Origin of the sequence: Neisseria montereyensis (assembly GCF_024834045.1) — a bacterium.
GTDB classification, from domain to species: Bacteria; Pseudomonadota; Gammaproteobacteria; order Burkholderiales; family Neisseriaceae; genus Neisseria; species Neisseria montereyensis.
The window spans coordinates 57,672-115,342 of the sequence record NZ_JANUXW010000005.1 but is presented as its reverse complement, the minus strand read 5'-3'; the positions used below and the strand labels follow the sequence as shown (position 1 = coordinate 115,342).

The 57,671-nt window shown below is 46.5% G+C and carries 39 protein-coding genes and 1 CRISPR repeat array (2 of these 40 cut by a window edge); of the genes, 37 read left to right on the top strand and 2 right to left on the bottom strand.

Annotated features, from left to right (window positions below; genetic code table 11):
• From yidC to NXS09_RS07025, 19 genes are all read left to right on the top strand, one after another.
• Positions 1-533, top strand: the 3' portion of a protein-coding gene (yidC, locus tag NXS09_RS07115) for a membrane protein insertase YidC (RefSeq protein WP_259291859.1). The gene continues 1,117 nt to the left of window position 1, outside the view; only the last 533 of its 1,650 coding nucleotides appear in the window; its start codon lies off the left edge, out of view; the stop codon is at positions 531-533.
• 265 nt (positions 534-798) lie between these two features.
• Positions 799-3,192: a DNA topoisomerase (ATP-hydrolyzing) subunit B gene (gene gyrB, locus NXS09_RS07110; protein ID WP_259291858.1), complete on the top strand. Its 2,394-nt coding sequence runs from the start codon at positions 799-801 to the stop codon at positions 3,190-3,192.
• A 215-nt stretch (positions 3,193-3,407) separates the two neighbouring features.
• Entirely contained in the window at positions 3,408-3,872 is a 465-nt protein-coding gene (nrdR, locus tag NXS09_RS07105; protein ID WP_259291857.1) for a transcriptional regulator NrdR, read from the top strand.
• 95 nt (positions 3,873-3,967) lie between these two features.
• The gene (locus NXS09_RS07100) at positions 3,968-4,543 is read left to right on the top strand and encodes a cytochrome C (protein WP_259291856.1); all 576 of its coding nucleotides are present in this window, start codon (positions 3,968-3,970) and stop codon (positions 4,541-4,543) included.
• Between the two features lie 45 nt (positions 4,544-4,588).
• The gene (ribD, locus tag NXS09_RS07095; protein WP_259291855.1) at positions 4,589-5,683 is read left to right on the top strand and encodes a bifunctional diaminohydroxyphosphoribosylaminopyrimidine deaminase/5-amino-6-(5-phosphoribosylamino)uracil reductase RibD; all 1,095 of its coding nucleotides are present in this window, start codon (positions 4,589-4,591) and stop codon (positions 5,681-5,683) included.
• 432 nt (positions 5,684-6,115) lie between these two features.
• On the top strand, positions 6,116-7,420 hold the full coding sequence (locus NXS09_RS07090) for a nucleotide sugar dehydrogenase (RefSeq protein WP_259291854.1): 1,305 nt from the start codon (positions 6,116-6,118) through the stop codon (positions 7,418-7,420).
• 483 nt (positions 7,421-7,903) lie between these two features.
• Complete coding sequence (locus NXS09_RS07085; protein ID WP_259291853.1) at positions 7,904-9,343, top strand: lipopolysaccharide biosynthesis protein; 1,440 nt, start codon at positions 7,904-7,906, stop codon at positions 9,341-9,343.
• A 50-nt stretch (positions 9,344-9,393) separates the two neighbouring features.
• The gene (locus tag NXS09_RS07080; RefSeq protein WP_259291852.1) at positions 9,394-10,581 is read left to right on the top strand and encodes a glycosyltransferase; all 1,188 of its coding nucleotides are present in this window, start codon (positions 9,394-9,396) and stop codon (positions 10,579-10,581) included.
• Positions 10,578-11,873, top strand: coding sequence for an O-antigen ligase family protein (locus tag NXS09_RS07075; RefSeq protein WP_259291851.1), 1,296 nt, complete (start codon positions 10,578-10,580; stop codon positions 11,871-11,873). Before NXS09_RS07080 ends, NXS09_RS07075 begins: the two co-directional genes overlap by 4 nt.
• Before the next feature lie 4 nt (positions 11,874-11,877).
• Positions 11,878-12,948, top strand: coding sequence for a glycosyltransferase family 4 protein (locus NXS09_RS07070; RefSeq protein WP_259291850.1), 1,071 nt, complete (start codon positions 11,878-11,880; stop codon positions 12,946-12,948).
• Between the two features lie 18 nt (positions 12,949-12,966).
• Positions 12,967-14,136, top strand: coding sequence for a glycosyltransferase (locus tag NXS09_RS07065; protein WP_259291849.1), 1,170 nt, complete (start codon positions 12,967-12,969; stop codon positions 14,134-14,136).
• On the top strand, positions 14,133-14,774 hold the full coding sequence (locus tag NXS09_RS07060) for a sugar transferase (RefSeq protein ID WP_259291848.1): 642 nt from the start codon (positions 14,133-14,135) through the stop codon (positions 14,772-14,774). The genes NXS09_RS07065 and NXS09_RS07060 overlap by 4 nt, the downstream gene beginning before the upstream one ends.
• A gap of 501 nt (positions 14,775-15,275) precedes the next feature.
• Positions 15,276-16,058, top strand: coding sequence for a formyltransferase family protein (locus NXS09_RS07055; RefSeq protein ID WP_259291847.1), 783 nt, complete (start codon positions 15,276-15,278; stop codon positions 16,056-16,058).
• Positions 16,051-17,226: a DegT/DnrJ/EryC1/StrS family aminotransferase gene (locus NXS09_RS07050; protein ID WP_259291846.1), complete on the top strand. Its 1,176-nt coding sequence runs from the start codon at positions 16,051-16,053 to the stop codon at positions 17,224-17,226. The genes NXS09_RS07055 and NXS09_RS07050 overlap by 8 nt, the downstream gene beginning before the upstream one ends.
• Positions 17,227-17,340: 114 nt before the next feature.
• On the top strand, positions 17,341-19,245 hold the full coding sequence (locus NXS09_RS07045; RefSeq protein ID WP_259291845.1) for a nucleoside-diphosphate sugar epimerase/dehydratase: 1,905 nt from the start codon (positions 17,341-17,343) through the stop codon (positions 19,243-19,245).
• 88 nt (positions 19,246-19,333) lie between these two features.
• Entirely contained in the window at positions 19,334-20,458 is a 1,125-nt protein-coding gene (locus tag NXS09_RS07040) for a polysaccharide export protein (protein ID WP_259291879.1), read from the top strand.
• 31 nt (positions 20,459-20,489) lie between these two features.
• The gene (locus tag NXS09_RS07035) at positions 20,490-20,930 is read left to right on the top strand and encodes a low molecular weight protein-tyrosine-phosphatase (RefSeq protein WP_259291844.1); all 441 of its coding nucleotides are present in this window, start codon (positions 20,490-20,492) and stop codon (positions 20,928-20,930) included.
• 50 nt (positions 20,931-20,980) lie between these two features.
• Positions 20,981-23,158, top strand: a complete 2,178-nt coding sequence (locus NXS09_RS07030) for a polysaccharide biosynthesis tyrosine autokinase (RefSeq protein WP_259291843.1) — start codon at positions 20,981-20,983, stop codon at positions 23,156-23,158.
• 412 nt (positions 23,159-23,570) lie between these two features.
• Positions 23,571-24,863 (top strand): ammonium transporter, encoded by a 1,293-nt coding sequence (locus NXS09_RS07025; RefSeq protein WP_259291878.1) that lies wholly within the window; start codon positions 23,571-23,573, stop codon positions 24,861-24,863.
• A gap of 126 nt (positions 24,864-24,989) precedes the next feature.
• On the opposite strand, the gene NXS09_RS07020 is transcribed toward NXS09_RS07025, so the two are convergent.
• Positions 24,990-26,252: a BaiN/RdsA family NAD(P)/FAD-dependent oxidoreductase gene (locus NXS09_RS07020; protein ID WP_259291842.1), complete on the bottom strand. Its 1,263-nt coding sequence runs from the start codon at positions 26,250-26,252 to the stop codon at positions 24,990-24,992.
• 237 nt (positions 26,253-26,489) lie between these two features.
• Between NXS09_RS07020 and NXS09_RS07015 the strand changes: the two genes are divergently transcribed.
• Positions 26,490-26,927 (top strand): c-type cytochrome, encoded by a 438-nt coding sequence (locus tag NXS09_RS07015; protein ID WP_259291841.1) that lies wholly within the window; start codon positions 26,490-26,492, stop codon positions 26,925-26,927.
• A gap of 148 nt (positions 26,928-27,075) precedes the next feature.
• A complete protein-coding gene (locus NXS09_RS07010) occupies positions 27,076-27,468 on the top strand; it encodes an MAPEG family protein (protein WP_259291840.1) in 393 nt (130 codons plus the stop codon).
• 71 nt (positions 27,469-27,539) lie between these two features.
• On the opposite strand, the gene metE is transcribed toward NXS09_RS07010, so the two are convergent.
• Positions 27,540-29,816 (bottom strand): 5-methyltetrahydropteroyltriglutamate--homocysteine S-methyltransferase, encoded by a 2,277-nt coding sequence (gene metE, locus NXS09_RS07005; protein WP_259291839.1) that lies wholly within the window; start codon positions 29,814-29,816, stop codon positions 27,540-27,542.
• A gap of 381 nt (positions 29,817-30,197) precedes the next feature.
• Here metE and NXS09_RS07000 point away from each other — a divergent pair, with 381 nt between their 5' ends.
• The 16 genes from NXS09_RS07000 to cas2 all read left to right on the top strand — a co-directional run bounded on the left by NXS09_RS07000 (position 30,198) and on the right by cas2 (position 53,437).
• Entirely contained in the window at positions 30,198-31,109 is a 912-nt protein-coding gene (locus tag NXS09_RS07000) for an AAA family ATPase (RefSeq protein WP_259291838.1), read from the top strand.
• Positions 31,093-32,040: a DUF58 domain-containing protein gene (locus NXS09_RS06995; RefSeq protein WP_259291837.1), complete on the top strand. Its 948-nt coding sequence runs from the start codon at positions 31,093-31,095 to the stop codon at positions 32,038-32,040. The genes NXS09_RS07000 and NXS09_RS06995 overlap by 17 nt, the downstream gene beginning before the upstream one ends.
• 108 nt (positions 32,041-32,148) lie before the next feature.
• Positions 32,149-34,125, top strand: coding sequence for a transglutaminase TgpA family protein (locus NXS09_RS06990; protein WP_259291836.1), 1,977 nt, complete (start codon positions 32,149-32,151; stop codon positions 34,123-34,125).
• Positions 34,126-34,267: 142 nt separating this feature from the next.
• A complete protein-coding gene (cas3, locus tag NXS09_RS06985; RefSeq protein ID WP_259291835.1) occupies positions 34,268-36,568 on the top strand; it encodes a CRISPR-associated helicase Cas3' in 2,301 nt (766 codons plus the stop codon).
• A 97-nt stretch (positions 36,569-36,665) separates the two neighbouring features.
• Positions 36,666-39,554 carry an SNF2-related protein gene (locus NXS09_RS06980; protein WP_259291834.1) on the top strand — a complete coding sequence of 963 codons (2,889 nt, stop codon included), beginning with the start codon at positions 36,666-36,668 and terminating at the stop codon, positions 39,552-39,554.
• 64 nt (positions 39,555-39,618) lie between these two features.
• A complete protein-coding gene (locus tag NXS09_RS06975) occupies positions 39,619-40,215 on the top strand; it encodes a hypothetical protein (RefSeq protein WP_259291833.1) in 597 nt (198 codons plus the stop codon).
• An 86-nt stretch (positions 40,216-40,301) separates the two neighbouring features.
• Entirely contained in the window at positions 40,302-43,370 is a 3,069-nt protein-coding gene (locus tag NXS09_RS06970) for a site-specific DNA-methyltransferase (protein ID WP_259291832.1), read from the top strand.
• Positions 43,370-46,690 (top strand): DEAD/DEAH box helicase family protein, encoded by a 3,321-nt coding sequence (locus NXS09_RS06965; protein WP_259291831.1) that lies wholly within the window; start codon positions 43,370-43,372, stop codon positions 46,688-46,690. Before NXS09_RS06970 ends, NXS09_RS06965 begins: the two co-directional genes overlap by 1 nt.
• Before the next feature lie 145 nt (positions 46,691-46,835).
• Complete coding sequence (gene cas5c, locus NXS09_RS06960) at positions 46,836-47,513, top strand: type I-C CRISPR-associated protein Cas5c (RefSeq protein WP_259291830.1); 678 nt, start codon at positions 46,836-46,838, stop codon at positions 47,511-47,513.
• A complete protein-coding gene (gene cas8c, locus NXS09_RS06955; protein WP_259291829.1) occupies positions 47,510-49,285 on the top strand; it encodes a type I-C CRISPR-associated protein Cas8c/Csd1 in 1,776 nt (591 codons plus the stop codon). The genes cas5c and cas8c overlap by 4 nt, the downstream gene beginning before the upstream one ends.
• Entirely contained in the window at positions 49,285-50,151 is an 867-nt protein-coding gene (cas7c, locus tag NXS09_RS06950) for a type I-C CRISPR-associated protein Cas7/Csd2 (RefSeq protein WP_259291828.1), read from the top strand. Before cas8c ends, cas7c begins: the two co-directional genes overlap by 1 nt.
• A gap of 2 nt (positions 50,152-50,153) precedes the next feature.
• Positions 50,154-50,756, top strand: a complete 603-nt coding sequence (cas4, locus tag NXS09_RS06945; protein WP_259291827.1) for a CRISPR-associated protein Cas4 — start codon at positions 50,154-50,156, stop codon at positions 50,754-50,756.
• A 48-nt stretch (positions 50,757-50,804) separates the two neighbouring features.
• On the top strand, positions 50,805-51,194 hold the full coding sequence (locus NXS09_RS06940) for a hypothetical protein (protein WP_259291826.1): 390 nt from the start codon (positions 50,805-50,807) through the stop codon (positions 51,192-51,194).
• A 5-nt stretch (positions 51,195-51,199) separates the two neighbouring features.
• On the top strand, positions 51,200-51,730 hold the full coding sequence (locus NXS09_RS06935) for a hypothetical protein (RefSeq protein WP_259291825.1): 531 nt from the start codon (positions 51,200-51,202) through the stop codon (positions 51,728-51,730).
• 241 nt (positions 51,731-51,971) lie between these two features.
• Positions 51,972-52,985: a type I-C CRISPR-associated endonuclease Cas1c gene (gene cas1c, locus NXS09_RS06930; RefSeq protein ID WP_259291824.1), complete on the top strand. Its 1,014-nt coding sequence runs from the start codon at positions 51,972-51,974 to the stop codon at positions 52,983-52,985.
• A gap of 158 nt (positions 52,986-53,143) precedes the next feature.
• The gene (gene cas2, locus NXS09_RS06925; RefSeq protein WP_259291823.1) at positions 53,144-53,437 is read left to right on the top strand and encodes a CRISPR-associated endonuclease Cas2; all 294 of its coding nucleotides are present in this window, start codon (positions 53,144-53,146) and stop codon (positions 53,435-53,437) included.
• A 188-nt stretch (positions 53,438-53,625) separates the two neighbouring features.
• Positions 53,626-57,671: a CRISPR direct-repeat array (repeat unit 32 nt; unit sequence TCAGCCGCCTTCGGGCGGCTGTGTGTTGAAAC); it runs 1,245 nt beyond the window's last position.

Genomic DNA, 57,671 nt, shown 5'->3' with positions numbered 1-57,671 from the left:
TCTATCCGCTTACTAATGCCTCTTACCGTTCAATGGCGAAAATGCGTGCCGTTTCTCCACGCTTACAAGCCTTGAAAGAGAAATATGGCGACGACCGCATGGCCATGCAACAAGCCATGATGCAAATGTATAAAGAAGAAAAAATCAACCCTCTGGGCGGCTGTTTGCCCATGCTGTTGCAAATCCCCGTATTTATCGGTTTGTATTGGGCGATTTTCTCTTCCGTAGAATTGCGTCAAGCACCTTGGTTCGGCTGGATTACCGATTTAAGCCGTCCGGATCCGCTATTTATCCTGCCGATTATTATGGCCATCACCATGTTTATCCAAACCCATCTGAATCCGCCTCCTGCCGACCCTATGCAGGCGAAGATGATGAAGATCATGCCGATTATCTTTTCTATCATGTTCTTCTTCTTCCCTGCCGGTTTGGTGATTTACTGGGTAGTCAACAATACGCTAACCATTCTGCAGCAATGGCACATTAACCGCAGCATTGCGAAACAGCGTGCCGCAGGTGAAGTAATATCATAAAATCGGATTAAACCAATCCAAGCCGTCTGAACCCTAGAACCTGATATTCAGGCCTCAGCGGAACAGGCGGCTTTTTTATTTGACAGGCCGTCTGAAAGGATTTCAGACGGCCTCAACCCTATGTAACCATGCTACAAAAACGCTGAAAACAGCGAGAAAATAAGGTATAATATGATGATTATTTTGCCGTTTGGACACAATACCACCTATTAAAGTTACAAACGACACAGCCTACTTTAAAATCAGTAAGAAAAGACCCAACAATATGACCCAGCAGCAAGAAGAATACGGTGCCGACAGCATTCAGGTACTAGAAGGTTTGGATGCAGTACGCAAACGCCCCGGTATGTATATCGGCGACACACAGGACGGTTCCGGCCTGCATCATATGGTTTTCGAAGTTTTAGACAACGCCATCGACGAAGCACTGGCCGGCTATTGCGATCAAATCACCGTCGCCATCAATGCCGACAATTCCATCACCATCGAAGACAACGGCCGCGGCATCCCCACCGGCATCCATCCTAAAGAAGGGCGCTCTGCTGCCGAAGTCATTATGACCATTCTCCATGCCGGCGGTAAGTTCGATAGCAACAGCTATAAAATTTCAGGCGGCCTGCATGGCGTGGGTGTATCGGTGGTTAATGCCCTATCCGACTGGTTGCGCCTCACCATCTACCGTGACGGCAAAGAGCATTTTGTCGAATTCAGACGCGGTGTTGCGGTCGAACCGTTAAAAGTAATTGGCGACGCCCCTGAAGGCCGCACCGGCACCAAAGTACAATTTTTAGCCAGCGAAGAAACATTCGGCGTGGTGGAATACCATTTCGATATCCTTGCCAAACGTATCCGCGAATTATCGTTTTTGAACAACGGTGTCGGCATTAAATTAATGGATTTACGCGACGGCAAAGAAGAAGATTTCGCTTTTTCAGGCGGTGTAGCCGGCTTCGTTCAATATATGAACCGCAAGAAAAACCCATTGCACGAAAAAGTTTTCTATGCTTTAGGCGAGCGCGACGGCATGAGCGTCGAGTGCGCTATGCAGTGGAACGACAGCTACCAAGAGTCGGTTCAGTGTTTCACCAATAATATTCCCCAGCGCGACGGCGGTACGCACCTGACCGCCCTTCGCCAAGTGATGACGCGCACCATCAACCAATATATCGAGTCTAATGAAATCGCCAAGAAAGCCAAAGTGGATACCAGCGGCGACGATATGCGCGAAGGTTTAACCTGCGTGTTATCGGTTAAACTGCCCGATCCGAAATTCTCTTCACAAACCAAAGATAAACTGGTTTCCAGCGAAATCGGACCGGTTGTAAACGAAGTTATCAATCAGGCATTAACCGAATTTTTGGAAGAAAACCCCACCGAAGCCAAAACCATCTGCGGCAAAATCGTTGATGCCGCACGCGCACGCGAAGCTGCCCGTAAAGCACGCGAAATCACCCGCCGCAAAGGGGTAATGGACGGCTTGGGATTGCCGGGCAAATTAGCCGACTGCCAAGAAAAAGACCCTGCATTATCCGAGCTTTATCTTGTCGAGGGTGATTCTGCGGGCGGTTCCGCCAAACAAGGGCGCGACCGTAAATTCCAAGCCATTTTGCCGCTTAAAGGTAAAATTTTGAACGTGGAAAAAGCCCGCTTTGAAAAAATGCTGGCCAGCCAAGAAGTCGCCACCTTGATTACCGCCTTAGGCGCCGGTATCGGCAAAGAAGAATTCAATCCGGAAAAACTGCGCTACCACCGCATCATTATTATGACCGATGCCGACGTAGACGGTGCCCACATCCGCACCCTACTGCTGACCTTTTTCTACCGCCAAATGCCGGAACTGGTAGAACGCGGCTATATCTACATCGCCCAACCGCCACTCTATAAAGCCAAACACGGCAAGCAGGAACGCTACCTGAAAGACGAATTGGAAAAAGACCAATGGTTACTCGGCCTAGCTTTAGATAAAGCCAAAATCGTTTCAGACGGCCGCACCGTAGAAGGCGAAGAGTTGGCAAAAGTTGCCAAACAATTCCTGTCAGCCAGAAATGTTGTGAGCCAAGAAAGCCGTATTATCGACGATTTGGTACTCAAAGCCATGATGTATGCCGAACCGGTAGATTTATCATCGGCGGAAACTACCGATAAAGCCATTGCATCCTTAAATAGTTTGCTAGATACCGCCGAAGTTGCTTTGGAGCGTATTGATGGCCACGAAGGCGGCCACTTCATTAAAATCACCCGCAAACTGCATGGTAATGTTATGGTCAACTATATCGAGCCCAAGTTTCTCGGCAGCAAAGCTTATCAGACCTTACAGCAAACCGCAGCCATGCTGAATGGCCTAATCGGCGAGCATGCCAAACTGTATAAAGGTGAAAACGAGTTTGAGGTTGGCAGCTTTGAAGAAGCTTTGGATATTTTAATGGGTATCGCCCAAAAAGGTATGTCTATCCAACGCTACAAAGGCTTGGGCGAGATGAACCCCGAACAACTATGGGAAACCACCATGGACCCTGCCGTGCGCCGTTTACTTAAAGTTCGCATAGAAGATGCCATTGCCGCCGATGAAGTCTTTATGACCTTAATGGGTGACGAAGTCGAACCGCGCCGCGCCTTTATTGAAAATAATGCATTGGTTGCCCAAAATATTGACGTTTAAAGATATATCGCATGCAGCAGGCCGTCTGAAAACAATTCAGACGGCCTGCTTATGACTCATCACTGAATATTCACTCATCACTCAATACTTCCAATATATTGGTTTTCAGACGGCCCAAACTCAAAAAGTACCAATAGAGTAGCATGTATTTACTATACTAAAATCATTTATTTACGTTACAATAATCACGTTTACACCATAGCGACACTGCACCGATGAAATGCCCTTTCTGCCACCACCCCAATACCCAAGTTACCGACTCACGGTTATTGGAAGAAACCAACAGCATCCGCCGACGCCGACGCTGCCTTTCTTGTGGTCAACGTTTCAGCACTTTTGAAACCATAGAAATGCGGATGCCGCAAATTATTAAAAGCACCGGCGCCCGTGTCGCCTTTAATCCGCACAAATTACGCACCAGCTTGGAACGCGCACTACACAAACGCCCTATTGATGCGGAAACCATAGACGACACCGTTGCCTTAATCGAACAACGCCTCTACCAGCTTGGTCATAAAGAAGTGTCTTCACAATTGGTCGGTGAAATGGCTATGGAAGAGTTGGCGAAAATCGACCAAGTGGCCTATGTACGCTTTGCTTCAGTTTATAAAAGCTTTAATGATGTTTCCGAGTTTACCCAAGCTATTGCCACTTTACCCAAAGCCACTAATAAAGATTAAACCGTTTCGTACAAAATGTTATACGACAACCCGCACGCCATTGAAATTTGATATACTTGGCACGAACGATTACAACACATACGGAATCTAATTCAATGAAAATGAAATTATCTACTTTTACCCTAATTGCTGCCGCAGCCTTTAGTTTGGCAGCCTGTAGCCAACAAGCAGAAACCTCTGTTCCTGCCGACGCCGTACAAGAAACCGCTTCTGCCGATGCTGAAAACAGCGTACAAACCCTAACCAGTAGCGACGGTAAAATCAACATTGTGATTCAAAACGGCAATTTTGAGGATATCTCTCACGATCCGGCCACTTTACCTGACGGCATCACCGAAGAAGAACTGACACTGCTCCAACACGATGCCGGCCGAAATATTTCCATTTATGTTGCCAACCTCGGCACACCGAAAACCGATGCCAAAAGCTATTTTAATAATTTGAAAACCGCACTGGAATCTACCGAAGGGCTCAGCGAAGTCCAAACCGGTGCCGCCACCGACACCCGTATGAACTACCGTTTTGTCCAAAACAACGATGCGGGCGATATGCTGCGCGAAAACTGCATATCCATTTACGAAACCAATCTCTACAATGTGTGTGCCAGCAGCACATCCGCCCCGCAAGAAGAATTGGCCGGTGTATTGAAAGAAGTGAATCTGGTTAATTAATCCGATTAAATATTTATCTTAAATTTATATAGAGGCCGTCTGAAAATGTTCGACGAAACCGATATACAAATGATGCAAAACGCCCTCGCCCTCGCATGGCAAGGGCGTTTTTCAACATCCCCCAACCCGCGTGTCGGTTGCGTTATCGCACACGGAACACAAATTGTCGGACAAGGTTTTCATATCAAAGCCGGCGGCCCTCATGCCGAGGTTCACGCCTTGCGGCAAGCGGGAGAGTTCGCTCGCGGTGCTACCGCCTATGTTACCCTCGAACCATGCAGCCACTACGGCCGTACGCCGCCGTGCGCCGAAGCCTTGACTCAGGCCGGTGTATCGCGTGTTGTCGCTGCCATGACTGATCCTAATCCGCTGGTGGCAGGCAGAGGTTTTGCCATACTTGAAGCTGCAGGCATTCAAACTGAAAGCGGATTGCTTGAAGCCGAATCCCGCAAACTGAACCGCGGTTTTTTATCCCGTATTGAACGAGGCCGGCCATTTGTACGTCTCAAGTGTGCCGCCAGTATGGATGGAAAAACCGCCCTTTCAGACGGCCGCAGCCAATGGATAACCGGCGAAAAAGCCCGTGCAGACGTGCAAATATTAAGAGCGGAAAGCTGTGCCATTATTACCGGCATCGGTACGGTGCTGGCAGACAATCCAAGATTGAATGTCAGAGCATTTCCTACCTTACGCCAACCCGCACGCGTGGTCGTCGATACCACACTAAAAATACCGCTAGAAAGCCAATTGATACAAGACAGCGGCAGCCCGACGATTATCGCGACACTATCTAACGATAAAGTAAAATTACAAAAACTATCACAATATTCACATTTGCAAATTTTAAGGCCGTCTGAAAATAATGGCAAAATCGACCTTCATCATTTATTAAAATTATTGGCAGAAGAAGGCTATGGTGAAATTATGGTGGAAGCCGGTATAGCATTATCTACCGCCTTTTTAGAGGCTGATTTAATAGATGAAATTGTTTTATACCAATCTGCAAAAATATTAGGCAGTCATGCCAAAGGCTTATTCGATTTTATTCAAAACGAATCGGTTTTAAGCCATCCTGCAAAGTGGAAAACTGTTTCAGTAAATATAATTCAAAACGATATCAAGTGGATTATGGAAAAATAACTTTTATTATTGTAAATAATATTTATTATCAAAATAAGATATTATAAATACATAATTATATGAAAAATTTTGTAAACTAAACATCATATCTTTTTGTCTTACACCCCTCAATAACGGCATTTCGGGCTTTTTAGATTCATTTCCGATGTGCCGTTATCTTTTCAACAGGTTACTTCAACATACAGCGATGATTTCACCCATTATCGAATAGATACGGCCAATATCTTTCAAATAACTTACTCTCATTTATCATTTCAAAATTTGTTTTGTTTTTGTAAACCCACCCAAATTGCATCAAAGTAACGAAACCGATTAATAGCAAATCAGTCATACAAAAATAAAATTGATATATCGTCGGTTTTGCATAATTCAGTCTTTGCTGATAATACTGCTATTTAACCGGCATTTCTTCCCTTATTAAGAGACTGCCCCATGAAAAATGCAACCATTCAAAAATTCGCAGATAAAACAGCCAAAATAGGTATTGTAGGTCTAGGTTATGTCGGTCTACCTTTAATGTTGCGCTACGTTGATATCGGCTTTCAAGTATTGGGTTTCGATATTGATGCTGAAAAAGTAGAAAAACTCAACCAAGGTAAAAGCTATATTGAGCATATCTCTTCTGAAAAAATTGCCGAAGCAAGCAAAACACATTTTGAAGCAACCACTGATTTTTCACGCATCCGCGAAGTAGAAGCCATTATTTTATGTGTACCGACCCCGTTAAATAAATACCGTGAGCCTGATATCAGTTTTGTCATTAATACCACTGATACGGTTAAACCTTATCTGCGCAAAGGACAAGTACTCTCATTGGAAAGCACCACCTACCCGGGCACAACCGAAGAAGAATTATTGCCGCGTATGGAAGAAAGCGGCTTAAAAGTAGGTGAAGACGTCTTTCTGGTTTATTCACCGGAACGCGAAGATCCGGGCAACCCCAATTTTGAAACCCGCACCATACCAAAAGTAATCGGCGGGCATACTCCCGCTTGTTTGGAAGTGGGTATTGCCCTCTATAAACAAGCTATTGATAAAGTAGTTCCCGTTAGTTCGACCAAAGCAGCCGAATTAACCAAGCTTTTGGAAAATATCCACCGAGCCGTCAACATCGGTTTGGTTAATGAAATGAAAATCGTGGCTGATAAAATGGATATTGATATTCATGAAGTCATTACAGCCGCAGCAACCAAACCTTTCGGCTTTGTCGCCTACTATCCCGGTCCCGGCTTAGGCGGCCACTGTATTCCTATCGATCCGTTTTATCTTACTTGGAAAGCCCGCGAATACGGTATTAATACCCGTTTTATCGAATTGGCCGGAGAAGTCAATTCAGCTATGCCGGAATTCGTGATAAACAAAACCATGTTGGCATTAAACGATCGTAATCAGTCTATTAAAGACAGCAAGGTATTGGTTTTAGGTATTTCTTACAAAAAAAATGTCGACGATATGCGTGAAAGCCCTGCAGTAGAAGTTATGGAACACTTGCGGGATTTAGGCGCAAAGGTGGCTTACACTGATCCACATGTACCGGTTTTCCCCAAAATGCGTGAACATAAATTTGATTTAAAAAGCGAACCGTTTACTGCCGAAAATATTGCCAGCTTCGACTGTGTGATTCTAACAACTGATCACGATAAATTCGATTACGATTTAATAAAAGAACATGCCAAATTGATTATCGATACCCGTGGTAAGTTTAGAAAACCAGAAAAAAATATTGTAAAAGCATAATCAATATATGGCGGATACGGTCTATTTTTGCTTATTTCCTCAAGCAGTAATAGTTTAGGTATTCGCAATTGTTTAGTAGGTATATTTCAGGCATTCGCCTTATTGTCGAAAAAAATGCAACTACACTAGCAAGTTTCCGCCATATATATGCATAAATCTTAAATAATACAGATTGCCATGTCTTTGATCGAAGCATATTAACAGCAGTTCTCATACTTAATTTACTATTTGCATGAAAAACTGTAACACAGTGCCAATCAAGGCTTAGTCGCACAAAAATAATGGGCCTGCCTGCATATTTTTATATGGTAAAAAATAAATGATATAAAGGATATGTAACTTAAATATTAAAAATCTTCTATGTAAAAATTTAGTGCTTCGGCATATAAACACAAAAATACAATAAAGGTTTAATACTTGTAACATTAAGGATTTTTCCTATTACGCACAATACAAGCCGTCTGAAACTCATCCTAGGAATACATGAATACACGCAAAATTTTAGGCTATGCACTTGGCCCGTTAGGGAGTGCCGCTATCGGTATTATTTCCCTACCACTGATTTCTTGGTATTTCCCAGCCGAAGATATCGGACGGATTGTGATGTTGCAAACGGTAGCCGCCCTTACCCTTACTTTAACCGGTTTGGGCTTAGATCAGGCATATATCCGTGAATACCATGCAGCATCCGATAAAGCTGCATTATTTCAAGCCATTGTATTACCACCAGTGATAATAACCATCATTCTTTGCGTGGTTATTGCACTTATCCGTCTTGCATGGCCATCTGAAGAAGTGCTGGAAATCAGCAACAATACACTCGGATTGCTATGCCTTCTTTTCTTTAGCAGCTCATTACTTACGCGTTATTTCGCTTTAATTTTGCGAATGGGAGAAAAGGCTTTTGCTTTTTCATTCAGCCAGCTTGCGCCTAAATTATTGATTTTAATATTTGTTCTTATCAGTGTTGCCATCGGCCTTCCCTCCCATACGCTCACACTCGTTTCATCCTATACCTTGGCGCAAATCTTAACTGTTTTGATTTTGATATGGCAAACACGGAGCGAATTGGGTGCGGCAGCTTCGTCTACACTGTCCGCACCACTGCTAAAAGAAAGCCTGCATTACGGTCTGCCGTTGGCTTTAGGTGGCTTGGCTTATTGGGGTTTTACATCGGTCGACCGTTTTTTATTGAAAGAGCTATCAGGCCTTTCTGAATTGGGTGTGTACTCTATGGCCGTTAGTTTTGGTGCCATTGCGCTTATTTTCCAAAATATTTTTTCGGTTATTTGGGCACCGATGGTATTCAAATGGGTCAAAGAAAAAACCAACTTAGATAAAATCGGCAGTATCACCGAATCCATGACTGATGTAATTGCCGCATTAATTTGTATCGTCGGCCTTTTTTCACCATTAGTCACTTGGATACTGCCCGAAAAATATGCACCGGTTCAGTTTATTCTGTTATCAAGCATGCTGTTTCCACTGCTATATACACTCACGGAAGTTACCGGTATCGGTATTAATGTCAGCAAGAAAACCTGGTTGATTACCATCTTTTCCATTACTGCCCTGCTGTGTAATCTGGGCTTGTTATACGGTTTGATACCCATAGCGGGTGCCCGTGGCGCCGCTATATCGACTGCAATATCTTTTTGGTTGTTTTCCATATTGAAATCGGAAGCTTCCATAAGACTATGGCAACCTCTTCCGCGAATAAAACTCTATGGCAGTACTTTTTTATGTCTTGCCGTATGTTTGCTTTATACCTATTACGGCACCAGCCGTAACTACTATTTTTTCGCCCTATTATGGCTAATAGCTTTAACCCTATTACTATTTAAAAACCGTAATACATTAAATCATTTAGCTGTACAAATAAAAGGCCGTCTGAAACACCATGCAGATCGGCAACCGGAATAACAAAACCTTAATGGCACCAGCCTTCCTATTGAAACAATAAGGCACCCTATATGCATGTTCTAATTATCCCTTCTTGGTATCCGGAAACACCGGAAGATGTTGACGGTATTTTCTTCCGCCAGCAGGCACAAGCATTGCAACGATCCGGCCTGAAAATAGGCGTAACCGCACCACTGTTTCGCTCTTTACGCGGCAAACCGAAATCTATTGTGACGGGAGGATACGGCATCCGCCATTATGTTGAAGAAAACATACCGACTTATGTTTATAAAAGTATGTATTTCTTTCCAAGGCTGCCTTTAGACCGCACCCGTTGGGTAAACGCAGGTAAAAAACTGTTTGAACATTATGTTCGGGATCACGGCTATCCGGATATCATTCATGCCCACTGTATGAATTTCGGTGGAGTTTTAGCCCATAGCCTTCATGAGCAAACGGGGATTCCTTATGTTATTACCGAACACAGTACGACTTATGCCAGAAAATTAATCCGCAACTGGCAATGGGATGCCATGCATCTGTCGGCACAAAAATGTGCTTCGCGTATTGCGGTCAGCAAAGATTTTTGTACATTGCTTAAAGAAATATATCGTGGTTTGGAATGGAAATACATTCCCAATATCTTATCTGCCCAAGCTTCCGAATCATTCGATTTTTCAACCAAACCGCAAAACAGTCATTTTACTTTTTGCTCGGTTGCGCATCTGAATTTTAAAAAAGGCTTCGATATCCTATTGTCCGCTTTTGCCAAAGTATTGGAAAAATATCCCGATATGCGGCTTAAAATCGGTGGTACCGGTTTGGCCGAACCCCAGCTGCACGAGCAGGCCAAACAATTGAACCTGCAAGATTCGGTTAGTTTTTTGGGTGGCCTCCAATACCCTGATGTATTGAAACTGATGCGCCAATCAGATGCGTTTGTACTTGCTAGCAGGCATGAAACGTTTGGCGTCGTTTTTATTGAAGCTTTAGCCCAAGGGTTGCCTATTATTGCGACACGCTGTGGCGGCCCCGAATCTATTGTGACGGAAGAAAACGGCTTACTGGTACCTACCGAAGACATCGACGCACTGGTACAAGCTATGATTGATCTATATGAAAGCCGCCAAAATTATCATCCCGAACAATTGCGCAATGACTGCATTAATGAATTTGGCGAAGCCAGTATTGTGAACCGGATTACCGAAGAGTATCAAAAGGCATTATCCAATAACCGAAACTCAGTCAAAAATTCATGAAAATCAAAAGCCAAACTATTTATATTTTCATGGTGTATGCCATGCTTACAGCATACATGACCGGGCCTATGTTGTCTTATCTGGTCGGGATTCCCCGCATTGATAATCCCTTATCAATGCTATTCGTATTGGCTGTTTTGCTGATTGCTTTTTTAGAAAGCAAACGTTTTATACCCAAAACAGGATTTGCACTGCTAAGTTTGGCTTTAATGTCCGGTTGGGCTTCCATACATTTTTTGATTACCACACTAGAATTAACTGATTATGCGGATTTAACTTTCTTTTTAACAGTACCCGCTTTCTTCTACTTACTGCATTTAATTATTTCCCGCCACGAAAATAAAATACAGTTTATTCGCAATTTAATCATTGTATTTTCAATGTTTATCTGCATACCGCCATTAATTGAACTTTTAACCGGTTTTCAATTTGTTTCCAGCGATGACGTATTAGCGGTAGAAGCAGGTATTATCAAAGGCTTTTTCTTCAATCCCAATAATCTGGGCACTACCGCCTTGTGTTTGGCACCAACTGTTCTTTTATTCTTCAACCTTCAAAAAACCTCTACCAAAGATACCATAACCGGCTGGATAATCTTTTTATCATTGGGTTTTATTATCATTGCCAGCGCATCACGCACGGCAACCGTATGCTATATAGGGTTACTTTTTTTAGCACTGATGTATCGGAATAACGGTTTTACATTATTTTTATCTACAGGTTTGGTCGCTTTAGGACTTTATGCCATTCCTACCCGTTGGATACAGAATTTTTTACTGTCTCTCTACGGTAATCCGTTTTTAGAAAATATTTCTTCCCGCTTATATCTCTTTCTCTTCGATTTGGATCAGGATAACTCTGTTTCTTATCGTAAAGAAATCTATAACTATTTTTGGGAAAATCCGCCGTTCTTATTTACAGGATACGGCCCTAAAAACTTTGGTGAGTATTTTGGCGGACACCTAAGTTTTGAATTGGGTTTTCTAAATCCGCACAGCTTCCTCATCGAACTATATTTGGCCTTCGGTATCATTTCATTACTCGCTTTTATAAGCTATGTAATAACTTATATTTTTACAATGACAACGGCAAATCTAACGAATAAGCAGCGCTTTTTCTCACTTGCCTGTCTGGCTATATTTTTAATCGGCGGATTTATTCCTTCCTCTATTTTGAGGCTGCCGTTTATATGGATTCCTTGTTTTTTAAGTTTTATTTATGCCACATATTCCCTGCCTGTCAAACATACCGCATCGCGCAGGCAGCCTTATTTTCAACTAAAACGGTTATAACGCAATGAAAATTATTTTAAGCACTTCAATGAGTGGTCTGGGTGGTACCGAACATGCATCATTCCGACTTGGCCGCCTACTACTCCATTACGGACACGATGTTGTTTTGGCTTCTTCTTCCGGCCCATTGTTGCAAGATGCACTTGATCTGGGTATCCGCTGGTATGACATTGATTTTTATACCGGCGGCAAATTAGGCTATCTGAATGCCACACGCAAATACATGAAAATGTTGTTTCAAGAAAAGCCCGACATTATCCACTGTCAAATGGCACGGATTGTACCGGCATGTGCCATCGCGGCCAAAATCGCCTCACCCAAAACCAAAGTTTTTTACCATGCCCGCGGCCTGCATGCACCAACCTACCCCAAAATTGCCAAATTGTTCGACAAACTGAATGTTTATATTATTGCCAACTGCAAACACGAACGCGATAAGCTTATCCGCCACGGTTTTCCGGCCAACCGGATTACCTATACTTATAACGCCCTGCATAAAGTAGATTATGTACCGGAGAAAACCGATAAAGATTATGTGATGTTGGGCACATTGTCTCGCCTCGACAATATACGGGCCGTACATTTAATGCTGGATATTTTCAAGATGTTAGATGAACGCCATATTCCCGTACGCCTACAAATTGCCGGCACGGGTGAGAATATGGACAGCTTGAAACAACAGGCACAATCATTGGGTATTGCCGATAAAGTGACCTTTCTCGGCGGTGTCCGCGATTTAACAGCTTACTTTAAAGAAACCGATATTTTGGTTAACACGCCAAACTGCAAAGGTGACGACTGCGCCGGTGTTGGCAATAATGTGTTGGAAGCGGGCTTATATAACACACCGGTGATTACTTACGATATGTCCGGTATTTCGGAAATGGTTGTCGACGGCCAAACCGGTTATTGTGTCGAACTCGGCGATAAGGAACGCTTTGCCCAATGTGTTGAAAACTTGGTAGATCATCCCGAATTGCGCCATCAATTGGGACAAGCACTCCATGACCATGTTATCCGTTTATGTTCGGATGAAGAAATCTATCGGACAACAATGGCGGCATACAATATGTAAGCCCCGGAGGATTAAGATATGAATATTACCATTGTCGCCCCCTATTGCTCGCTGCCGCCGGAACCACACTTCAACCGTTTCTGGTATTTAGCAGAATTACTGTCAAAATCACACAATGTGGTTTTAATCACCAGCAATTTCAGACATTACGACAAATCGTTCCGAACATCCGAACAGGCTGCCGCCGCCTCAAACGAACGCTTAAAAGTGGTATTGCTGAATGAAAGCGGCTATCAGAAAAATGTTTCGGTTGCCCGGCTAAAAAGCCATCATGTTTTTGTTCGGGCACTGGATCAAATGCTGGCTCAAGGCGATTTCGGTACACCCGATATCGTTTATTCGGCCTACCCCTTTATTGCTTCCAATATTGTATTGGGAAAGCATAAACAACGCTTGGGCTACCGGCTTATTGTTGATGTGCAAGACATTTGGCCGGAATCCTTTTCCGCCGTGATTCCCCAATTAAAGAAAATCCCACACCGCCTCCTACCCTTTTCTTCAAAAGCCGATAGAGCTTACCGTTATGCCGACGGTTTGGTGGCAGTATCCCAAACTTATTTACAGCGTGCACTAGAAGCCAACCCCCAAGCACCGGGAGAAGTGGTTTATATCGGTGCCGATTTCGATACGTTGGAAAAAGCGCCGGTACATACTTTTGACAATCAAAAAACACGCTTTTTCTATCTGGGTACACTGAGTTTCAGCTATGACGTAGAAACCGTATGCAAAGGGATTATCCAATTGGCAAACGAAGGTGAAAATGTTGAGTTACATATTATGGGCGGGGGCCCGGATTTAGAAAAACTACAAAATTATACTCATGAATCCATAAAATTTTACGGCTACTTACCCTACAGTGAAATGATGTCGGTTGCCAAAGCATGCCATATTGCCATCAACCCCATCCACTCATACGCCCCACAGTCCATAACCAATAAATTATCCGACTATATGGCATTGCAAAAGCCGATATTGAACAGCCAAGTAGGGGAAGAAACCGATGAGGTGCTGTCATTACTTCCTCATGCAAACTATCAATCCGGTAATGTGGATAGTTTTGTGGCGGCCGCCCGCAATATCTTAAAACATAAAGACGATCCCATTCAAAGTGATGAAATTATCAAGCGCTTCAAACGCGATGTTTCCTATCAAAAAATCATCAACCTAATAGAAAGGTTAGGTGTATGAATAAGCTATTGAAACGCCTTTTAGATATTCTTGCTTCGGCACTCGGCCTGATTGTCTTATCGCCGATATTGCTGATTCTGGTTTATTTAATCCGAAAAAATCTTGGTTCTCCCGTTTTCTTTACCCAAACACGCCCCGGACAAGACGGCAAACCATTTAAGATGATTAAATTCCGTTCCATGCGCGATGCGGTTGATGCAAACGGTAATCCCTTGCCCGACAGCGAAAGGCTGACCGATTTTGGCAAAAAACTCCGTGCCACCAGCCTCGACGAACTGCCTGAGTTGTGGAATGTTTTAAAAGGCGATATGAGTTTGGTCGGCCCGCGCCCGCTGCTGATGCAATATTTGCCGCTCTACAATGAATTTCAATACCGACGCCACGAAATGAAGCCGGGTATTACAGGCTGGGCTCAAGTCAACGGACGCAATGCCCTGTCATGGGACGATAAATTTCAATACGATATCTGGTATATCGATAATTACAGCTTTATGTTGGATATCAAGATTTTATTTTTAACCATTAAAAAAGTTTTTGTGCGGGAAGGAATTTCTGCAGAAGGAGAGGCCACAATGCCTTATTTTACAGGCAATCATAACCATGAAGAAAAGCAACAAGATGACATAACCACTAATTAAGCAAGTTTTCCGAATGGATTCCTTTAGATTTAAGCAATATGCCGTATATCAAAAAATTTGATGGTATTTTCCAAATACTGTCGGCAATAGCCAAATCTGAGCATGAATGATGCCTGTTGTATAGTTAAATCATATTTACAATATTTGATTTTAACAGACGGAAAAATAATTACTTTTATAGTTTCATATGGTCTATAAAACGAACTTAAACAGTTTTAAATCGTCTGAAAACCTTCAATGCATATTAAAGCAATTTCGGCATATTTTAATTTTATCAATATGCTTACCAAATAACCGGATAAAGAAAACTTTTATAGATAAATTTTTATTTATTACCAATAATTGAAACCTGCTTGCCCGAATGCCTATTAAATAAAAAACACCGACTACCTTATAAATTTAAGCATACCGAACAAGCCGCCAACAATTTAGATAACGGGATCGATAGCCGCCCCAACTTTATTTTTAATAGCTAATTTTACAAAGAAGGAATCACCCCAAATGACTAAAATTCTTTTTATGGGCCGTAAAAAAGTATCTGCCGAATTATTAGAATTTTTAACGCAACAACCCGACCTAGAAATCGTAGGGGTACTAACCGACAGCCATCTACAGGGCTCGCCTACAACCGCAGCTGCCAACCGCCTCGGCCTGCCTTTATATACTTTCGATACCGCACTAGAAGCGATGCGTGAAGGCCGTCTGAAATATGATTTAGGTATATCCATACTCTATTGGCGTAAACTGCGTGATGAGTTTCTAACCACGCCTATACGCGGCACCATTAATTTCCATCCCGCCATTCTGCCTGAATACAAAGGCACCGGCGGTTATAACCTGGCCATTATGGACAAGCTTTCCGAATGGGGTATTTCCGCACACTATATTGATGACTCTATCGATACCGGCGACTTAATCGAAGTGGCCCGCTTCCCAATGAATCCGGATACCGAAACCGCCCAATCGCTCGAACAAGAATCTATGCGCGTTTTGGAACATTTTGCCAAACGGCTGATTATGCAGGCGGTCGGCAGTACTGAAAAATTACCGACCTACCCCAACAAGGGCGGCACCTACACCAGCCGTGCCGAAATGGAGGCCATGAAAGCCATTCAGCCTGGCGACGACGTAGAAAGAAAAATACGCGCATTTTGGTTTCCGCCATACGATGGCGCCTATGTTGAAATCGACGGTAAAAAATACACCTTGATCAACCGTCAGATTTTAGAAGAGGTCGCCCCCAAAGATTCCACCAGCCTTTTTGCAGGACAAGCCGATGCTTAATACTTCTCTCTCCCCCTGGCCAAGCTTCACCCAAGAAGAAGCCGATGCCGTATCCCGTGTTTTACTGTCTAATAAGGTTAATTATTGGACAGGAACGGAGTGCCGTGAATTTGAAAAAGAGTTTGCCGCCTTTGCCGGTACACAATATGCCGTTGCACTCGGCAATGGCACTTTAGCCCTAGATGTCGCCCTTAAAGCCATGAATATCGGCGCGGGTGATGATGTGATTGTGACATCGCGCACTTTCTTGGCTTCCGCATCCACTATTGTTACCGCCGGTGCCAATCCGGTGTTTGCCGATGTCGATTTAAACAGCCAAAACATCACCGCCGAAACCATTAAGGCCGTTCTCACACCCAATACCAAAGCCATTATCGTGGTACATCTGGCCGGTATGCCTGCCGATATGGACGGGATTATGGCTTTGGCCGAAAAACACAAACTATGGGTGCTTGAAGACTGCGCCCAAGCGCACGGCGCCCGATACAAAGGCCGTTCCGTCGGCTCTATCGGCCATATCGGTGCATGGTCGTTCTGCCAAGACAAAATCATGACTACCGGCGGCGAAGGCGGTATGGTGACCACCAATGATAAAGAATTGTGGTCGAAAATGTGGTCGTATAAAGACCACGGCAAAAGCTATGATGCGGTTTACCACCGCCAACATCCGCCGGGTTTCCGCTGGCTGCACGAAAGCTTCGGCACCAACTGGCGCATGACCGAAATGCAGGCGGTTATCGGACGCATCCAACTCAAACGCATGCCGGAATGGACGAAACTGCGCAGAAAACATGCCGCGCAACTCGAAACCGCTTTAAAACCGTTCGACAGTATCCGCCTCATCGAGATACCCGATGATATCGAACACGCCCAATATAAATTCTATGCGTTTGTCCGGCCTGAAAATTTGAAAGAAGGTTGGAGCCGCGACCGTATTGTTGAAACATTAACCGAGCGCAAAGTCCCCTGCTATCAGGGCAGCTGTTCGGAAGTTTATTTGGAAAAAGCTTTCGACAATACCCCTTGGCGGCCGGCGAAGCGTTTAAAAAATGCCGTAGAACTGGGTGAAACCTCGTTAATGTTTTTGGTTCATCCTACCATTACGGCAGAACAAATGGATTTCTGCTGCCGCAATATCGATGAAGTTTTAAAAGAAGCCACACGATAAATCCGTGTGTTCAGACGGCCTGCATTTTCTGAGGCCGTCTGAAATGGCTGTATATATAAAGCATCATTTATGATTTATATAAAACAACAATAAATAACTTACCGGATAATAAAAATGAATCTGGAAACATTGCTGAGTCTGCCTCGAAATACTAAAAAAGTATTCTTCGTTATCCACGATATTATGGTGATATTCGTGGCCTTTTGGTTTGCAGAAAGCCTTAAAGCAAACTATAACAACGAATGGAGTAGCATTGCCAACTGGTTCGCATTTGCATCAACCGCTTTATTGACTATATTGTTGTTTATCAAACTGGGACTCTATCGTGCCGTTACCCGATATGTCAGCACCCGCATTCTCAGCACTGCCGTTATCGGCTGCATCATATCTGCGGTTATCTTCTTTATCAGCGTTTTGGTATTCGAACAGCGCTTGCGTTTGGCTTTACCGATTGTCTATTTTCTGATGCTGGTGGTTTTGATTACCAGTTCGCGCATTATTCTCAAGGCCATATTGGCTGATCGCAGCAACCGCAAGCAAATGACACCGGTGATTATTTACGGTGCAGGACAATCAGGCCGCCAATTACTCGAAGCCATCAAGCAGGTTCACGAGTACAATGCCGTTGCCTTTGTTGATGACAACCCTGCTATCCAGCGTACTACTATCTATGACCTTCCGGTGTACAAGCCGTCTGAAATCGAAGATTTAATCAAACGCTACGGTGTCGAAAAAATCTTATTGGCCATCCCCAGCGCCAGCCATGAAGAACGCAAAAGAATCATCGAACGTTTGAAAAAGTTATCTTGCGAAGTATTGGCAATTCCGGGTGTAAAAGATTTGGTAGACGGCAAAATCAGTGTCAGCTCGTTGAAAAAAGTTTCGGTTGTCGATTTGCTCGGCCGCGAACCGGTTGCCCCCAATCCCGAACTGATGGGTGCGGATATATCAGGGAAAGTAGTCATGGTAACCGGTGCCGGCGGCTCAATCGGTTCGGAATTGTGCCGTCAGATTATCCTTCAACATCCGGCCAAGCTAATATTGTTTGAATTATCTGAATTCTCACTATACAGCATTGATAAAGAATTAAACGAAATTCAGGCAAATGCAGCTACACCGATAGAAATCATACCGTTGCTCGGCTCGGTACAACACCGTAACCGCCTAAACAGCATTATGACTGCCTACGGCGTACAAACCGTTTATCACGCCGCCGCCTATAAACATGTACCGATGGTCGAATTCAATACTATCGAGGGCATACGCAACAATGTATACGGCACACTCTTTTGTGCCCAAGCTGCCATTGATGCCGGTGTGGAAACCTTTGTTTTGATTTCTACCGACAAAGCCGTCCGCCCCACCAACACCATGGGTGCCAGCAAACGTATGGCCGAACTCTGCTTACAGGCATTGGCGGCCGAAAGCGGACAAAAAACCCGTTTCTGCATGGTTCGATTTGGCAATGTATTGGGCTCGTCCGGTTCGGTCGTACCCGTTTTCGAAGCCCAAATTGCCGCCGGCGGTCCCGTTACCCTAACGCATGAAAACATTACCCGTTATTTTATGACCATACCTGAAGCCGCCCAACTGGTGATTCAGGCCGGCGCGATGGGTAAAGGTGGCGATGTATTTGTGTTGGACATGGGCGAGTCTGTCAAAATCATTGACCTTGCCCGCCAAATGATCCGATTGAGCGGCTTTGAAGTGAAAGATGAAAACAACCCTCAAGGCGATATTGAAATTAAAGTGACCGGTCTGCGTCCGGGTGAAAAACTGTATGAAGAATTGTTAATCGGCGAAGAAGTACAGAAAACCACCCATCCGCGTATTATGACTGCCAGTGAAGTGATGCTGCCTTGGCCTGAGTTGGAAAAAATACTCCGACATATGGATTCGGCATGTCGTGAAATGAACCAAATGATGCTCAGACAGCTCTTACTGGAAGCCCCTACCGGTTTTGCACCGAAAGATGACATTTGTGATTTAGTATGGTTGCAATACCAACAGGCCGTCTGAATTTCCAAGAACCGTTTTCAGACGGCCTGCTTAGGCAGATAAATATTCGGCCCCGTAATAAATGCTTTATCAAGGAACAACCGTGAATATAAAAAAATGCAGTATTATCAGCTTTTCACTGCTGGCCTTTACCGCCGGCTGCACCGTTATACCCGGCTCCGGACTACCCACCCGCAATAAAACCGTTGTCTATGAAAACGGCACTGAATCCGATGATACGCTCGACAGCCGCATAAACCTCTATCCCATCACGTTGAATCTGATTGAGCGGATGGAAAAGCCCCTACCCACTGCATTGAGTAATCCCGCACTTGACCGACAAAAAGCCGGATACCGTTACCGCATCGGCAGCGGCGATGTATTGAATATTGTTGTTTGGAACCACCCCGACCTCAACACACCGGCACAAATCGCCTACAACCCTGAGAGCAAACAAGTAGCCAACGGTGCATGGGTCGATGAATCCGGTTATTTAGACTACCCCTTGGTCGGCCGGGTTTTGGCGCGTGGCAAAACCTTATCCGAACTACAAAATATTCTCACAACCCGCCTGAAACGTTATATTAAAAACCCACAGGTTTCCGTTAATGTTGCCGAATTCCGTTCGCAACGCGTTTCCGTATCCGGCGCTGTCGGCAAACCCGGCCAACTGCCGATTACCAATGTTCCGCTAACCCTATTAGACGCCATCGATCAAGCAGGCGGTGCTGAAAATAACGCCGATACCCGAAACATCAAATGGACGCAAAACGGCATCGAACGCACCATCTCGCTGCAAGATATACGCCAATACGGCGACCTATCGCAAAACCTATTATTAAGCGGCGGTGATGTGATTTATGTACCTACTATCGAAAACAGCAGAGTTTATATGATGGGCGAAGTAGGCAGACAAACCGCGCTGAATATGGGTAATTACGGATTAACGCTAACACAGGCACTCGGCCAAGTGGGCGGTATCAGTCAGCTCACTTCCAATGCTTCCGGCGTCTTCATTATCCGCAATGCCCCCGACGACCTACAAAAACCGATACATATTTATCAACTTAACCTGAAAGATGCCTCGGCTTATGCACTGGCCAACCGCTTCCATCTGCAAGCCGAAGATGTGGTTTATGTGACTGCCGCACCTGTTGCCCGTTGGAACCGTGTTGTTTCACAGTTAACAAATTCGATTACCAACATTAACTCGATAGACGACACCCTCCGATAAGCGGCTTGAAAAGCATTAGCGGGCGCGCGCCATGTATCAAAAAATTTTAATCGTATGTATCGGCAATATATGCCGCTCGCCCACAGCCGAGCAGTTGTTGAAACAAAAAATGCCCCATCTGGATGTTTCATCAGCCGGATTGCGGGCGCTGGCAGGTAAAGATGCCGACCTGCAGGCAATCCGAACCGCCTTACGGCACGGCCTGATTATTGCAGGGCATACCGCCCGCCAACTGACTGCCGCTATGTGCCGGCAGGCGGATTTGATATTGGTGATGGAAACGGCACATATTGACATGGTGGCAGCCATACTGCCCTCGGCGAGAAGCAAAACCATGCTTTTCGCCCAATGGCTGCCGCAAAAAAACATACCCGATCCTTATCGTCGGGACAACGAAGTATTTGAAGCAGTTTACCGCCAGCTCGAAGCCGCTGCCGAACAATGGGCATTTAAATTAACCGTTCGCCCTTAAGCCGCTTTATTGATAAGAAAATGAATAAAATACACAAGGAAATACCGATAATGGCAAAACAATACTCCGCTTTTTCACCCAACAACAGCAATAGCGGTGAAATTGACTTAGGCCTGCAATTACGCAACCTGCTTAATTACAAATATCCCATCCTTATTGCCGTTGCCGCAGGAGGGCTGCTTGGTGCGCTATATAGTTTTGCCGCCACGCCTGTATATCGTGCCGATGCCATGCTGGAAATCGAAACCAAGCAAAACCAGATTCTGGCAGAAATCAACAATATGCTTAATGCCAGAGAAACTCCGCCCACTTCGGAAGCAGAGTTGGAGCTGATACAATCACGCTTGGTTTTAGGACAAACGGTCGACGATCTGCAACTGGCACAAACCGTTACCCCCAAATATTTCCCGATTATCGGCGGTTTGGTACACAACCTCAGCAGCGATATCGACCCCGAAATCCGCATCCATACCTTTACGGTCGGCGACGAATGGCTCAATCAACCTTTTATCCTTACCAATCAAAACAACAAACTGTACACCGTAGAGCTGCCTGACGGCCGCACGGTCAACGGCACGGTCGGCCAGCCGCTGAAAATCGGTCCCCGCACCACTTTACAGATTAATCAGATTTTGGCAGAAAGCGGTCAACGCTTCACTTTGCTCAAACACTCCAAGCTCAGTGCTATTGAAAACCTCAAAGAAAACCTAACCGTATCCAGCAAAGGGAAAACCAGCCCGATTATCAATCTGGCCTACCGCGGTACAGAGCCGGACAAAATCACCCGGATACTGAACAGCATTGCCGACAACTACGTCAATCAAAACATCAACCGTGATGTTCAGGTTGCCGCCAGCGGACTGGCCTTTATCAGTGAAGAACTGCCGCGCCTGAAATCCACCCTTCAAGATGCGGAAAACAAATTAAACGAATACCGCAGGCAAACCGGCTCCCTCGATATCCCCATAGAATCCAAAGGCGCATTGGAAAGCCTGGTTGATATCGAAACCCAAATTACCATGCTGCGGACCGAAGAAGCCGGCCTTGCCGAACTATTCACCCCCGAACACCCCAATTACAAAGCCGTGCTTGATAAATTATCGGTTTTAGAAAAAGCCCGGGACAAAATCAATCAACAAATTGCCGAATTGCCCAATACCCAACAGGAAGTCATCCGCCTAACCCGTGATGTGGAAACCAACCAAGCCACCTACACCCAACTGTTGGCCAAACAGCAAGAGCTGAACATTATGAAAGCCAGCGCGCAGGGCAATGTATGGATTGTCGATTACGCCGATGTGCCCGAACTACCGGTCGAACCGCGTAAAGCCGTCATTATCTTTCTTACCGCATTATTTGCCGGCGGCATAACAGCGGCATGGTATATGATACGATCCATATTGCGCCACGGCCTGAGCAGGCCGGAAGAAATCGAAGCTATGGGCTTGGATGTTGCCGCCCTTATTCCGTTGTCTAAAACCCAACATAGGCGCAGTGCGTTCGGTGGCAAACTGAAAACCCGTTCCGGCCATACGCGCCCCCATTATCTGCTGAGTTTGGAATCACCCACCGATGCCGCAGTAGAAGCCTTGCGAGCCTTGCGTACCAACGTTTATTTCTCAATGGCAGATGCCAAAAATAATATCCTGATGATTACCGGCACTACGCCCGGTACGGGTAAATCCTTTATTTCCGCCAACTTGGCCACACTGATGGCGCAATCCGGCAAAAAAGTGCTGTTGATAGACGGCGATATGCGCAAAGGCTATTTAAACGATTTCTTTAGCGCCACCCCCGACCAAGGCTTATCTGAAATCTTGGAAGGCAAGCTCTCACCCGGACAAGCCGTACAAGAAACCAATATTTCAAACCTGAGCTTTATCAGCCACGGCGAACTACCGGAAAATCCCTCCGAACTCCTGCTTGACGGCCGTCTGAGCACCCTCTTGAACCGTGCCCGCCAGCGTTATGATTATGTGATTGTCGATACCCCACCGGTATTGTCGGTTACGGATGCCAATATTGTCGGCCAGCAAGCAGGTATTACCCTGTTGGTTACCCGCTATAACAGCACAACCGAACGCGAACTCGATATCAGCGTTAACCGCTTGGTACAAAGTAATATCGATATTCACGGCATTATCCTCAACGGTATGAAAAGCGAAGGCATAGACGGCTACGGTTACTATTCCAGCTATACCGACTACAAGCCTGAGGCTAAAAAATAGCCCGCTAAAAAAGGCCGTCTGAAACTTCCGCACCGAAGTTTCAGACGGCTTTTTTTTTAAATATCCATCTACGCCATCCTTCAAAAAATATCTTAAAAATAAAACTATTTATTTCATGAAACACAATATTTTCCTTGAGCAAAGAATCAAATTGTAGTAATTTCATTACAAGAGATTGTAAACAATTTTACAAAATCCAACTGAATCCCCGAAATATAAAGCTATCAACTCATACAACAGTATATTAAAAAAATATATTTATAATCTTATAGATATAAACACACAACCCGAAAGGACAAATGCCTTTATCTGATAAATGCCCAATAGTCCTTGTAAAAAAATATTGATAAAACCATACCCATCCCCCGCTTAAAGGAGCCCTCTACCAGTGAAACAGACACATATATTACCCATGTTAACCACCCTATTACCCCTACCCGTATTCGCTTCGGGAACGGAAGATTGGTGGCAGCCGTTTTCGGTGCTGGATACAGGTGATACGGCATGGGTGATGATATCGGCAGTATTAGTCCTTTTTATGGCCATTCCCGGCTTGGCCTTGTTTTACGGCGGCATGGTCCGCAAAAAAAACCTGCTTTCTACCATGATGCACAGCTTTTCGGCAGCGGCGCTGGTGAGCGTTTTATGGGTCGTGGCCGGCTATTCCCTTGCCTTTACACCGGGCAATATGTTGATTGGCGGCCTTGACCGGCTGTTTTTAAACGGCATGAGTATGGATTTGACTAGGGAAACGGTGACAGTTGCGCCCAACGCAGCCAGTATTCCCGAAACCGTATTTATGCTTTTCCAAATGACTTTTGCCGTGATTTCAACCTGTATTATTACCGGCGCCTTTGCCGAGCGGATCAAATATTCGGCGATGATGTTATTTTCCGGCTTGTGGGTGATGTTGGTGTATGTGCCGGCTGCCCATTGGGTTTGGGGTGGTGGTTTTATGAGTGAAGGCGGGGTGTTCGACTATGCCGGCGGCACGGTTGTTCATATTACGGCAGGCGTATCCGGGTTGGTGAGTGCCATTGTTTTAGGCCGCCGCGTGGGCTACGGCAAAGAAGCCATGCCGCCGCATAATATGGCTTTTACCCTAACCGGAGCGGCCATGCTGTGGGTAGGTTGGTTCGGTTTTAATGCCGGCTCGGCCGTTGGTGCCAATGCTTCGGCAGGCATGGCGATGGCTGTTACCCAAATATCGGCGGCAGCCGGCGCCCTGACTTGGCTGGTGTGTGAAAAACTCACCAAATACCGTCCTTCCGCGCTCGGTATTGCATCCGGTGCAGTGGCCGGTTTGGTCGGCATTACTCCCGCAGCAGGCTTTACCGACCCTAAAGGCGCACTGATTATCGGCATTCTTACCGCTGTTTGTTGTTACATCTCTTCGGTGATTATCAAACACCGAATCGGCTATGATGATTCGTTAGACGCTTTCGGCATTCACGGCTTCGGCGGCTTGGTCGGCGCTATCCTGACCGGTATCGTATTCAATAATCAAATATTCGGCGGCAACGCAACCATCGGCAGCCAACTGCTAATTCAACTGAAAGATGCGTTAACCATCGTGGTTTACAGCGGCATTGCCAGCTTCCTTATTTTAAAACTGGTTGCCCTTATCTGCGGCGGCTTGCGTGTCGAGTATGATGTCGAACGCGAAGGCTTGGATTTAAATATTCACGGCGAGCGGGTGGAATAATCCTTTTTCCAATCAAACGAAGCCCGAAATGATTCGGGCTTTTTTATGTTTCGGCAAATGTTTCGTACAACCTTGGCAAAGGCCGTCTGAAAAGTTATTTTTCAGACGGCCTCATCATAATATATGCTAATCCGCTCTTAACGCCTCAGCCGCACATACAGCCGAAGCCCATGCCCATTGGAAGTTATAGCCGCCGAGCCAGCCGGTCACATCCATCACTTCGCCAATAAAATATAAGCCTTCGCATTGTTTGCTCTGCATGGTTTTCGGGTTGATTTCTTTCACATCCACGCCGCCGCGTGTCACTTCCGCTTTCTTATGGCCGTCTGAACCGGTGGGCAAAACCGTCCAGTGATTCAGGCTTTGGCCGAGCTGCTGCAATAACGCATTGGGAATATCCGCCCACTTTTGCCCCGCAACTGCCTGAAACGGCTCCCTGCCCAACCAAAAATCAATCAGGCGTTCGGGCAATACCGGGCAAAGCTGTTTCAAAGCGGTTTTGAGTTGGATTTTTTTGCCGACTTTATCGCGGCACAATACTTCTGCCAAATCGGTATCGGGCACCAAGTTCACCATAATATGCCTGCCGGGCTGCCAATAGCTTGAAATCTGTAATACCGCCGGGCCGCTTAATCCTTTATGCCTGAACAATAAATCTTCATCAAACACAACCGCCTGCTTACCACTGCCGGTACTCATCCGCACCGGCAGCGCAATGCCAGAAAGCGTATCAAAGCCCTGTTCCGCCCATTTTTCAAAGCGCAACGGCACCAAAGCGGCTTCGGGTGGAATAATGTGATGGCCGAACTGTTTGGCCACTTCATAGCCGAACGGCGATGCGCCGACGGCAGGCACGGCCAAGCCGCCGGTGGCGATGACCAGATTGCAGCAATAAAACAGACCCTGATCGGTATTGATACCAAATCGTGCCTGCTCATAGCCTGCCGGTGCAGTTGGCAAGGCGGCGACTGATTTAACCGTACACCCCGTATGCCATTCAACCGAACCCAAACGGCATTCGTTTTGCAACATATCGACAACCGCTTGGGCGCTGTCGTCGCAAAACATCTGCCCTTTATGCTTTTCATGATAGGCAATGCCGTATTTATCCAGCAGGTTCATAAAATCTTGGGCGGTATAACGCGATAAGGCATGGCGCACAAAACGCGGCTGTTGCGAGACATAATAAGGCGAACCATCATGCCCGTTTAAATTGCGATTGGTGAAATTACAGCGCCCGCCGCCCGAAATACGGATTTTTTCACCGATTTTCACGGCATGATCCAGTAAAGCCACGCTTTTGCCGCCCTGTCCGGTGCGGGCTGCACACATCATGCCGGCCGCGCCGGCACCGATAATCACGGTATGAAAATATGAAGTCTGGCGCATCGGGTTACCTAAACAGAAAAAAATGATGATATACGTTGAACATAAAATAATATAATATTGATTTTTATAAAAATTCAACTTTTAAAAAAGCCTGCCATCATAGCATATGCTACGATTGGCGCAACGGGTACCCCTATAAGCACCAAACCCTATCCCTATCAGGCCGTCTGAAACCGTTTTTTTCAGACGGCCCCAACCACATAACAATCAATACCCGATAACCACAAGGAACACACTATGAAAAAATACCTTTGGGCATTGCTATGCCTGCTACCCGCCGCCCTGCCCGCGCACGCCGAAGACAACGATGTTAAAGCCCGCCAGCAATATATGAAAGAATGGCGCGGGCTGACAAAGAAAATGAATAATATGCTGCAACAGCACAATATTTTATCGTTTCCGTCCGGCGAGTTTGCCGAATTAGCCAGCCAGTTAAACAATACGGCAGCCGAACCGTGGCCGCTTTTTCAGACCGACAGCAACGACGGCAATTCCGAAGCCAAAGCTGATATCTGGCAGCAACCGCAGGCATTTCAAGCGGCTATCCGGCGTTTTAACCAAGCGGCCGCCGCCTTGAATCAGGCCGCCCGCAGCGGCAGTTATGATGCCGTACAAAAGCCGATGGAAGCATTAAACCAAAGCTGCAAAAGCTGCCATAGCCGCTTTCGGGAATAAGTCCAAAGTTTCAGACGGCCTATCCAAATACCGATATAACAAGCAGAAACTTAATAAATTGATCAGGCTCTAAATATTATCGGGCCCGTTGTGATGCGGCGGCTTATATTTCAAATGGTTGATGGTTTGATTAACTTGGGAGAAGACAATGAACTTTATCCACATAATCGGCCTCTGCGCCCTTTTGCAATATCTATTCTTCGGCATACAAGTCGGACGGGCAAGGGCGAAATACGGCATACAGGCACCTGCAATGGCAGGAAACGAGCAATTCGAGCGTGCCGTCCGTGTTCATGCCAACACCTTGGAACAATTGGTTGTTTTTCTGCCCGCATTGGTGATTGCTTCTTCTTATTGGCAAAACGGAGTCACCGTTATTATCGGCTTGGTGTACCTAATCGGCCGCTTTATCTACTGGCGCGCTTATATGGCCGATCCGTCAACCCGTGCAACCGGCTTTCTGCTCACGGTGATTCCCAGCGGCATATTGATTCTTATGGGGCTTATCGGTGCTATTTTTAAGGCAAGCCCTCCTTTTTAATATTTCAATATCAATAAAGGCCGTCTGAAACGATTTTCAGACGGCCTTTGTTACCTCTTAAATAAATTCAATTATTTTGCAGCCAGTTCGGCACGCAGTTTTTTGGTCACATCCATCATCACTTGCAACTGTTCGATGGTTTCTTTCCAACCGCGGGTTTTCAAACCGCAGTCCGGGTTTACCCACAAACGCTCTACCGGTACCACTTCCATGGCTTTGCGCAACAGATGCTCGATTTCTTCGGCAGTCGGCACACGCGGGCTGTGAATGTCGTATACACCCGGGCCGATATCGTTGGGGTATTTGAAATCGCCGAAGGCAGTCAGCAATTCCATATCGGAACGTGATGTTTCGATGGTGATTACATCGGCATCCATAGAGGCAATTGCCGGCAGGATATCGTTAAATTCCGAATAACACATATGGGTATGGATTTGGGTGCTGTCTTCCGCGCCGACAGACGACAGGCGGAATGCTTCGCATGCCCAAGCCAGATATTCGTCCCATTGCGCTTTTTTCAGCGGCATCGCTTCGCGGATGGCCGGTTCGTCGATTTGAATCACTTTAATACCGGCTTTTTCCAAATCCAATACTTCGTCGTTCAACGCCAGCGCAATTTGTTTGGCCACTTCGCTCAACGGAATGTCGTCACGCACAAACGACCATTTGAACATGGTAACCGGGCCGGTAAGCATACCTTTCATCGGGCGTTTGGTCAGGCTTTGCGCGTAAGAAGACCAGTAAACCGTCATCGGGTTCGGGCGGGAAACGTCGCCGAAAATAATCGGTGGTTTCACGCAGCGGCTGCCGTAGCTTTGTACCCAACCGAATTGGGTAAAGCAATAGCCGGCCAATTGTTCGCCGAAGTATTCGACCATGTCGTTACGCTCGGCTTCGCCGTGTACCGGCACGTCCAATTCCAATTTCTCTTGAACTTCCACGCAGTAGGCGATTTCTTTTTTCATCGCCGCATCGTAATCGGCTTCGCTCAATTCGCCTTTTTTGAAAGCGGCACGAGCCTGACGGATTTCCGTCGTTTGCGGGAAAGAGCCGATGGTTGTGGTCGGCAATACCGGCAAGTTCATCCAAGCCTGTTGGGCTTTAATGCGCTCGGCAAATGGTGAATTGCGCTTGTCGGCACCTTTCACCAAAGCGGCAACGCGGGCTTTTACGGCATCGTTGTGAATCAGTTTGTTGGTTGCACGGTCGGCAGCGGCGGCATCCGAAGCGGCAATTTCTTCTTTTACGCTGTCTTTGCCATGTGCCAAGGCCTGTTTCACCACGCCCAGCTCAACCAATTTTTGAGCGGCAAAAGCCATCCATGATTTGATTTCGCCATCCAATTTTTCTTCGACAGCCAAATCTTGCGGGCTGTGCAACAGCGAGCAGCTCGGCGCAATCCATAAATTGTTGCCCAGTTTGGCGTTAACCGGCTCTAAAGTTTCGATCACTTTAGACAAATTAGCACGCCATACGTTACGGCCGTCAATCAGGCCGACAGACAATACTTTGTTTTGCGGCCATGCATCGGCAAATACGCTCAATTGCTCGGGCGCACGCACGCAATCGATATGCACACCGTGTACCGGCAGTGATTTGAGCAGGTTCAGATGTTCGGCAACCGAAGCGAAATAAGTACCGATAATAATGCGCACACCGGTATGGGCAAATTCTTTATAAGCGGTTTCAACGGCTTTAATCCAGTTTTCATCGGCATCGGCAGCCAAAATCGGCTCGTCGAGCTGAATCCAATCCACGCCTTCGGCAGCCAGCTCGCGCAATAATTGGGCATAAGCTTGTAATAGTTTGGGCAACAGGCTGATGCGTTTGAAATTGTCGTCTTTGGCTTTACCCAACCACAACAAGGTAACCGGGCCGACCAAAGTAGGCTTGATATCATGACCTTGCGCTTTGGCTTCTTTGATTTGGGCAATCAGGTTTTTAGCGTTTACTTTAAATTCGGTATCGGCATGCCATTCCGGAACGATATAGTGATAGTTGGTATCGAACCATTTGGTCATTTCCATGGCAAACTGAGTGGCATTACCGCGCGCCAATTGGAAATATTCCAGCAGGCTCAGATTGGCGGCATCGAAACCGAAACGTTTCGGAATCGCGCCCAAAGTGCAAAGTAAATCAAGCACATGGTCATAGAAAGAAAAATCGCCGACCGGCAATAAATCGGCACCGGCGGCTTTTTGGGTCGCCCAGTTTAAGCGGCGGATTTCCGCAGCGGTTTCCTGCACTTCGGCTTCGCTTTTCGCACCTTTCCAAAATGCTTCGACGGCGAATTTCAATTCACGCTTCGCGCCAATGCGCGGATAGCCTGAAAGATGAAAAGTGTTCATATATAACTCCTATATATTATGATCATTAAACCAATGGTAATGGCTGGATTTTGATAAGTTTATCTTGAATGTTTTCCGGCTGGATTGCAAACGAGTTATTTGCATAAGAATATGAATATTTTTAATAGTGCTATAAATTCGACAAAGTAAAAGGATATCACTTTCCATAATAGGCCGTCTGAAAATTTTCAGACGGCTCATAATTTGATTATGTGAAAAATAATACACTAAGTTAACAAAATAGCCGCCGTTTAGCGAATATGCAAACCGTTTATGATAAAATCTTAATCCTCTAGACGGCAGCATGCCGTCTATGCCGCACTCAACCATTCCATCAACAGGAAACCTGCCGATACGGCTTTTTTTATTTATATAACAACGATGAACAAAAACATACAAAACGCATTACAACAGCTCAATACGCTGATTTTGGGAAAAGAAAACGTGATGCGGCAATTAATGGCCGCCATTTTAGCCGGCGGGCACATTCTGCTCGAAGATGTACCCGGTGTCGGCAAAACCACGCTGGCGCACGGTGTTGCTACAGTGCTCGGCCTAGACTACCGCCGCGTACAGTTCACCAACGATATGCTGCCCTCCGACCTGATCGGTGTAAACATTTACCGCCCCAACGAAGGCACATTTGAATTCCACCCCGGCCCCGTTTTTCATTCCTTTCTATTGGCCGACGAAATCAACCGCGCTTCACCCAAGCTCCAGTCCGCCCTATTGGAAGCGATGGAAGAGCATCAAGTATCGGTAGAAGGCAAAACCTATACACTGCCCGAACCGTTTATTGTGGTCGCCACCCAAAACCCGACCGAACAACTCGGCACCTTTCCGCTGCCCGAATCGCAACTCGACCGCTTTATGATGCGCCTAAGCATGGGCTACCCGACCGAAGCGGCCGAAAAACAGCTTTATCAGCAAGGCAGCAGCCGTGCCGCTCTTCCGGCTTTACAAGCCGTTTGCGATGCCGCCACTTTGCGCCAATGGCAGCAACAAGCCGCGCAAGTGAAATGTGCGCCCGCCGCCGCCGATTATATTTACCGCTTGGTGAACGCCACCCGCCAGCCGGGTCGGTTTATATTGGGATTAAGCCCGCGCGCCGGTTTGGCCGTTTTAGCTGCTGCCAAAGCATGGGCGTTTATGCAGGGCAGAAACCATATTTTGCCTGAAGACATCAAAGCCGTTTGGGTGCCGGTTGCCAACCACCGCCTACAAGCGGTGCAGCAAGACCGCCCCAGTGCCCACCTTCTGGCGGATTTACTCAACCATGTCCCCGTCGCCTAAACGCCGCCTGCCGGCGGTAACCGGCCGCTCGCCCGACCTATCCGCTTTATATTGCCGGCCGACCCGCTTGGGGCTGGGGTTACTGGTAACTATTGTGCTGCTATGGCTGGTCGGGCTGAATTATCAGGTAAACCTTGCCTATGCCGCCGCATTCTGGCTGGCAGGGTTTGCAGTGGTAGCAGTGTTGACCAATCTGCGCCAATTGCTGGCCTTGCAAATCGATATTAAAACGCCGTCGGAAATCTTTGCCGGAAATACCGCCGCGCTCACCCTAAGCACACCAAACAATACCCGCCGCCGCTGGCTGTGGCTCTGCAATGAAGACGACTTTATCAACGCCGAAACCGCCGCCCCCCAATTGTGGCAACCGTGGCCCGTCGATTCAGACGGCCAATCCGTTTATATATGGCAGGTGCCAACTTTAAGGCGCGGCTATTTGCGGGTGCCGCCGCTCAGAACGGCCGCCGTCGCCCCGTTCGGCATGAGCATGGTGCAATGCGTTTGGCAATGGCCGGGCAACACCATCGTTTACCCGGCACCGATACCGCACGAACACCCCGTAAGCCAAAAACAAAGCGACGGCACCGACAAACAATACCGTTCCGTTCAAGGCGGCGATGACCCCGCCTATTTACAGCCGCACCAAAACGGCATGCCCTTGCAGCATGTGGCATGGAAAGCCTTTGCCAAAACAGGCGAAATGCTCGACAAACGCTTTGAAGAACAACAACACACCACAAACCGCAGCATGATTTCCTATTTGGATTACCCCGCCGGCACCCCGACGGACCGCTTAGCCGGATTACTCTGTTTTCGGGTGCTCGAAGCGGAACGGCGCGGCCAGCCCTATATATTGGAACTGCCGCAAAAAGTAATTGCCCCGCAAAAAGGCCAACGCGAAATCTGCCTAACCGCACTGGCTTTGTGGTAACCCTTTCAGACGGCCTCATCCTAGGCGGGTAGCAAACCCTATCCGCCAAATATCAAAACAGACAGGCCGTCTGAAACCCTATAGCCGCCATACACACAACGAACCGCTATGCTGATTGCCAACCCTTCATTCCTCAAGCAAACACCGCCGCCTTCTGTGGCCGCTACCGTATTGCTTACCTTATTATTAACCGCTCTGCCGCTGGTTGTCGCGCTACCCGTGCCAGTCATCATCACATTTGCCGTTTTATGGCTGTTGCGGCTGGCGATTTTAAAACTGAACACTGCCCGCATTCCCAAAGCCGCCCTGATTGTGGTGATGTTCGCCGCCGGTGCACTGGTGTGGCAGCAACTCGGCACCGTATTCGGCAGAGAAGGCGGCATTTCGTTTCTTCTGCTGATGGTTATGCTCAAAGCATTCGAGGGCGGTTCGCGCCGCGATTGGCAGGTATTGCTGTTGGCGATGTTGTTTTTAATCGGCTCTTCGGTTTTATTGAATCAAAACCTATTAATCGGCGCATGGCTGCTCACTGCCCTACCCGCCGTGGGCATCTGTTTTGCCGTATTGTGCGGGCTAGGCATTAAAGAATCTGCCAAACACACCTTTCAAGCCCTATTGCTCACCCTGCCGCTGATGGCATTATTGTTCGTAGCCGTGCCGCGCCTGAGCGAACCGCTATGGCGTATCCCTCAAGAAAAAGGCCAAGCTAAAACAGGTTTATCCGACACCATGGAACCCGGCAGCATCAGCAATTTGGTGCAAAGCGACGAGTGGGTTGCCAATATCACCTTTGCCGACGGCTTTATCCCCCGCCAAAGCGACTTATACTGGCGCGCCGTGATTATGGCCGACTTCGACGGCATACGCTGGCAAGCCTTAGACGATGCCAGCATAGACGAAGCCCGCCCGATAGCCGATGCCGCCGATACCATTTCCTATCAAATGATCATACAAGATCAAAACCGCATCCTCCCCGCCTTAGACTACCCTACCGGCGACATGCCCAGAAGATTAACCCGCCGCGCAGGGCAAACCATCCGCGCCTACCGCAGCCGCGAAGGCCTGCGCCGTATCGATCTACAGGCAAGCGCAAAAAACACCTTAAACCATAAACTCTACCGCAGCGAATATGCCCGCTATACCCATCTTCCCGAAAGCGGCAACCTACAAACGCGGCAACTCGCGCAAACCCTTGCCGAACAATCCGGCAATCCCAGGCAGTTTATCGACAAAGTTTTGCACTATTACCGCAGCCGGCCGTTCCGCTACACCCTCCAACCGCCGCGCACACCCGGGCGAAACGGCATAGACGAATTTATGTTTCGCACGCTGGAAGGCTTTTGCGAACATTACGCCCAAAGTTTTGTGGTGATGATGCGCGCCGCCGGCCTGCCCGCCCGCATCGTAACCGGCTATCTCGGTGCCGAATACAATTCACAAGCCGGCTTCTGGCAGATACGCTCTAAAGACGCACACGCATGGGCGGAAGTCTGGCTGCCCGACGAACAAGTATGGTTGCGCGTCGACCCCACCGCCGCCGTATCCGCCGCCCGTACCGAAAGCGGTATCCGCGAAGCCCTGCCCGAAACCGAACGCGATATGGTTTCAGACGGCCAAAGCACCTTTGCCCGCTGGCAAGACACCAGCCGCTTCTATTGGCAGCAATGGGTTGTCAATTACGACCAAAGCAGACAAAACAACCTGTTTGCCCTGCTCGGTTTAGGCGGCTTCAACGTCCAAACCTTATTGCTGGTGTTGCCCGTCGGTTTATTGATTGCCCTACTGCCGCTGCTGCGCTGGTGGCATAAAAACCGCCAAAGCGAACGCGACTACCTCAACGAAGGCTTTTCATTGCTCAAAACCGCCCTCATGGGGCCGGAAGACGAAACGGCGGCTGCCACAAGCGCAGGCGAACTGCAAACACTATTGCGCGAAAACCGCCTCGAAGACAAAAACCTCACCCGCCTGCTGCGGCAATACGAACAATGGCTATACGCCAGCGAACGCCCCGCCAAAAGCACACAAAAAAGTTGGTATAAAGCCGCCGCCAAAATTGCGCGGCATTATGCCCGAAACCATCATTAAGCTTTAAACAAAGGCCGTCTGAAAAAAGTTTCAGACGGCCTTCTTAGTATATGTACATAAGAAATCAATATAATTATAATGTGATAAATTTATATAAAAATAATTAATAGAGAAATAATAAGAATTAGTTGGAGAAACTGTTTTGGATACACAAGCCCCGCGTATCTATTACGCCCATTCCGCCGAAAACCGGCCGGAACAAGATTGGCAAACCCTGCAAAGCCACGCTCTGAATGTCGGAGAGATGGCGGCAGCGTTTGCCTCTTTTTTTGGCGCGCAGGAAATCGCCCGTTATACCGGTCAACTACATGATTTGGGCAAATACACCCCTGAATTTAATCAACGCTTACACGGCGGGCCGTCTGTAGATCATGCCACGGCAGGCGCAAAAATCGCTTTTGAACGCTGGCCTATGATTGGCAAACTCATGGCCTTTTGCATTGCCGGCCATCATGCCGGTTTGGCCAATGGCAACGGCGAAGGGGATAACCGCCGCACATTAAGCCAACGTTTGGCCGTGCCGTTCGGCAAAGGCCGACATAATATTCCCGTGTTGGATACGGTTTGGCAACAGGAAATCAGCCTGCCGGAAAAAATACCCTCGCCACCGCTTAAAGCAGATCCGCATCACAAAGGATTTTCCTTTGCTTTCTTTATCCGCATGCTGTATTCCTGCTTGGTCGATGCCGACTTTCTCGACACCGAAGCCTTTTATGCCCAAGTTGAGAACAAGCCCGTTTTGCGCGGCAACGCCCCCGATTTAGCACCATTACAACAGCAATTTAACGCCTATATTACCAACCGATTCAAACAACCCGATACCAACACACAACAAGCCGGTGAAAGCGAACAAAGCCATGCCCGGCTAAACCGCCTGCGCAATACCATTCTTGATCACGCCGTTTCGCGAGCCGCACAAGCCCCCGGCTTATTCAGCCTCACCGTGCCCACCGGTGGCGGCAAAACCTTCACTTCAATGGCATTCGCACTCGAACACGCCAAACAACACGGCCTGCGGCGGGTGATTTACGTTATCCCTTTCACCAGCATTATCGAGCAAAATGCCGCCGAGTTCCGCAGTGCTTTCGGCGAATTGGGCGAAGCCGCCGTATTGGAACACCATAGCAACTTTGACGACAGCCGTCTGAAAGACAACGACAGCCGCGACAAACTCAAACGCGCTTCCGAAAATTGGGATATGCCCGTTGTCGTTACCACTGCCGTGCAATTTTTCGAATCTTTATTTGCCGACCGCTCTTCTCGTTGCCGCAAACTACACAATATTAGCGGCAGCGTGATTATTCTCGACGAAGCGCAAATGCTGCCGCTGCACCTACTCCTACCCATTATGCAGGCCATCAAAGAGCTGGCGCGCAATTATCATTGTTCCGTCGTGATGTGTACCGCTACCCAGCCCGCCATACAGGCCGAGAGCGGCTTTTACCGCGGCTTTGAAAACGTACGCGAACTGGCGCCCAATCCGCCCGTATTGTTTGAGCAACTGCGCCGCACCACCGTACAACATATCGGCACCCAAACCGATGCCGACCTGCTCGACAAACTCACCCAGCACGAGCAAATCCTCATTATCGTCAACAACCGCCGCCATGCCCGCAGCCTCTATGAAAGCGCCAAACATCTAACAGGCACCTCTCACCTCACCACACTGATGTGCGCCAAACACCGTTCGCAAACCTTGCAAAAAATCCGTGAATATCTGCAATCCGGCCAGCCTTGCCGTGTCATCGCCACTTCTTTGGTAGAAGCCGGCGTCGATATCGATTTTCCCTGCGTAATGCGTGCCGAAGCCGGATTGGATTCTATTGCACAAGCCGCAGGCCGCTGTAACCGCGAAGGCAAAAGGCCGTCTGAAAGCAGCTTCGTCTGGGCATTTCAGCCAGAAGAACAATGGAAACCGCCCGCCGAACTCGAACAACAAGCCGCCGCCATGCGCGCCATCGTGCGCCGCCATAGCGACGATTTATTATCGCCCCAAGCCATTCAAGCCTATTTTCAAGAAGTTTACGAAAACAAAGGCCGCGAATTGGATCATAAAGAAATTCTGGATGCGCACCAAAGAGCCGCCAACCTAGATTTTCCATTCCAAGACATCGCTAAATCATTCAGTATGATTGAAAACCATATGCTGCCGCTGATTATCCCGTTCGATGCCGAAGCGGAAGCACTAATCGAACAACTACACCATGCCGAAAAAGTAGGCGGACTCCTGCGCAAGCTTCAACCTTATACCGTACAAATTCCCGAAAAAGCCTTGCAAGCCTTGTTTCAAGCCGGGCGGATAGAAGCGATTAATGAACAGCAGTTTGGGCAGCAGTTTTATAGTTTAGTAGGCGATATAGAACATAATGGCTTATATGACAAAACAGCGGGCTTAAGTTGGGATAATCCCGAATTTTTACAGGCTGAGAGTACAGTTATCTAAAACGAAATTTTAAATTATCATCTTTAGAATTTATAATTGACAAAGTAGTAACATATCCCTACCATACAAGCCTGTTAAAACATAGATGGAATCATGTATGTATCGACAAAAACTAACCCCGCAACAAAGCCAATATTTTGCTTGGATGCTCACCCGCAGAACGGCAGACGGCAGTATAGAATCGCTGGCGACCACCTTAGTGGATGCCCAAGTGGATTTAAATCCGCATCAAGTCGATGCCGCACTATTTGCCTGCCAAAATCCATTATCGCGCGGTGTGATTTTGGCCGATGAAGTCGGTTTGGGAAAAACCATTGAAGCGGGGCTGGTGATATTGCAGCGCTGGGCCGAGCGCAAACGCAAAATGCTGATTATTGTTCCGGCTAATTTGCGTAAACAGTGGCACCAAGAATTGCAGGAAAAATTCGGTTTACAAGGCATAATTTTAGAAGCGAAAAGCTACAACGCCATCCGCAAACAAGAGCACCGCAACCCTTTTGTTTATGAAAACGGCCCGATTATCTGCTCTTACCAATTCGCCAAAGCAAAAGAAGAAGATCTTAAAGCGGTTGCATGGGATTTAGTGGTGCTTGATGAAGCACACCGCCTGCGCAATGTCTATAAAAAAGGCAATGTTATTGCCAAAACATTACGCAAAGCTTTAAGCCATGTGCATTCCAAAGTATTGCTTACCGCCACACCGCTGCAAAACTCACTATTAGAGCTATATGGCTTGGTAAGCATGATTGATGAGCGCGTATTCGGTGATTTAGACAGCTTCAAAGGCCAATTCGGCGCCAAAGCAACCGAGCAAACATTAAAGCAACTGCGCCAGCGCCTTTCCCCCGTATGCAAACGCACCTTACGCCGCCAAGTACAGCCTTATGTCGCCTACACTGCGCGCAAAGCCATTGTTCAGGAATTCACCCCTTCCGCTGAAGAAAAACAATTAGCCGATTTAGTGGGCGATTATCTGCGTCGCCCGAATCTACAGGCGCTACCGGAAGGGCAACGGCAATTGATATCACTGGTTTTGTGGAAACTGCTTGCATCCAGCAGCCATGCGATTGCCGGCGCTTTGGATACCATGTCCAAACGCCTGCAAGCTGTTTTGGATAATAGCCAAGCGATACCTGATCTGGTTGAAAATCTCGATGAAGATTACGAAAGCTTGGACGAAACCGCCGAAGAATGGCAGGAAGCGGAAGATGAAAAAAACCTGATCAGCGCGGAAGAATATCAAGCAATAGCGGCAGAAATCCAAGAGCTGAATCAATTTAAAACGCTGGCATTTAGTATTCGTGAAGATGCCAAAGGCAAAGCCTTGCTAACGGCTTTAGAACGTGCCTTCAGTGAATTAAAGCGCTTGGGCGCCGAGCAAAAAGCCATTATTTTTACCGAATCCAAACGCACCCAAGAATATCTGCAAAGCTTATTGGCAAACACCCCCTATGCCGGCGAAAACAACGAAGGCATCGTATTATTTAATGGTACCAACAGCGACAGCAGCGCTCAGAAGATTTATCAAGATTGGCTGCAACGCCATCAAGGCAGCGACAAAATCACCGGCTCGAAAACCGCCGATACCCGTGCCGCACTGGTCGAGCATTTCAAAGAACGCGGCACCATTATGATTGCGACCGAAGCCGGCGCGGAAGGCATTAACCTGCAATTCTGTTCTTTGGTAATTAACTACGACCTACCGTGGAACCCGCAACGTATCGAGCAGCGCATCGGCCGCTGCCATCGCTACGGCCAACGGCATGACGTGGTTGTCGTTAATTTTGTTGACCGCAATAACGAAGCCGATGCCCGCGTATACGAACTACTAGCCGAAAAATTCCAGCTGTTTGAAGGCGTATTCGGCGCCAGCGACGAAGTCTTGGGTGCAATTGGATCGGGCGTGGATTTTGAACGCCGTATTGCCGACATCTACCGGAATTGCCGCTATCCGGAAGAAATCAAAGCCAGTTTTGAAGCCTTACAACAAGAGCTTTCCGGCGAAATCGACCAAGCCATGATGAAAACCCGGCAAACCCTGCTGGAAAACTTTGACGAAGAAGTTCAAGAAAAACTTCGCGTTTATGCCCAAAACAGCCACACCGCGCGCAATAAATACGAACAAATGCTACTGGATCTAACCGCCTACGAATTAGGAGAAAATGCCCGATTCGACGAACACGGTTTTACCCTCAACAACGTACCGATTCATCCCATCGGTAGCGAAGCCATACCCGCAGGCCGCTACGAACTGCCGCGCCGTCATGGCGATGCCCATCTCTATCGCATTACTCACCCATTAGCCATACAGCTTCTCGAACGCGCCAAAAACCGCGATTGCCCGCCGCAAAAACTCCTATTCGACTATAACGCCTATGGCGGCAAAATCAGCACGCTCGAACCTTATCGCGGGCAAAGCGGTCAACTGATAGTCAAATTGCTCACTATAGAAGCCTTAGGCAACCGCGAAGAATATTGCCTGATTGCCGGCATAAGCGCAGACGGACAGGTTCTGGCCGACGACGATCCGGAAAAACTTCTACGCCTACCTGCTACCATCCAAAGCGACATAACCCGCCCCACTCTTCAGACGGCCTTAGAAGACGATATCCAAACGCGCCGCCAAGCCCTACTCAACAGCATCGGTGAACGCAATCTCGGCTACTTCGAGCAAGAAGTACAAAAGCTGGACGACTGGGCCGACGACCTTAAATACGGCTTAGAGCAGGAAATCAAAGAGACCGACCGGCAAATAAAAGAAGTGCGGCGCACGGCAACCACAGCCGCCACACTGGAAGAGAAACTAAGCTGGCAGAAAAAACAACGCGAACTGGAAAGCAAACGCAGCAAACAACGCCGCGAATTATTTGATAAACAAGATGAGATTGAAAACCAGCGCAACAAGCTGATTGAACGACTGGAAGCGCAGCTTCAACAACAAGTGGAAGAAAAAGAAATGTTTGTGATTGAGTGGGAGGTGGGTTGAGATAAAAAAATATTCTTAGTATGTTTGTTTTATTTTTTGAAAAATTTCTAACGTGGAGATTATGATGGCTAATTATCACAATGACAGGATTTTTACAGATTATGTATTTAATAAATTAGCAAAAAATATTATTTATAATAAAGTAAATTGGAAAGAGAAAAAGATACCTAGAGATGTGTTGAATGATATTGATATCCATAAGGGGATTGATGCTGTAATTATTGATCATTTAGACCATGAAGCACCTATACAATATAGATTTAGAGAGGAAAAATACGCAAATTATAATGATTTTACCCTAAGATACAAAAGAGAGGAAAATCCACATGCGGATAGAGTTTATTCGGAATTTTTCAAAATTGAAGCAAAATATTTACTATATGGAATTACGAATGGGAATAAAAATAAGCTGGAACAGAATACAGAATTCAAGAAGTGGGCTGTTATTGATTTAGATGCTTTAAAAGAAGCAATAGATAATGGGTTGATTATTATTGATGAGTCTTTAGATTCTAAAGTTTGTATTGAAGAGAGGGAGAAGATGATATGCCCAGTTAAAAATAATACAGATGGTTCTTCTTCATTTGTTCTTTTTGATATCAAAATAATAAAAAGGATCAGTACCGGAATAATTGTTTTTTCTTATGGATTCGACGAATAGGTTTTAGTGGGCAAATAACAGTGTAGGCCATTAAACTTTAAATTCCTACACTGTTATCATCTAATAAATAGTTATAAAGGAAAAAAATGTCACAGCAATTCGAGCTGATTCAGAAGCTCTATGAAATTTTTCAAATTGACCGCCCTGATTTGGATTTTGGAATTTATCGTATTCTCAACAGCCGCAGTCGCGAGATTGAAACTTATTTAAATCATACCCTACCCGATGCCATCAAAGCCGCTTTTAGCCAACGTAGTGCCACTTCACTCGAGCAATGGCGGCATGAGCTTGCCGATGCAAAAAAATCAGCGGAAGCATTAGGTGTTGCCCCCGAATCTACGGCCAAAGTACAAGAATTAAATGCCAAAATTCAAAATGCCGTACGCGGCAGCGCCGCTGACGAAGCTGCCGTTTATAACCATTTGCTGACTTTCTTTTCCCGATATTACGATTCCGGTGATTTTATCAGCCAACGCCGCTATAAAGGCGACACCTACGCCATTCCCTATAACGGCGAAGAAGTGATGCTCTATTGGGCCAACAAAGATCAGTATTACACCAAATCCGGAGAAAATTTCAGCAACTATCGCTTTACCCTGGCCGATGGCAGACAAGTATTTTTCCGCCTGATTGATGCAGATACTGCCAAAGACAATCGCAAAGACAACGAAGGCAAGCGTTTTTTCGTATTGGCAGAACAGCACGATATTGAACACGAAGATGAATCCGGCAATATCACCACGGAAACCGTTTTCCCCATTCAAGAAACAGACGACGGGCAAACGCTGGAAATACGTTTTGAATATAAAGTAGCAGCAAACAATAGCAAGCAAGCCGATTTAACGGCACAAGCGATTGCGGCGATTCTTAACCATACCCTTGTTCAAGAACGCTGGGGAGCGGCTTTAAGTGAACGGGCGCCTACGGAAAAATCGCCCAACCGAACATTACTGGAAAAACATTTATCCGACTACACGCAAAAAAACAGCGCCGATTATTTCATTCATAAAGATTTGGGCGGTTTCCTAAACCAAGAGCTCGATTTTTATATTAAAAACGAAGTGATGAAGCTTAATGATATTCAAGATGCCGAGAACTTCTCCCAAATTGAAAGCAGCCTACATCTTATTCAAACCCTACGCACCATTGCCAAAAACATTATTGCTTTTTTAGCCCAATTGGAAAATTTCCAGAAAAAACTATGGCTGAAAAAGAAATTTGTTACCGGTATTCATTACCTGATTACCCTTGATTATATTCCTGAAGATTTGCTGGCAGATGTATTGCACAACAGCAAACAACAGGCGCAGTGGCAAGATTTATTCTCTGTACAAATGCCGGCGGATATAGATGGCGTGCAATTCGCACAAATCTATCCCCATTTGGTTGTCGATACATCGCTTTATCCCGCCGAATTCCAAGCGCGATTATTATCCGAACTATCCGAAAGCACCCATAATTCTTCAGACGGCCTAGATGCCGCTACCGATGGTTTATTGATTCATTCGGATAACTTTCAAGCTCTGAACTTATTACAGGAACGCTATCGGGAGCAGGTGAAATGTATTTATATTGATCCGCCTTATAATACAGGCAATGGTGACTTTTTCTATAAAGACCGTTACCGACATTCAAGTTGGTTGAGCTTGATGTATGACCGAATTTTATTAGCATATCCTTTAATGAATAATAATTCGGCTTTATTTTGTCAAATTAGCGATATTGAAAATACTAATTTACATAAAATGATGGTTTCCGTTTTCGGTGAAGATAATCATAGAGAAACTATTTCTGTAATTACTTCGAGTAAAAGTGGAGTTAATGCTATTAATGTTAAGAGAGGCGAGCGTTTATTTAAAATAAAAGAATATTTACAATTTTATTCTAAAAATCCAACTTTTCGTTTTTATCCTTTCTATACGCCTGATAATTACAATATGAATTATAAGTGGGAGATTTATCAAAAGGAAGATGGCTCTTGGATGATTTCTGATCTTAAATCCCAATACGATGATAAATCTCTTGTGGAATATGCGTTAAAAAACCCTAAGCATATTTATTCTATTGAAAAAAATAACAATAAAGCCGGTGAAGCAGTCAAAGCAATTATTCAGAAAAGTAAAGGGACTAATGATGTCGAGGTTTTTTTTGATCAATATGGGGTGCAAAAATTAATCTATCAAGGAGGAGTTTGTGTTCCTTTGGCCGAAAGAATAGTCCAAGAAAATGGTAAAAACTCATTTGGGTTACTTGGCTCTGATGTGTGGGATGATATTGGACAGGCCTCAAAGTCAGAAGGAGGAATATCTTTTGATAATGGTAAAAAGCCGGAAAAATTATTAAAAAGAATCATTGAAATGACCACTCAAAAAAATGATTTGGTTATGGACTATTTTACGGGTAGCGGCACAACGGCATGTGTTGCTCAGAAACTTGGCAGAAAATGGATCGGGATAGAACAAGGAAATTATTTCAGCGATGTATTAATCACACGTATCAAAAAAACGATTTTTGGGGAAAAATCAGGCATTTCAAAATCTATTGATTATCAGGGTAGTGGATTGGTTAAAGTACTGAGTCTGGAAAGCTATGAAGACACCTTAAATAACCTGCAATTGCAGCGCCGTGATTTGCTGGACAATTTGCCCGCAGCGGTGCAAAACGATTATTTGCTGCATTATCTATTGGATACGGAAAGCCGCGACTCTTTACTGAATACCGATGACTTCAGACGGCCTTTTAATTATCAAATGAATATCGCCACGTCTTCGGCCGGTGCATTTTCCCCGCAAACCATCGATTTGGTTGAAACCTTTAATTATTTAATCGGTTTGAAAGTTAGCCTGATCAATGACCAGCGTTATACGCGCGGCTTCGTTATGGTAGAAGGGCAGCTACCCAATCAGCAAAATGATGAAAAAACATTAGTATTGTGGCGTGATTGTGAAAAAATCGATTATGAAGCGCTTCAGAAGGTGATGGATAGTCTCAGTATTCATCCGGGTAGCCGTGCCTATGATGTGGTGTATATCAATGGTGATCACAATATTGCCACGGCTTGGCAATCGGAAGAAGACGGTAATCTGCAAACGCTAAAATTGCGCCCGATAGAGCCGGAATTCTTGCGCCTGATGTTTGCTGCGGAGACGGTGTAATGGCTACTACATTCCACGACCATTTGATTTTAAATCGCTGGCTGTTATCGCTATTTCACCATCAAGATTTGCCAGCCTTAAAACAGCGTTTGGGCAATAGCGAAGGCGTAGCGGAAGACGGCCAAACTTATTTCTTTCATGCACTAACCGGCGTTTTATTTTTTAATCATGATACCGCCCTAACGGAAACGGATTTGCGCCGTTACGATTTACATATTGTGCAGCATTGGCAGCAGATTACCGAGCAACGTAATCGCGACGAAGGCCATGAATTGCAGATGAAATATTTCCAATATTTATCGCTATTGTTTAGCGAAATTTATTTGGATTGGTATTTTAACCGTAAAGCAGAGCTACAAACGGCCTTAAATCAAGCGCTTGATGCCTATTTACAAGAGCGGCATGCGGAGCAATTGCAAAAATACCGCTTAAATGATTTAAATAAAATTGCTTTTTGGAATGCGACGGGTAGCGGTAAAACCTTGCTGATGCATATCAATATTTTGCAATACCTGCATTATTTTAGCGCCGGCAGCACGCAATCGCCCGATAAAATTATTGTACTGACGCCGAATGATAACTTGAGCCGGCAACACGTTGCCGAGCTGAAACAATCCGGGCTGGAAGCCGCTTTATTTGATAAAAATACCAGTGGTGTAGGCCGGCAAAGTGCCTTGGGATTACATCAAACACCATTAATTGAGGTCATCGATATCCATAAGCTGGCAGATAAAGACGGCGATAAAACGGTATCGGTAGAGGCATTCAACGGCAATAATCTGGTGCTGGTCGATGAGGGGCATCGCGGCGCATCCGGCAAGGTATGGCTGGAACGCCGCGATGCATTGGTAAAAGGCGGTTTTGCTTTTGAATATTCGGCCACTTTAGGGCAGTCTGCCAAAGACGTTAAAACCGTTGCCAAACAAGAAATAGAGCTGCAAAAAAATAAAGCCAAAATGTTGTTTGGGAAAAAAACACTAAACGGCTTGGATGAAGAGCAACTGGCACAATTGCAGCTTACCGAATCCGATAAGCAAAAAGCACGGCAAACCGCTGTTTTTGAAATATATGCCAAAGCGGTATTGTTTGATTATTCCTATAAATTTTTCTATGGCGACGGCTATGGCAAAGAAAGCCTGATTCTGAATATGAAAGATGAGGCTTATCAACAATACGATAAACAGTATTTCACCGCCTGCTTATTGGCTTTTTATCAGCAGCTCTATTTATTTGAGCATGGTAAAGAACGCTTGGCGGAATGGAATTTGGAAAAGCCGTTAATGGTATTTGTCGGCAATAAGGTTGCCGATGATGATAGTGATGTTTTAGCCATTGTTCGCTATTTGGCTTTTTTTCTAAACGAACCCTTGCAGATTCAACGCTGGTTAAAAGACTTACTGGCAGATAATGCCCAAATTTTGGATAACCAAGGCAATAATATTTTCTTACAACGCTTTCTTCCCCTCAGCGCTTGGATGGGTAAAGAATCCGATCTATATGCCGATATTTTGCAGCGGCTGTTTAATGCACCAAGCCGCCAGCACTTGCATTTAACACATTTAAAAAAATCCAATGGCGAACTGGCATTAAGTATCGGCAGTCAAAATAAACCGTTCGGCGTGATTAATATCGGCGATGCGGCAGGCTTTTTAAAAACCGCCGCAGAGGATGAAAGCTTTGATAGCAGTAGTGATGATTTTTCAGACGGCCTGTTTGCCGATATTAATCATGAAAGTAGCAAGATAAACCTATTAATCGGTTCTAAAAAATTTACGGAAGGTTGGTCGAGCTGGCGGGTTTCTACAATGGGCCTGCTGAACATGGGTAAAGGCGAAGGCAGCCAAATTATTCAATTGTTTGGGCGGGGGGTGCGCTTAAAAGGACGGAATTTTTCCTTAAAACGCAGCCTGCCGGAAGAACGTCCGCACGGACTGCATTTGGATAAGTTGGAAACACTGAATATTTTCGGCGTAAATGCCGGATATATGGAGCAGTTTAAAAAGTATCTCAAAGAAGAAGGGGTTACGCCATCGGATGAAATGTTGACGGTAGATTTTCAAGTACAACCCAATCTGCCGGCGCGGAAACTGAAAACGCTTCGGCTAAAAGATGGCTATAAAGATAATCAAAAACAAGGCTTCAAACGTTCGCAAAATGTATGGCTATATGAAATTCCTGAAAAATGGCAGGGGAAAATTAAACCTATTCGAGCGCTATTAGATTGTTATCCGCGCGTAGAAGCATTAAGTAGCGACGGCGCACAAATTCGCCGTACCGAATACGATCAACGCGAAATCCATACTTTAAATAGCCATCTATTTGATTGGTTTGATTGGGATAAAATTTACCTGCATTTGCTTGATTATAAACTCAAACGCACTTGGAATAATTTACGTTTGGATAAAGGCCGTCTGAAAACATTTGCCGAACAAAACGATTGGTATACGCTTTATATTCCCCAAAGCGAATTAGCTGTCAATAGCTTTGCCGATATTGAGAAGCAGCAGGCTTTACTCATGGATTTGTTGGTCAATTATACCGATCAATTTTATAACCGCTTGAAAAGCGCTTATGAAGCGCAGTTTTATGAATCGGTTTGGGTGGATGAGAAAAACGGCTCGATGTTTGATGGCTATCATTTTGAAATAGAGCCTAGTGACAATGGCAGAGCTTATGAAAGCCGCCTGAATGAATTGAAAGAAATTATCGAATCAGGCCGTCTGAAAGAAGCCTTAGCATGGGAAGCACCGAATATTGAGGCGATTTGTTTTGCACCGCATTTATATTATCCGATTATGACGCTGCAAAACCGTGATGCCCTTCCTTTAACCATGAAGCCGTTGGCAATGAATGAGAATAGCGAAATTCGGTTTGTGCATGATTTACAAGAACTACATCAAAATGGCCGTTTACCCGACTTGACCGGAGGGAAGGAGCTATATTTATTGCGCAATGCTGCAAACAAAAGCAAAGGATTAGGGTTTGCTTTGGCCGGTAATTTCTATCCGGATTTTTTACTATGGCTGGTCGATCAAGAAAGCGATAAACAATGGCTGAGTTTTGTTGATCCCAAAGGGCTTCGCCATATGAGTTTAGAAGATCCTAAATTCGGCTTGGCCGAAGAAGTTAAAAAGCTGGAAAAGGATATGAAGCTACAAGATATGTCTTTAAACAGTTTCATTTTATCGGTTACGCCGCAAGCAGAAGTGCCTGCATTCACGGGCATCAGTGATAAAACGCTAGAAGATAAACATATTTTATTTATGGATGAGAATAAAATATATTTAAAACAGATGTTTGAAATTATTTTAGCAGAATAAAAAACTTAGAGAAAAGGCCGTCTGAAAAATAGTGGTCATATCGCAGCATCTAAGCTGCGTGGGTTGAAACTAAAGTTGATAGTTTAGAAAGAAAAATCAGCCGCCTTCGGGCGGCTGCGTGTGAAACGAAGCATAAGGAGCCATTATGTCCAATCGAGTGCGATTACATATTTGGGGCGACTACGCCTGCTTTACCCGCCCGGAAATGAAAGTAGAACGGGTGTCTTATGATGTGCTTACACCTTCTGCGGCGCGGGGGATTTTGGCGGCGGTGCATTGGAAGCCGGCGATTCGTTGGGTTGTGGATAAGATTCATGTGTTAAAGCCGATTCGCTTTGAGTCGGTGCGGCGCAATGAGTTGGGCGGCAAGATTTCGGCGAGCAAGGTAAGCGGGGCGATGCGGCGCAAGAGTGTGCAGGATTTGTATACAGTGATTGAGGACGACCGGCAGCAGCGCGCGGCGACGGTATTAAAAGATGTCGCCTATGTGATTGAGGCGCATGTGCGGATGACGGCGAAAGCGGGTGTGGATGAAAATGCCACTAAGCATATCGAGATGTTTAAACGGCGGGCGGCTAAGGGGCAGTGTTTTCAGCAGCCCTGTATGGGCGTGCGCGAGTTTCCGGCGCATTTCGCTTTGATTGATGATGGCGATCCTTTTCCGCTTTCTGAATTATCCGCCCGTGAAAAAGACCGCGATTTAGGTTGGATGCTGCACGATATTGATTTTGACCACGGCAATACGCCGCGTTTTTTCCGTGCGCAGATGAAAGACGGTGTGATTGAGGTGCCGCCGTTTTATGCCGAGGAGGTAAAAGCATGATTCTCACGGCATTAACCCGTTATTACCATCGTTTGGCGGCGGGAACAGATAACGTCGGCAATCCGAAAGTGCCGCCTTATGGCTTTAGTGAAGAAAAAATCGGCTGGATTTTGGTCTTGTCTTCAGACGGCCTGTTGGTCGATGTGGTGCCGCATTTAAGCACGGATAAAAAACCGCAACCTAAGCTTATGAGCGTGCCGCGTCCGGAAAAGCGCACTTCGGGAGTTAAGCCGAATTTTCTTTGGGATAAAACCGCTTATGTATTAGGCGTAGAAGCCAATAAAGACAAGGCCGCCGCGCAAAGCCAACCTTTTGTGCCGTCTGAAAAAACCTTTGCCGCGTTTAAACAATATCATGTGCAGCTTTTGCAAGATACGGCCGATGAAGGTTTGCGCGCCGTGCGTTTGTTTCTCGAACATTGGCAGCCGGAAAAATTCGCCCAAGCGCCATGCCGCCCTGAGATGTTGGATGCCAATGTGGTGTTTAAATTAGACGGCAGTAGCGGCTATATTCATCAACGCAAGGCGGCACAAGCATTGTGGGCAACGCTATTGGTAAACGATGAAGCGGAGCGGGGTTTATGTTTGGTGAGCGGTGAAGAAGCGCCGATTGCGCGGCTGCATCCGGCGATTAAAGGCGTGTGGGGCGGGCAAAGTTCGGGCGGTTCGATTATTTCTTTTAATAAGGAATCGTTCACTTCTTTTGGCAAAGAGCAAGGCGCGAATGCGCCGGTATCGGAGCAGGCGGCTTTTGCCTATACCACGGCGCTGAATTATCTGCTGCGGCGTGAAAACAAACATAGTCTCACCATCGGCGACAGCAGCACGGTATTTTGGGCGGAAGCAGCCGAACATGCCGAAGCGGAGGAGGCGGAAGATTTGTTCGCCGCAATAATGGATCCGCCGGATGATGAGCAGGAAAACAACAAAATATTCAATGTGCTAAAGCAAATGGAAAAAGGGCGGCCATTGCAAGAAATCGCCCCCGATTTATCGCCGGATACGCGCTTTTATATCTTGGGCTTGGCGCCGAATGCTTCGCGGATTTCCATCCGTTTCTGGCTGGATACCACATTCGGCAAACTGTTCGATAATCTGGCGCAGCACTGGCAGGATTTGCATTTAGAGCCGCAGGCGTGGAAAACCCCGCCTTCTATCTGGCGGCTATTGGTGCAAACCGCCGTATTAGGCAAAAGTGAAAATATTTCGCCGCTATTGGCGGGGGAAATGGCGCGTGCGGTAATTAGCGGCACACCTTATCCACTCAGTTTGCTATCACAATTAATTGCCCGTATCCGTGCCGACGGCGATGCCAACGGTTTGCGCATTGCCCTGATTAAAGCCGTATTGCAACGGCGTTTCCGCAAAGATTTGATTAAAGAGGAGGTTCCCGTGAGTTTGAATACCGAAAGCCGTAATACGGCCTATTTATTGGGGCGGCTGTTTGCCGTGCTTGAGCGCATTCAGTATCAGGCATTGGGCGAATTGAATGCCGGCATTGCCGACCGTTATTACGGCTCGGCTTCCGCAGTCCCTTTTTCCGTTTTCCCGCGCTTATTGAGCGGTGCCAAACACCATTTATCGCGCCTGCGCAAAGATAAAAAAGGCATGGCGGTGAATCTGGATAAAGATTTGGGCGCCATTATCGAACAATTGCCGGAAACCTTTCCGCGCCATTTTAATATCGACGAACAAGGCCGCTTTGCCATTGGTTATTACCATCAAAAACAAAGCTATTTCGCCGCCAAAGAATCTACTGCAAACGAGGAATAATGATGTCTATCCAAAACCGCTATGAATTTGTTTATTTTTTTGATGTCACCAACGGCAACCCCAACGGCGACCCCGACGCAGGCAATATGCCGCGCCTTGATCCCGAATCCAGCAAAGGCTTGGTTACCGATGTATGTCTGAAACGCAAAATCCGTAACTTTATCGAGCTTTCCAGCGAAAATGAAGCGGGCTACGAAATCTATGTCAAAGAAAAAAGCGTTTTAAACCTGCAAAACAAACGCGCTTATGATGCCTTAGACATCAAACCCGAAGCCAAAAAACTGCCCAAAGACGAAGCCAAAGCGCACGACATTACCGCATGGATGTGCAAAAACTTTTTCGATATCCGCACATTCGGCGCCGTGATGACAACCGAAGTCAACAGCGGGCAAGTACGCGGGCCGGTACAAATCGCTTTCGGCCAATCCATCGACCCGATTGTGCCGCTGGAAGTATCCATCACCCGCATGGCGGTAACCAATGAAAAAGACCTGGAAAAAGAACGTACCATGGGGCGCAAATATATCGTGCCCTACGCCCTATACCGCGCACACGGCTTTATATCCGCCAAACTTGCCGAAAAAACCGGCTTTAGCGATGATGATTTAAGCAAATTATGGGAGTCGCTCAAACTCATGTTCGACCACGACCATTCCGCCGCCCGTGGCGAAATGACCGCACGCAAACTGATTGTATTCAAACACGATAATGCCCTCGGCAGCCAACCGGCACATAAATTATTTGAGGCGGTAAAAGTCGAGCGCGTTCAAGGCGACAGCGGCACACCCGCCGGATCGTATAGCGACTACCGCATCACTATCGATTCAGACGGCCTTGATGGCGTTACGGTTGAAGAATTGCTGTAAACATGCGTTCCCTACCCCTCTCCGCCCTGCAACACTACGCCTTTTGCCCGCGTCAGTGTGCCCTGATTCACAACGAACAGGCATGGGCGGAGAATTTTTTAACCGCCCAAGGGCGGGCGCTGCATGAGCGGGTCGATTCGGGCGAGCCGGAAACGCGCAAAGGCATACGCTTTGAGCGCAGCGTGCATGTATCGGCGGAAAAACTCGGCGTGCATGGCGTATTGGATATGGTCGAATGCGATATGCAAACAGGCCGTCTGAAACCGATTGAATATAAACGCGGCAAACCTAAGCCCGCTCCGTTTGACGAAATCCAACTTTGCGCCCAAGCCCTCTGCTTGGAAGAAATGACCGGACAAACCATTACAGAAGGCGCGCTATGGTACGGCCAAACCCGCCATCGCCTACCGGTTGCCTTTTCAGACGGCCTCAGGGCAGAAACTTTGGCGACGATTACAGAAGTGCGCGAATTGCTGGAAAGCGGGCAAACCCCGCCGCCGGAATATGGCAAACGTTGTAAGGCTTGTTCGTTGGTTGAAGTTTGTCAGCCGGTGTTGTTGGGGAAGGATAAGTCGGTAAAATATGTGGCAGTTTTTTGGAAATGAATAAGCAAGTGATAGGTTTTAGAAAACTTAATCTGGGAGGTTAATATTATGTCAAAGAGTTTATTCTTAGTGAAATATCAAGATCAAAACTATTATGATGATACTTCTGAAATTTTGGAACAAACACCTTTAAGGGAAGATGTATATGAAAAGTTGAAAGAATATATTGGAGAAAAATATATTTCAGAAACTAAAGATTCCACTGAAGAAATTTTAATAAATTACATCAATGATGAAAATTTGATAAAAATTATTAATGATATATTGATACCTGCATGTATTAAAGGAAGTGAACAAATAGATAAAAAAATCATTGATAGTAGTAATACGGAAGAAAAATTATTTTTACTCGGAGATTTGATTAACATATTGAAGATTCTATCTATTAAGCGTGATAAATATAATAAAAATCTTAATATATTAGTAATGGTAGGGTAAATACAATGTCTAATTTAGGTAAAAAAGGTGAAATGAAAGTTACAGGGCTAATATCAGGCATGGGGCAGTGTGATGATCGCATTGACTTAACTAGGCATACAAGAACTAATACACCAGACAATGGGTGTGATATTGTCTTACATCACACAGTAACTCACTTTAATGAGATGATGAAAATATCTACGGGTGAATTATCTGATTTTTCAAATCCTCAAGAAGATAAAAGTAAAAAAATCCAAACAAGAATAGATGTAAAAAATGAAAATAATAAGATTACTAAGCCTTTAGCAGAAAAATTTATAGGTGATATTAAAAAACATCCAGATTGTATTGGGCAGCTTTTGATAGGAAATAATGGATTAACTAAAGGAGCAAAAGAAGTACTTGATGAAGCTCAGAGAAATTACCCAAATAAGAAGATAGGTTATATTTCCAATGACGGAGTAAATAAATTGTGTGAAGTAACACAAAGACAGTTAAAAACACAGAATAATAGCAGACAAGGATATTTTGGAATTGAGATGGATGAGGAATGACAAGTATAGGTTGAATTAGCCGAAAACATAAATCTGTAACATTCAGAAATTCCAACAAAAATCTGTTTTGAGAGACAAGCAAACTTGGGTTGGTTTGAAATCTTAATAAAATCATAAAATTTACTAACATTGAGTCTGTTAACTTTGCCTATAGTCTTATCTAAAAGTTTTCAGTCAGCCTTTGCCAAGCTAATCAATAAATAACAAATAGCAAATAGAATAATTAAAGGGGATTCAAACCATGCGCAAACTACAAAACACGCTCTACATCACCACTCAAGGCAGCTATTTGCATAAAGAGCGGGAAACGCTGGTTGTAGAACAAGAGCGCAAAAAAGTAGCGCAATTGCCGATACATGCCATCGGGCATATTTTTTGCTTTGGTAACGTTATGGTGTCCCCTTTTTTAATGGGATTTTGCGGTGAGAACAATGTCAATTTGGCTTTCTTTACTGAAAACGGGCGCTTTCTCGGCCGTTTGCAGGGGCGGCAGAGTGGTAATGTATTGTTGCGGCGGGCGCAATATCGGGTATCTGAACAAAATCCTGTTCCGATTGCCCGCAATGTGATTGCGGCAAAAATTCAGTCTACTAAACGGGTATTGCAACGCCGCCTGCGCAATCATGGCGAGCATGAAGATATTCAGGCGGCGGTTACTGCATTGAACTTTAGTTTGCAGCAATTAAAACGGGCGCAAAGTTTGGATTTGATTCGCGGTATTGAAGGCGATGCCGCGGCCCGTTATTTCGGGGTATTTCGCCATTTATTGCGTGAACAAAGTGGTTTTTCATTCGACGGTCGCAACCGCCGTCCGCCGCGCGACGGGGTGAATGCCCTATTGTCTTTTTTATATAGCATTGTCGGCAAAGATATTAGCGGCGCACTGCAAGGTGTGGGCTTGGATCCGCAAGTGGGCTTTTTACATGCCGACCGCCCCGGCCGCGATAGCTTGGCGCAGGATATTCTGGAAGAATTTCGGGCTTGGTGGGTCGATAGAATGGTTTTGAGCCTGATTAACCGTGGTCAGGTTAAGCCGCAAGATTTTGTTACCGAAAGCAGTGGAGCGGTGAATATTAAAGCGGAAACGCGCAAATTGCTGTTTCAAACATTGCAAAGTAAAAAGCAGGAAAAAATCATGCATCCGTTTTTACAGGAAGAAGTTTCCATCGGCTTGCTGCCGCATATTCAGGCATTATTGCTGGCACGGCATCTGCGCGGCGATTTGGCAGAATATCCGCCTTTTCTTATGCGCTAATGTTGCCAGATAGATATTTTCAGACGGCCTTTCGGGTAGCCTTTGAGGCCGTCTGAATATCGCGGTATAAAGACATTAAAGCCATAAGCATCTTTTAAATGAAAACACGGGTTTCAGACGGCCTATAATATTTGTTTGAAAAATAAAGGGGAAATAGTATGCTAATGTTGATTACTTATGATATTTCGCTGGAAGACGAAGCAGGACAAGCAAGATTGCGGCGTATTGCCAAACATTGTTTAGATTACGGCGTGCGTGTGCAATATTCGGTATTTGAATGCGATATTGCGCCGGATCAGTGGGTAGTATTAAAAGCCAAACTGCTCGAAACCTATAACCCCGATACCGACAGCCTGCGCTTCTATCATCTGGGCAGCAAATGGCGCGGCAAAGTCGAACATCACGGAGCCAAAGCTGCGCCGGATGTGTTTAAAGATACCTTAATTGTATAGTTCGCTAATATATAGTGCCCATGAAAATACGGTGAGATTAGCGATTTCTATAGTTCTTTAACAATCAGGATATTAAGAGAGAAGTATAGCAATAAAGGCTGTGCTATACTCTCTCTTCGCTCTTTAGATAAGACCCTAGCGAAGGCTTGCTTCAAAAGCCTTACCAGTTAAGGGATTTCAAAGGGGCTTCAGCCGCCTTCGGGCGGCTGTGTGTTGAAACATATAATACAAACATTGAAACAAAACATGAAAGGTTCAGCCGCCTTCGGGCGGCTGTGTGTTGAAACAGCTTGACCAACAAGGCCGCATACAAAGTTTTAGTCAGCCGCCTTCGGGCGGCTGTGTGTTGAAACATTACCAATACTAAACCATTTGTCATTAAAATTTTCAGCCGCCTTCGGGCGGCTGTGTGTTGAAACGTCTTTAACGATTGTTACCGCAAAAGCCATATAATCAGCCGCCTTCGGGCGGCTGTGTGTTGAAACAATCCAATCGCCTAATGCTTCCCAATCTATTGGGCTCAGCCGCCTTCGGGCGGCTGTGTGTTGAAACCATCTGGGTGTATTGAAGCCGAAGAGCCGGAACATCAGCCGCCTTCGGGCGGCTGTGTGTTGAAACGCATTGTTAAAAAAACGACAAATAGATATTGATGTCAGCCGCCTTCGGGCGGCTGTGTGTTGAAACGCGGCTAACCTTGCAGCCCTCGTCATACAAGGTACTCAGCCGCCTTCGGGCGGCTGTGTGTTGAAACGATGCCGTATTTTTTGGCTTGGCTGCGTAGTGTTCAGCCGCCTTCGGGCGGCTGTGTGTTGAAACATGCATTAAAACTTTCGGCAAATAAAATACCCCGTCAGCCGCCTTCGGGCGGCTGTGTGTTGAAACCTGCGCCGCCTCGACCTCTTCCGCCGGCCGACCGATCAGCCGCCTTCGGGCGGCTGTGTGTTGAAACAATCCAGTTTTTGATTGGCTCAAGGCCGTCTGAAATCAGCCGCCTTCGGGCGGCTGTGTGTTGAAACAAAGCCAAAGACACCGCCCGCGCCGCCATCCGGGCTCAGCCGCCTTCGGGCGGCTGTGTGTTGAAACAACAATAGATTGGCCTACTCCGACAATTAAAATCATCAGCCGCCTTCGGGCGGCTGTGTGTTGAAACCGTCTTTATCGGCCGCTTTATCTTCGGTTTCGTCGTCTCAGCCGCCTTCGGGCGGCTGTGTGTTGAAACTCGGGCAGGGGTGATAATGGTGATTGGTTTGGTGCTCAGCCGCCTTCGGGCGGCTGTGTGTTGAAACTAGTTTTTCTAGGTTTAGCTGTTTGATAAGGCCGTTCAGCCGCCTTCGGGCGGCTGTGTGTTGAAACTCAATCACTAGCCGCAAAATGTCGTAGTTATCAGCCATCAGCCGCCTTCGGGCGGCTGTGTGTTGAAACTTTACTTGCCAAGCCTAACGCAAGGATTAACCCTGTTCAGCCGCCTTCGGGCGGCTGTGTGTTGAAACGCCAATATCTCCAGCGGCCCTCCTTTAAAACTATTCAGCCGCCTTCGGGCGGCTGTGTGTTGAAACACTCCTTAACAGGGTAGGCTTCCGCGTCGCCTGTAATCAGCCGCCTTCGGGCGGCTGTGTGTTGAAACGTCCAGACGGGTTGCTCATCGCCGCCCCGTGCCAGATCAGCCGCCTTCGGGCGGCTGTGTGTTGAAACGCGTTGCGGCCATCGGCCGGACATGTTGATGCCCGGTCAGCCGCCTTCGGGCGGCTGTGTGTTGAAACTCTTCGAGAAACGATAACATGTATAAAATACTTTTTCAGCCGCCTTCGGGCGGCTGTGTGTTGAAACTCAAATAGGGCATCATCGACGGCAAGGGTTAATTCTCAGCCGCCTTCGGGCGGCTGTGTGTTGAAACTCTCATACAGATTCTGAACAACAATATACTGAAGTCAGCCGCCTTCGGGCGGCTGTGTGTTGAAACGTTCTTTTTAGCTGAATAATCACATCAATATTTTTCAGCCGCCTTCGGGCGGCTGTGTGTTGAAACCGTAAGGGCGGAATGAAAGTGAAACCTCATCGGTCAGCCGCCTTCGGGCGGCTGTGTGTTGAAACCCGTCTTGCAAGCCTTTGGTTTTTTCGTCTAGGCCTCAGCCGCCTTCGGGCGGCTGTGTGTTGAAACAACTTAGCCCTTGCCGTCCGCTGCTCTTGTGTTGTCAGCCGCCTTCGGGCGGCTGTGTGTTGAAACTAGCAAAGGATATAAAAAATGATTAAACACCCAATCAGCCGCCTTCGGGCGGCTGTGTGTTGAAACCGGCCTACATGCTAAAGCGACAGGCGGGCAATCATCAGCCGCCTTCGGGCGGCTGTGTGTTGAAACCAGACGCGGCGGCGTTTGAGGCGGCCGCAGATATTCAGCCGCCTTCGGGCGGCTGTGTGTTGAAACATTGCAAATACCTTTATGATAATCAATCTGACTTTCAGCCGCCTTCGGGCGGCTGTGTGTTGAAACCCGCCAGCCGCCTCAATGCGCGGCTTAAGTATCTTCAGCCGCCTTCGGGCGGCTGTGTGTTGAAACAACCGGAATATCACACAAGTGAATCATGTCGCCAATCAGCCGCCTTCGGGCGGCTGTGTGTTGAAACACCGTAAACAGGGCTGCTAATGTGTGCAATAATGGTCAGCCGCCTTCGGGCGGCTGTGTGTTGAAACTGTTGTATCCATCATTAAAACTGACCATCTAAGTCAGCCGCCTTCGGGCGGCTGTGTGTTGAAACTCTTAAAAAATAGAAAGTTCCAAATTATGTACTATTCAGCCGCCTTCGGGCGGCTGTGTGTTGAAACTTGAGGTAATTCGTTTAAAAGAGAATCTGCCATTCAGCCGCCTTCGGGCGGCTGTGTGTTGAAACTGCGGTTTTATTAGGCACTCTAATTTATTTCAAGTCAGCCGCCTTCGGGCGGCTGTGTGTTGAAACGCTAAAAATCAACCGTTACCGGCTATTTATTTAGTCAGCCGCCTTCGGGCGGCTGTGTGTTGAAACTTTGTTTTTATCGGCAATCACCTTGTCTTTGGCTTGTCAGCCGCCTTCGGGCGGCTGTGTGTTGAAACGAGTTGCACGCGCACAATGGATATGGATGCGATCTCAGCCGCCTTCGGGCGGCTGTGTGTTGAAACGCCAGTGTCGCCAGCGGCCCGCCGCTAAAACCATGTCAGCCGCCTTCGGGCGGCTGTGTGTTGAAACCTGATATAGCAGGAGTAATATTCCAACGAGCAGTTCAGCCGCCTTCGGGCGGCTGTGTGTTGAAACCATATAATTATTGCACCAATTAGGCATAATAATACTCAGCCGCCTTCGGGCGGCTGTGTGTTGAAACACTTAACCTATAACTAGCTTCTACCAATACATTGTCAGCCGCCTTCGGGCGGCTGTGTGTTGAAACGCTTAACCAAAACCAACTATCCGCTGGCGACCATTCAGCCGCCTTCGGGCGGCTGTGTGTTGAAACTAGAATGTATAATATTGTTATTATGTGTGCTTGGTCAGCCGCCTTCGGGCGGCTGTGTGTTGAAACAGATAATTTCGACTTGTTCGGGGACGAGTTGGCAGCTCAGCCGCCTTCGGGCGGCTGTGTGTTGAAACCCTTAGACTGGGTGCGCCTTGAGCTACAACTGCGACTCAGCCGCCTTCGGGCGGCTGTGTGTTGAAACAAAACAAACACGGCCTTAATCCTTAAACAAAATAATCAGCCGCCTTCGGGCGGCTGTGTGTTGAAACATTGTCGCGGCGATTGAGGGTATAACGCGGCGCACTCAGCCGCCTTCGGGCGGCTGTGTGTTGAAACTTCAAGATACTATCTTAATAGGTGATTTCGGCGATCAGCCGCCTTCGGGCGGCTGTGTGTTGAAACATTTTAAGAATTTAAAAAAAGATGGTTCGATCGGTCAGCCGCCTTCGGGCGGCTGTGTGTTGAAACGTTTTGATTATAGTCAGCCGTCCCAAAATACCCAATCAGCCGCCTTCGGGCGGCTGTGTGTTGAAACGATATCCGGTAGTGGTAAAGTCGTTTTTGACCCGGTCAGCCGCCTTCGGGCGGCTGTGTGTTGAAACGCAAGATAATGGATGAACAAGACATGAGTGCGGCAGTCAGCCGCCTTCGGGCGGCTGTGTGTTGAAACAACTAAATCCAACCGAAGAGATTTATAATCAACATTCAGCCGCCTTCGGGCGGCTGTGTGTTGAAACGTATATACAGGTAT

What these genes read in the sequence shown, in the direction of transcription:
- gyrB (WP_259291858.1), top strand. Translation starts at nt 799, where the DNA reads ATGACCCAGCAGCAAGAAGAATACGGTGCCGACAGCATTCAGGTACTA.
- nrdR (WP_259291857.1), top strand. Translation starts at nt 3,408, where the DNA reads ATGAAATGCCCTTTCTGCCACCACCCCAATACCCAAGTTACCGACTCA.
- NXS09_RS07100 (WP_259291856.1), top strand. Translation starts at nt 3,968, where the DNA reads ATGAAAATGAAATTATCTACTTTTACCCTAATTGCTGCCGCAGCCTTT.
- ribD (WP_259291855.1), top strand. Translation starts at nt 4,589, where the DNA reads ATGTTCGACGAAACCGATATACAAATGATGCAAAACGCCCTCGCCCTC.
- NXS09_RS07090 (WP_259291854.1), top strand. Translation starts at nt 6,116, where the DNA reads ATGAAAAATGCAACCATTCAAAAATTCGCAGATAAAACAGCCAAAATA.
- NXS09_RS07085 (WP_259291853.1), top strand. Translation starts at nt 7,904, where the DNA reads ATGAATACACGCAAAATTTTAGGCTATGCACTTGGCCCGTTAGGGAGT.
- NXS09_RS07080 (WP_259291852.1), top strand. Translation starts at nt 9,394, where the DNA reads ATGCATGTTCTAATTATCCCTTCTTGGTATCCGGAAACACCGGAAGAT.
- NXS09_RS07075 (WP_259291851.1), top strand. Translation starts at nt 10,578, where the DNA reads ATGAAAATCAAAAGCCAAACTATTTATATTTTCATGGTGTATGCCATG.
- NXS09_RS07070 (WP_259291850.1), top strand. Translation starts at nt 11,878, where the DNA reads ATGAAAATTATTTTAAGCACTTCAATGAGTGGTCTGGGTGGTACCGAA.
- NXS09_RS07065 (WP_259291849.1), top strand. Translation starts at nt 12,967, where the DNA reads ATGAATATTACCATTGTCGCCCCCTATTGCTCGCTGCCGCCGGAACCA.
- NXS09_RS07060 (WP_259291848.1), top strand. Translation starts at nt 14,133, where the DNA reads ATGAATAAGCTATTGAAACGCCTTTTAGATATTCTTGCTTCGGCACTC.
- NXS09_RS07055 (WP_259291847.1), top strand. Translation starts at nt 15,276, where the DNA reads ATGACTAAAATTCTTTTTATGGGCCGTAAAAAAGTATCTGCCGAATTA.
- NXS09_RS07050 (WP_259291846.1), top strand. Translation starts at nt 16,051, where the DNA reads ATGCTTAATACTTCTCTCTCCCCCTGGCCAAGCTTCACCCAAGAAGAA.
- NXS09_RS07045 (WP_259291845.1), top strand. Translation starts at nt 17,341, where the DNA reads ATGAATCTGGAAACATTGCTGAGTCTGCCTCGAAATACTAAAAAAGTA.
- NXS09_RS07035 (WP_259291844.1), top strand. Translation starts at nt 20,490, where the DNA reads ATGTATCAAAAAATTTTAATCGTATGTATCGGCAATATATGCCGCTCG.
- NXS09_RS07030 (WP_259291843.1), top strand. Translation starts at nt 20,981, where the DNA reads ATGGCAAAACAATACTCCGCTTTTTCACCCAACAACAGCAATAGCGGT.
- NXS09_RS07025 (WP_259291878.1), top strand. Translation starts at nt 23,571, where the DNA reads ATGTTAACCACCCTATTACCCCTACCCGTATTCGCTTCGGGAACGGAA.
- NXS09_RS07020 (WP_259291842.1), bottom strand. Translation starts at nt 26,252, where the DNA reads ATGCGCCAGACTTCATATTTTCATACCGTGATTATCGGTGCCGGCGCG.
- NXS09_RS07015 (WP_259291841.1), top strand. Translation starts at nt 26,490, where the DNA reads ATGAAAAAATACCTTTGGGCATTGCTATGCCTGCTACCCGCCGCCCTG.
- NXS09_RS07010 (WP_259291840.1), top strand. Translation starts at nt 27,076, where the DNA reads ATGAACTTTATCCACATAATCGGCCTCTGCGCCCTTTTGCAATATCTA.
- metE (WP_259291839.1), bottom strand. Translation starts at nt 29,816, where the DNA reads ATGAACACTTTTCATCTTTCAGGCTATCCGCGCATTGGCGCGAAGCGT.
- NXS09_RS07000 (WP_259291838.1), top strand. Translation starts at nt 30,198, where the DNA reads ATGAACAAAAACATACAAAACGCATTACAACAGCTCAATACGCTGATT.
- NXS09_RS06995 (WP_259291837.1), top strand. Translation starts at nt 31,093, where the DNA reads ATGTCCCCGTCGCCTAAACGCCGCCTGCCGGCGGTAACCGGCCGCTCG.
- NXS09_RS06990 (WP_259291836.1), top strand. Translation starts at nt 32,149, where the DNA reads ATGCTGATTGCCAACCCTTCATTCCTCAAGCAAACACCGCCGCCTTCT.
- NXS09_RS06980 (WP_259291834.1), top strand. Translation starts at nt 36,666, where the DNA reads ATGTATCGACAAAAACTAACCCCGCAACAAAGCCAATATTTTGCTTGG.
- NXS09_RS06975 (WP_259291833.1), top strand. Translation starts at nt 39,619, where the DNA reads ATGGCTAATTATCACAATGACAGGATTTTTACAGATTATGTATTTAAT.
- NXS09_RS06970 (WP_259291832.1), top strand. Translation starts at nt 40,302, where the DNA reads ATGTCACAGCAATTCGAGCTGATTCAGAAGCTCTATGAAATTTTTCAA.
- NXS09_RS06965 (WP_259291831.1), top strand. Translation starts at nt 43,370, where the DNA reads ATGGCTACTACATTCCACGACCATTTGATTTTAAATCGCTGGCTGTTA.
- cas5c (WP_259291830.1), top strand. Translation starts at nt 46,836, where the DNA reads ATGTCCAATCGAGTGCGATTACATATTTGGGGCGACTACGCCTGCTTT.
- cas8c (WP_259291829.1), top strand. Translation starts at nt 47,510, where the DNA reads ATGATTCTCACGGCATTAACCCGTTATTACCATCGTTTGGCGGCGGGA.
- cas7c (WP_259291828.1), top strand. Translation starts at nt 49,285, where the DNA reads ATGATGTCTATCCAAAACCGCTATGAATTTGTTTATTTTTTTGATGTC.
- cas4 (WP_259291827.1), top strand. Translation starts at nt 50,154, where the DNA reads ATGCGTTCCCTACCCCTCTCCGCCCTGCAACACTACGCCTTTTGCCCG.
- NXS09_RS06940 (WP_259291826.1), top strand. Translation starts at nt 50,805, where the DNA reads ATGTCAAAGAGTTTATTCTTAGTGAAATATCAAGATCAAAACTATTAT.
- NXS09_RS06935 (WP_259291825.1), top strand. Translation starts at nt 51,200, where the DNA reads ATGTCTAATTTAGGTAAAAAAGGTGAAATGAAAGTTACAGGGCTAATA.
- cas1c (WP_259291824.1), top strand. Translation starts at nt 51,972, where the DNA reads ATGCGCAAACTACAAAACACGCTCTACATCACCACTCAAGGCAGCTAT.
- cas2 (WP_259291823.1), top strand. Translation starts at nt 53,144, where the DNA reads ATGCTAATGTTGATTACTTATGATATTTCGCTGGAAGACGAAGCAGGA.